At 71.0% G+C, this 55,880-nt stretch carries 57 protein-coding genes and 1 pseudogene (1 of these 58 running past the window's edge); 35 read left to right on the top strand and 23 right to left on the bottom strand.

Annotation, left to right across the window (positions count from 1 at the left end; translation table 11 throughout):
• A protein-coding gene (locus tag AB0D44_RS20145) for a hypothetical protein (protein WP_362592569.1) crosses the window boundary here: on the bottom strand, positions 1-4 show its 5' portion. Its footprint begins 1,103 nt before the window's first position; the window shows 4 of its 1,107 coding nt (coding positions 1-4); the start codon lies at positions 2-4; the stop codon falls past the left edge of the window.
• Positions 5-101: 97 nt separating this feature from the next.
• Here AB0D44_RS20145 and AB0D44_RS20140 point away from each other — a divergent pair, with 97 nt between their 5' ends.
• Positions 102-1,259, top strand: coding sequence for a cystathionine gamma-synthase (locus AB0D44_RS20140; protein ID WP_362592566.1), 1,158 nt, complete (start codon positions 102-104; stop codon positions 1,257-1,259).
• Between the two features lie 30 nt (positions 1,260-1,289).
• Here AB0D44_RS20140 and AB0D44_RS20135 read toward each other — a convergent pair whose 3' ends face one another.
• The 3 genes from AB0D44_RS20135 to AB0D44_RS20125 are packed head-to-tail and all read right to left on the bottom strand — an operon-like array spanning position 1,290 to position 2,511.
• Positions 1,290-1,544: a hypothetical protein gene (locus tag AB0D44_RS20135; protein ID WP_362592563.1), complete on the bottom strand. Its 255-nt coding sequence runs from the start codon at positions 1,542-1,544 to the stop codon at positions 1,290-1,292.
• Complete coding sequence (locus tag AB0D44_RS20130) at positions 1,541-1,948, bottom strand: sigma factor-like helix-turn-helix DNA-binding protein (protein WP_362592560.1); 408 nt, start codon at positions 1,946-1,948, stop codon at positions 1,541-1,543. The genes AB0D44_RS20135 and AB0D44_RS20130 overlap by 4 nt, the downstream gene beginning before the upstream one ends.
• A gap of 41 nt (positions 1,949-1,989) precedes the next feature.
• Complete coding sequence (locus AB0D44_RS20125) at positions 1,990-2,511, bottom strand: MarR family transcriptional regulator (protein ID WP_362592557.1); 522 nt, start codon at positions 2,509-2,511, stop codon at positions 1,990-1,992.
• A 324-nt stretch (positions 2,512-2,835) separates the two neighbouring features.
• Here AB0D44_RS20125 and ilvA point away from each other — a divergent pair, with 324 nt between their 5' ends.
• The 3 genes from ilvA to AB0D44_RS20110 all read left to right on the top strand — a co-directional run bounded on the left by ilvA (position 2,836) and on the right by AB0D44_RS20110 (position 6,153).
• Positions 2,836-4,068, top strand: coding sequence for a threonine ammonia-lyase (gene ilvA, locus AB0D44_RS20120; RefSeq protein WP_362592554.1), 1,233 nt, complete (start codon positions 2,836-2,838; stop codon positions 4,066-4,068).
• Between the two features lie 181 nt (positions 4,069-4,249).
• Complete coding sequence (locus AB0D44_RS20115; protein ID WP_362592551.1) at positions 4,250-5,272, top strand: ATP-binding cassette domain-containing protein; 1,023 nt, start codon at positions 4,250-4,252, stop codon at positions 5,270-5,272.
• A gap of 41 nt (positions 5,273-5,313) precedes the next feature.
• The gene (locus AB0D44_RS20110) at positions 5,314-6,153 is read left to right on the top strand and encodes an ABC transporter permease (protein ID WP_362592631.1); all 840 of its coding nucleotides are present in this window, start codon (positions 5,314-5,316) and stop codon (positions 6,151-6,153) included.
• Positions 6,154-6,219: 66 nt separating this feature from the next.
• On the opposite strand, the gene greA is transcribed toward AB0D44_RS20110, so the two are convergent.
• Together greA and AB0D44_RS20100 are read right to left on the bottom strand one after the other, a co-directional pair.
• Positions 6,220-6,717 (bottom strand): transcription elongation factor GreA, encoded by a 498-nt coding sequence (greA, locus tag AB0D44_RS20105; RefSeq protein ID WP_069921688.1) that lies wholly within the window; start codon positions 6,715-6,717, stop codon positions 6,220-6,222.
• 133 nt (positions 6,718-6,850) lie between these two features.
• Entirely contained in the window at positions 6,851-7,258 is a 408-nt protein-coding gene (locus AB0D44_RS20100) for a DUF4307 domain-containing protein (RefSeq protein WP_362592548.1), read from the bottom strand.
• 120 nt (positions 7,259-7,378) lie between these two features.
• Here AB0D44_RS20100 and mca point away from each other — a divergent pair, with 120 nt between their 5' ends.
• Entirely contained in the window at positions 7,379-8,260 is an 882-nt protein-coding gene (mca, locus tag AB0D44_RS20095) for a mycothiol conjugate amidase Mca (protein WP_362592545.1), read from the top strand.
• Between the two features lie 2 nt (positions 8,261-8,262).
• Positions 8,263-8,496, top strand: coding sequence for a hypothetical protein (locus tag AB0D44_RS20090; RefSeq protein WP_362592542.1), 234 nt, complete (start codon positions 8,263-8,265; stop codon positions 8,494-8,496).
• Positions 8,497-8,593: 97 nt separating this feature from the next.
• Here AB0D44_RS20090 and AB0D44_RS20085 read toward each other — a convergent pair whose 3' ends face one another.
• Complete coding sequence (locus tag AB0D44_RS20085) at positions 8,594-11,794, bottom strand: tetratricopeptide repeat protein (RefSeq protein WP_362592539.1); 3,201 nt, start codon at positions 11,792-11,794, stop codon at positions 8,594-8,596.
• 180 nt (positions 11,795-11,974) lie between these two features.
• Between AB0D44_RS20085 and AB0D44_RS20080 the strand changes: the two genes are divergently transcribed.
• The 6 genes from AB0D44_RS20080 (at position 11,975) to AB0D44_RS20055 (ending at position 21,860) form a co-directional block, all read left to right on the top strand.
• Entirely contained in the window at positions 11,975-12,811 is an 837-nt protein-coding gene (locus tag AB0D44_RS20080) for a DUF4344 domain-containing metallopeptidase (RefSeq protein WP_362592536.1), read from the top strand.
• 27 nt (positions 12,812-12,838) lie between these two features.
• On the top strand, positions 12,839-14,893 hold the full coding sequence (locus AB0D44_RS20075) for a thioredoxin domain-containing protein (protein WP_362592533.1): 2,055 nt from the start codon (positions 12,839-12,841) through the stop codon (positions 14,891-14,893).
• Between the two features lie 255 nt (positions 14,894-15,148).
• Entirely contained in the window at positions 15,149-16,426 is a 1,278-nt protein-coding gene (locus AB0D44_RS20070; protein WP_362592531.1) for a glycosyltransferase, read from the top strand.
• A 191-nt stretch (positions 16,427-16,617) separates the two neighbouring features.
• Positions 16,618-18,219 carry a phospholipid carrier-dependent glycosyltransferase gene (locus AB0D44_RS20065; RefSeq protein ID WP_362592628.1) on the top strand — a complete coding sequence of 534 codons (1,602 nt, stop codon included), beginning with the start codon at positions 16,618-16,620 and terminating at the stop codon, positions 18,217-18,219.
• 6 nt (positions 18,220-18,225) lie between these two features.
• On the top strand, positions 18,226-19,419 hold the full coding sequence (locus AB0D44_RS20060; RefSeq protein ID WP_362592528.1) for a glycosyltransferase family 2 protein: 1,194 nt from the start codon (positions 18,226-18,228) through the stop codon (positions 19,417-19,419).
• A 23-nt stretch (positions 19,420-19,442) separates the two neighbouring features.
• Entirely contained in the window at positions 19,443-21,860 is a 2,418-nt protein-coding gene (locus AB0D44_RS20055) for a galactose oxidase early set domain-containing protein (RefSeq protein ID WP_362592525.1), read from the top strand.
• A 64-nt stretch (positions 21,861-21,924) separates the two neighbouring features.
• Here the strand turns inward: AB0D44_RS20055 and AB0D44_RS20050 are convergent, their stop codons facing one another.
• Positions 21,925-22,638 carry a hemolysin III family protein gene (locus AB0D44_RS20050; RefSeq protein WP_362592522.1) on the bottom strand — a complete coding sequence of 238 codons (714 nt, stop codon included), beginning with the start codon at positions 22,636-22,638 and terminating at the stop codon, positions 21,925-21,927.
• Between the two features lie 220 nt (positions 22,639-22,858).
• Between AB0D44_RS20050 and AB0D44_RS20045 the strand changes: the two genes are divergently transcribed.
• Both AB0D44_RS20045 and AB0D44_RS20040 read left to right on the top strand, forming a co-directional pair.
• Positions 22,859-24,679: a phosphoenolpyruvate carboxykinase (GTP) gene (locus AB0D44_RS20045; protein ID WP_362592519.1), complete on the top strand. Its 1,821-nt coding sequence runs from the start codon at positions 22,859-22,861 to the stop codon at positions 24,677-24,679.
• A 408-nt stretch (positions 24,680-25,087) separates the two neighbouring features.
• Positions 25,088-25,555 carry a hypothetical protein gene (locus AB0D44_RS20040; protein ID WP_362592516.1) on the top strand — a complete coding sequence of 156 codons (468 nt, stop codon included), beginning with the start codon at positions 25,088-25,090 and terminating at the stop codon, positions 25,553-25,555.
• A 198-nt stretch (positions 25,556-25,753) separates the two neighbouring features.
• On the opposite strand, the gene AB0D44_RS20035 is transcribed toward AB0D44_RS20040, so the two are convergent.
• The 4 genes and pseudogenes from AB0D44_RS20035 to AB0D44_RS20020 all read right to left on the bottom strand — a co-directional run bounded on the left by AB0D44_RS20035 (position 25,754) and on the right by AB0D44_RS20020 (position 29,626).
• Positions 25,754-26,149, bottom strand: a complete 396-nt coding sequence (locus tag AB0D44_RS20035; protein WP_362592513.1) for a hypothetical protein — start codon at positions 26,147-26,149, stop codon at positions 25,754-25,756.
• 91 nt (positions 26,150-26,240) lie between these two features.
• Positions 26,241-27,452, bottom strand: coding sequence for a pyridoxal phosphate-dependent aminotransferase (locus AB0D44_RS20030; RefSeq protein ID WP_362592510.1), 1,212 nt, complete (start codon positions 27,450-27,452; stop codon positions 26,241-26,243).
• Between the two features lie 814 nt (positions 27,453-28,266).
• Positions 28,267-28,523, bottom strand: a pseudogene (locus tag AB0D44_RS20025) (hypothetical protein).
• A 323-nt stretch (positions 28,524-28,846) separates the two neighbouring features.
• Positions 28,847-29,626, bottom strand: a complete 780-nt coding sequence (locus AB0D44_RS20020; RefSeq protein WP_362592507.1) for a GntR family transcriptional regulator — start codon at positions 29,624-29,626, stop codon at positions 28,847-28,849.
• A gap of 30 nt (positions 29,627-29,656) precedes the next feature.
• Between AB0D44_RS20020 and AB0D44_RS20015 the strand changes: the two genes are divergently transcribed.
• The 3 genes from AB0D44_RS20015 (at position 29,657) to AB0D44_RS20005 (ending at position 31,786) form a co-directional block, all read left to right on the top strand.
• A complete protein-coding gene (locus tag AB0D44_RS20015; protein WP_362592505.1) occupies positions 29,657-30,112 on the top strand; it encodes an NUDIX hydrolase in 456 nt (151 codons plus the stop codon).
• A gap of 668 nt (positions 30,113-30,780) precedes the next feature.
• Complete coding sequence (locus AB0D44_RS20010; RefSeq protein ID WP_362592502.1) at positions 30,781-31,257, top strand: macro domain-containing protein; 477 nt, start codon at positions 30,781-30,783, stop codon at positions 31,255-31,257.
• Positions 31,258-31,426: 169 nt separating this feature from the next.
• Positions 31,427-31,786 (top strand): hypothetical protein, encoded by a 360-nt coding sequence (locus tag AB0D44_RS20005; protein ID WP_362592501.1) that lies wholly within the window; start codon positions 31,427-31,429, stop codon positions 31,784-31,786.
• On the opposite strand, the gene AB0D44_RS20000 is transcribed toward AB0D44_RS20005, so the two are convergent.
• The 5 genes from AB0D44_RS20000 to AB0D44_RS19980 all read right to left on the bottom strand — a co-directional run bounded on the left by AB0D44_RS20000 (position 31,770) and on the right by AB0D44_RS19980 (position 36,833).
• A complete protein-coding gene (locus AB0D44_RS20000; RefSeq protein WP_362592498.1) occupies positions 31,770-32,297 on the bottom strand; it encodes a nitroreductase/quinone reductase family protein in 528 nt (175 codons plus the stop codon). The genes AB0D44_RS20005 and AB0D44_RS20000 overlap by 17 nt on opposite strands.
• 299 nt (positions 32,298-32,596) lie before the next feature.
• The gene (locus AB0D44_RS19995) at positions 32,597-32,782 is read right to left on the bottom strand and encodes a hypothetical protein (RefSeq protein ID WP_257554480.1); all 186 of its coding nucleotides are present in this window, start codon (positions 32,780-32,782) and stop codon (positions 32,597-32,599) included.
• A gap of 111 nt (positions 32,783-32,893) precedes the next feature.
• The gene (locus tag AB0D44_RS19990; RefSeq protein ID WP_362592495.1) at positions 32,894-33,916 is read right to left on the bottom strand and encodes a YdcF family protein; all 1,023 of its coding nucleotides are present in this window, start codon (positions 33,914-33,916) and stop codon (positions 32,894-32,896) included.
• 42 nt (positions 33,917-33,958) lie between these two features.
• Positions 33,959-35,539, bottom strand: a complete 1,581-nt coding sequence (locus tag AB0D44_RS19985; RefSeq protein WP_362592492.1) for a D-aminoacylase — start codon at positions 35,537-35,539, stop codon at positions 33,959-33,961.
• Between the two features lie 7 nt (positions 35,540-35,546).
• The gene (locus AB0D44_RS19980) at positions 35,547-36,833 is read right to left on the bottom strand and encodes an alanine racemase (RefSeq protein WP_362592489.1); all 1,287 of its coding nucleotides are present in this window, start codon (positions 36,831-36,833) and stop codon (positions 35,547-35,549) included.
• A 226-nt stretch (positions 36,834-37,059) separates the two neighbouring features.
• Between AB0D44_RS19980 and AB0D44_RS19975 the strand changes: the two genes are divergently transcribed.
• Both AB0D44_RS19975 and AB0D44_RS19970 read left to right on the top strand, forming a co-directional pair.
• Complete coding sequence (locus tag AB0D44_RS19975) at positions 37,060-37,860, top strand: IclR family transcriptional regulator (RefSeq protein WP_362592487.1); 801 nt, start codon at positions 37,060-37,062, stop codon at positions 37,858-37,860.
• A gap of 5 nt (positions 37,861-37,865) precedes the next feature.
• Positions 37,866-38,279, top strand: coding sequence for a RidA family protein (locus tag AB0D44_RS19970; protein WP_362592484.1), 414 nt, complete (start codon positions 37,866-37,868; stop codon positions 38,277-38,279).
• Between the two features lie 64 nt (positions 38,280-38,343).
• On the opposite strand, the gene AB0D44_RS19965 is transcribed toward AB0D44_RS19970, so the two are convergent.
• Both AB0D44_RS19965 and AB0D44_RS19960 read right to left on the bottom strand, forming a co-directional pair.
• Positions 38,344-39,681, bottom strand: coding sequence for a M14 family metallopeptidase (locus AB0D44_RS19965; RefSeq protein ID WP_362592481.1), 1,338 nt, complete (start codon positions 39,679-39,681; stop codon positions 38,344-38,346).
• Between the two features lie 126 nt (positions 39,682-39,807).
• On the bottom strand, positions 39,808-41,502 hold the full coding sequence (locus tag AB0D44_RS19960) for a glycosyl hydrolase family 18 protein (protein ID WP_362592478.1): 1,695 nt from the start codon (positions 41,500-41,502) through the stop codon (positions 39,808-39,810).
• Positions 41,503-41,851: 349 nt separating this feature from the next.
• Here AB0D44_RS19960 and AB0D44_RS19955 point away from each other — a divergent pair, with 349 nt between their 5' ends.
• The 13 genes from AB0D44_RS19955 to AB0D44_RS19895 all read left to right on the top strand — a co-directional run bounded on the left by AB0D44_RS19955 (position 41,852) and on the right by AB0D44_RS19895 (position 51,668).
• Positions 41,852-42,772, top strand: a complete 921-nt coding sequence (locus AB0D44_RS19955) for a hypothetical protein (RefSeq protein WP_362592475.1) — start codon at positions 41,852-41,854, stop codon at positions 42,770-42,772.
• Between the two features lie 48 nt (positions 42,773-42,820).
• A complete protein-coding gene (gene cpaB / locus AB0D44_RS19950) occupies positions 42,821-43,522 on the top strand; it encodes a Flp pilus assembly protein CpaB (protein WP_362592472.1) in 702 nt (233 codons plus the stop codon).
• A gap of 10 nt (positions 43,523-43,532) precedes the next feature.
• Entirely contained in the window at positions 43,533-44,798 is a 1,266-nt protein-coding gene (locus AB0D44_RS19945) for an AAA family ATPase (RefSeq protein WP_362592469.1), read from the top strand.
• A 30-nt stretch (positions 44,799-44,828) separates the two neighbouring features.
• On the top strand, positions 44,829-45,194 hold the full coding sequence (locus tag AB0D44_RS19940) for a TadE/TadG family type IV pilus assembly protein (RefSeq protein WP_362592466.1): 366 nt from the start codon (positions 44,829-44,831) through the stop codon (positions 45,192-45,194).
• Position 45,195: 1 nt separating this feature from the next.
• Positions 45,196-45,567 carry a TadE/TadG family type IV pilus assembly protein gene (locus tag AB0D44_RS19935; protein ID WP_362592463.1) on the top strand — a complete coding sequence of 124 codons (372 nt, stop codon included), beginning with the start codon at positions 45,196-45,198 and terminating at the stop codon, positions 45,565-45,567.
• On the top strand, positions 45,564-46,916 hold the full coding sequence (locus AB0D44_RS19930; RefSeq protein ID WP_362592460.1) for a CpaF family protein: 1,353 nt from the start codon (positions 45,564-45,566) through the stop codon (positions 46,914-46,916). Before AB0D44_RS19935 ends, AB0D44_RS19930 begins: the two co-directional genes overlap by 4 nt.
• Entirely contained in the window at positions 46,913-47,851 is a 939-nt protein-coding gene (locus tag AB0D44_RS19925; RefSeq protein ID WP_362592457.1) for a type II secretion system F family protein, read from the top strand. The genes AB0D44_RS19930 and AB0D44_RS19925 overlap by 4 nt, the downstream gene beginning before the upstream one ends.
• 16 nt (positions 47,852-47,867) lie before the next feature.
• The gene (locus tag AB0D44_RS19920) at positions 47,868-48,758 is read left to right on the top strand and encodes a DUF5936 domain-containing protein (RefSeq protein ID WP_362592625.1); all 891 of its coding nucleotides are present in this window, start codon (positions 47,868-47,870) and stop codon (positions 48,756-48,758) included.
• Between the two features lie 3 nt (positions 48,759-48,761).
• On the top strand, positions 48,762-49,448 hold the full coding sequence (locus AB0D44_RS19915) for a response regulator transcription factor (RefSeq protein WP_362592455.1): 687 nt from the start codon (positions 48,762-48,764) through the stop codon (positions 49,446-49,448).
• Positions 49,449-49,582: 134 nt separating this feature from the next.
• Positions 49,583-49,777, top strand: a complete 195-nt coding sequence (locus AB0D44_RS19910) for a hypothetical protein (protein WP_362592622.1) — start codon at positions 49,583-49,585, stop codon at positions 49,775-49,777.
• Positions 49,774-50,409, top strand: coding sequence for a pilus assembly protein TadG-related protein (locus tag AB0D44_RS19905; RefSeq protein WP_362592452.1), 636 nt, complete (start codon positions 49,774-49,776; stop codon positions 50,407-50,409). Before AB0D44_RS19910 ends, AB0D44_RS19905 begins: the two co-directional genes overlap by 4 nt.
• 256 nt (positions 50,410-50,665) lie before the next feature.
• A complete protein-coding gene (locus AB0D44_RS19900; RefSeq protein ID WP_362592449.1) occupies positions 50,666-51,025 on the top strand; it encodes a hypothetical protein in 360 nt (119 codons plus the stop codon).
• A gap of 4 nt (positions 51,026-51,029) precedes the next feature.
• Positions 51,030-51,668 carry an OmpA family protein gene (locus AB0D44_RS19895; RefSeq protein WP_362592446.1) on the top strand — a complete coding sequence of 213 codons (639 nt, stop codon included), beginning with the start codon at positions 51,030-51,032 and terminating at the stop codon, positions 51,666-51,668.
• A 25-nt stretch (positions 51,669-51,693) separates the two neighbouring features.
• Here AB0D44_RS19895 and AB0D44_RS19890 read toward each other — a convergent pair whose 3' ends face one another.
• Positions 51,694-51,891: a hypothetical protein gene (locus AB0D44_RS19890; RefSeq protein WP_362592444.1), complete on the bottom strand. Its 198-nt coding sequence runs from the start codon at positions 51,889-51,891 to the stop codon at positions 51,694-51,696.
• 10 nt (positions 51,892-51,901) lie between these two features.
• The gene (locus AB0D44_RS19885) at positions 51,902-52,198 is read right to left on the bottom strand and encodes a Scr1 family TA system antitoxin-like transcriptional regulator (RefSeq protein WP_362592441.1); all 297 of its coding nucleotides are present in this window, start codon (positions 52,196-52,198) and stop codon (positions 51,902-51,904) included.
• On the opposite strand from AB0D44_RS19885, the gene AB0D44_RS19880 reads away from it, so the two are divergent.
• A complete protein-coding gene (locus AB0D44_RS19880) occupies positions 52,175-52,639 on the top strand; it encodes a hypothetical protein (protein WP_362592438.1) in 465 nt (154 codons plus the stop codon). The two genes, AB0D44_RS19885 and AB0D44_RS19880, sit on opposite strands and share 24 nt — an antisense overlap.
• On the top strand, positions 52,636-53,490 hold the full coding sequence (locus tag AB0D44_RS19875; RefSeq protein WP_362592435.1) for an immunity 49 family protein: 855 nt from the start codon (positions 52,636-52,638) through the stop codon (positions 53,488-53,490). The genes AB0D44_RS19880 and AB0D44_RS19875 overlap by 4 nt, the downstream gene beginning before the upstream one ends.
• 416 nt (positions 53,491-53,906) lie before the next feature.
• Here AB0D44_RS19875 and AB0D44_RS19870 read toward each other — a convergent pair whose 3' ends face one another.
• Positions 53,907-54,104 carry a hypothetical protein gene (locus AB0D44_RS19870; RefSeq protein WP_362592432.1) on the bottom strand — a complete coding sequence of 66 codons (198 nt, stop codon included), beginning with the start codon at positions 54,102-54,104 and terminating at the stop codon, positions 53,907-53,909.
• Between the two features lie 11 nt (positions 54,105-54,115).
• Positions 54,116-54,964 (bottom strand): helix-turn-helix transcriptional regulator, encoded by an 849-nt coding sequence (locus tag AB0D44_RS19865; RefSeq protein WP_362592429.1) that lies wholly within the window; start codon positions 54,962-54,964, stop codon positions 54,116-54,118.
• 239 nt (positions 54,965-55,203) lie between these two features.
• Here AB0D44_RS19865 and AB0D44_RS19860 point away from each other — a divergent pair, with 239 nt between their 5' ends.
• A complete protein-coding gene (locus AB0D44_RS19860) occupies positions 55,204-55,698 on the top strand; it encodes an ATP-binding protein (protein ID WP_362592426.1) in 495 nt (164 codons plus the stop codon).
• Positions 55,699-55,880: the final 182 nt, after the last annotated feature.

The following is a 55,880-nucleotide window of genomic DNA, read 5'->3' as shown; positions in this document are numbered from 1 at the left end:
CCATGCCTCAAGCGAACCAGACCGAGGGGGCCGCAGGCCAATGGCGGTCCAAGACCGGGCCAGGAGAGGAGCAAACGCCAGGCGGGGCTTAGGCTCTGCCCATGAGCGACGACAGCCACGAGCACCAGAGCTTCGAGACCCGCGCGATCCACGCGGGCAACACGGCGGACCCGCTGACCGGCGCGGTCGTACCGCCGATCTACCAGGTCTCCACGTACAAGCAGGACGGCGTCGGGGGCCTGCGCGGCGGCTACGAGTACAGCCGCAGCGCCAACCCCACCCGCACCGCCCTCGAGGAGAACCTCGCGGCGCTGGAGGGCGGCCGGCGCGGGCTCGCCTTCGCGTCCGGGCTCGCCGCAGAGGACTGCCTGCTGCGGACGATGCTCTCCCCGGGCGACCACGTGGTCATCCCCAACGACGCCTACGGCGGCACCTTCCGCCTCTTCGCGAAGGTCGTCTCCCGCTGGGGCGTGGAGTGGTCGGTGGCCGACACCTCCGACGCCGCCGCCGTCCGCGCGGCCCTCACCCCCAAGACCAAGCTCATCTGGGTCGAGACCCCGTCCAACCCGCTGCTCGGCATCACCGACATCGCCGTGGTCGCCGACATCGCGCGCACCGCCGGCGCCCGGCTGGTCGTCGACAACACCTTCGCGTCCCCCTACCTCCAGCAGCCCCTGGCGCTCGGCGCGGACGTGGTCCTGCACTCGCTGACCAAGTACATGGGCGGCCACTCCGACGTGGTCGGCGGCGCGCTGGTCACCGCCGACGCGGCGCTGGGCGAGGAGCTGGCCTACCACCAGAACGCCATGGGCGCGGTGGCCGGGCCGTTCGACTCGTGGATCGTGCTGCGCGGCATCAAGACCCTGGCCGTACGCATGGACCGGCACGCGGAGAACGCGACCAAGGTCGCCGAGATGCTGACCCGCCACCCCAAGGTCACCCAGGTCCTGTACCCGGGCCTGCCGGAGCACCCGGGGCACGACATCGCCGCCAAGCAGATGCGCAACTTCGGCGGGATGATCTCCTTCCGGGTCGCCGGCGGCGAGGAGGCGGCGGTCGAGGTCTGCAACCGCGCCAAGCTGTTCACGCTGGGCGAGTCCCTCGGCGGCGTCGAGTCCCTGATCGAGCACCCGGGCCGCATGACGCACGCCTCGGTGGTGGGCTCGGCCCTCGAGGTCCCGGGCGACCTGGTCCGCCTGTCGGTGGGCATCGAGAACGCCGACGACCTCCTCGCGGACCTGACCCAGGCCCTGGGCTGACCGCCGCTCCCCTGGAGGGCCGGGTCGCGGTCACCAGCCCTCCAGGGGAGGCGAGATGTCCGCGGGCGGTGCGGCCCACGGCTGGGTGAGCACGGCCCAGACCGTGAAGGCCACCGCCGCGGCGAAGAGCAGCGCCCAGCCGAACCCGCGCAGGACCCGGCGGCGGCGCAGCAGGCGGTCGCCGCGCGCCGCCGCGCCCGCCGCCAGATCCGCCGGCACCGCCGGGTACGGGCCCTCCAGGAGCCGCCTGACCCGGGCTTCCTTCCGGTCCGGGAATCCGCTCACCGCAGCTCCGCCACGGCCCGGTTGCACAGCACCCGTACCCGCTCGGCCGGCAGCCCCAGCTGCGCCGCCGTGACCTCCTCCGCGACCCCCTCGTAGATCCGCAGGACGAGCACGAGCCGCTCCAGCGGGCTCAGCCGCGCCAGTACCCCGTGCCCGCCCTGGTGGCGCCGGCCGGTGCGGGCGAAGGCCGTGCACAGCTCCTGGCGGGTGAAGTCGTACGGGTCGTCCCCGCGCAGCCGCTGCCAGTTAGCGTACGTACGGGCCAGGGCGCCCGCCAGCAGCCGGCGCGCGGGCTCCGGCTCACCGGTCAGCAGGATCGCGACGTGCAGCAGCCGCCCCGCCGCGCCCGCGACGAAGGCCTGGAACTCCGTGTAGGAGCCTGCCCGTTGGTCAACCGCCCGCATGGTTCACATAGTGCGGGCAGCGGGCCCGTCCGGGTCAAGGGTCAGGACGCCGGGCCGGCGTCGGCGACGGCCGCCATCAGCTCCGACAGCGACAGGTTGAAGCGGGTCAGCAGCTTCGTGAAGGACTCGCGCTCCGCCTCGGTCCACTCCTCCGTCACGCGCGCCATCAGCTCGCGCCGCGAGGAGCGCACCTCCTCCAGCCGCGCCAGCCCGCGCGGGGACAGCGCGAGGACCACGGCCCGGCCGTCCTCGGGGTGCGAGGTCCGCTTGACCAGACCGCCGTCGACCAGCGGCGCGACCTGCCGGGTCACCGTCGAGGAGTCGATGCCCATGCCGCCGGCGAGCGCCTTGACGCCCATCGGCCCCTCCAGGTCGAGCCGGTTCAGCAGCAGGTACGCGGCCCGGTCCATCGAGTTGCGGGCCTGGCCGACACCGCCCAGGCGGGTCTGCTCGGCGCGCCGCGCGAAGACCGCCACCTGGTGCTGGAGCGCGTCGAGGAGACCCGCTCCGGCAGGCGCTTCGCCCACCGCGGGCAGATCGGAATTGGCCGGGGATGAAGGCATGGCCGTGGGCTCTCTTCGCGTGGGTCCGACAAGGATGGGGGACAGCGTACGCGGCCGTGCGGCGGCTCGTACGGCTCGTACGAGAACTGGTACGGCCCGTGCGCGCAGCCCCTCCGGGGCCGTCCCGGATGGCGGGTTTTCGCCCCTCTCGCACCCCTCTCGCACCCCTCTCCTGCTCTGCTCGTGCTCTTCTCGCGCCCTCCCGCGTCTGCCGCCGGGTCCGCCTCCGCCCCGCCCCGCGGCCCCACTCGCCTCCCCTTCGCCGCGCTGAGCCCGGCTCGGCCGCGCTGAGCCCGGCCGCGCGCGGGCTGCGAGACTGGCGGCATGAACTACCGCGTGCCCGAGCCCGTCCCGCAGGTCATCCTCGACGACGTCCGGGGGGCTCAGAAGATGCTCTCCGGCGTCTCCCGGGTGACCGCGATGGAGGGCAGCCGGCACCTCACCTCGCTCACCGGCTCCCCGGTCCACCTCAAGTGCGAGAACCTCCAGCGCACCGGCTCCTTCAAGCTGCGCGGGGCGTACGTGCGCATCGCCGGCCTGCGACCCGAGCAGCGTGCCGCGGGCGTCGTGGCGGCCAGCGCCGGCAACCACGCGCAGGGCGTGGCACTGGCCTCCTCCCTCCTCGGGGTCCGCTCCACGGTGTTCATGCCCGTCGGCGCGCCGCTGCCCAAGGTGGCCGCGACCCAGGAGTACGGCGCAGAGGTGCGCATGCACGGCCACGTCGTCGACGAGACCCTGGCCGCCGCCCAGGAGTACGCGGACCGCACCGGGGCGGTGTTCATCCACCCCTTCGACCACCGCGACATCATCGCGGGCCAGGGCACGGTGGGCCTGGAGATCCTCGAGCAGTGCCCCGAGGTCCGTACGATCCTCGTCGGCATCGGTGGCGGCGGTCTCGCGGCCGGCATCGCCGTCGCCGTGAAGGCGCTGCGTCCCGACGTGAAGGTGATCGGCGTCCAGGCGGCGGGCGCGGCCGCGTACCCGCCCTCGCTGAAGGTCGGGCACCCGGTGTCGATCGACGACCCGAACACGATGGCGGACGGCATCAAGGTCGGCCGCCCTGGCGACGTCCCCTTCAAAATCATCGGCGAGCTCCTCGACGACGTGCGTACGGTGTCCGAGGACGCGCTTTCCAGTGCCCTGCTGCTGTGCCTGGAGCGGGCCAAGCTGGTGGTCGAGCCGGCCGGGTGCAGCCCGGTCGCCGCGCTGCTGAGCGAGCCCGAACGGTACGGCGGGGGCCCGGTGGTGGCCGTCCTGTCGGGCGGGAACGTCGACCCGCTGCTGCTCCAGCGGATCCTGCGCCACGGCATGGCGGCGGCGGGCCGGTACCTGTCACTGCGGCTGCGCGTGGCGGACCGGCCGGGAGCCCTGGCCGGGCTGCTGGGGGTGTTGTCAGTGGTGGATGCGAACGTTCTGGATGTGAGCCACGTACGGACCGACCCGCGGCTCGGGCTCACCGAGGTGGAGGTGGAGCTGCACCTGGAGACGAAGGGCCCGGAGCACTGCGCGGACGTCGCGCGGTCGCTGCACAGCGCGGGGTACAAGGTGATGGGCTGAGGGGCTGACGGGTTGGCCGGAGGTCTGGCAGCTCGCGATATAACGCGATAACGTGCGCCGGGTGGCGGGGGAGGAGGATCCGCATCCCCCGCTGGGCCGGGCGAGGGATGTCCGGCGCCCCTAAGCTTTGCCTAGGAATGACCGGATTTCAGCTGGCCCGATTCACACTGGGAGAATCCATATGCCAGGCGCGATCTATGCCGAAGGCCTGGTCAAGACCTTCGGCGACGTACGGGCGTTGGACGGCGTGGACCTCGATGTTCCCGAGGGCACCGTCCTGGGTCTGCTCGGCCCCAACGGGGCGGGAAAGACCACGACCGTGCGCGTCCTGACCACCCTGCTCCGCCCCGACAGCGGCAAGGCCGTCGTCGCCGGCATGGACGTACTCAAACACCCCAACGAGGTCCGCCGCGCGATAGGCCTGTCCGGCCAGTTCGCCGCCGTCGACGAGTACCTCACCGGCCGCGAGAACCTCCAGATGGTCGGCCAGCTCTACCAGATGAAGGCCAAGGCGGCGAAGGCCCGGGCCGACGAACTCCTCGAGCGCTTCAACCTCTCCGACGCCGCCGACCGCACCGCGAAGACCTACTCCGGCGGCATGCGCAGGCGCCTCGACCTCGCGGCCGCCCTCGTCGTCAGCCCGCCCGTGATGTTCATGGACGAACCGACCACCGGACTCGACCCCCGCAACCGCCAGCAGCTGTGGGGCATCATCCAGGAACTGGTCGCCGGCGGCACCACCCTCCTGCTCACCACCCAGTACCTGGAGGAGGCCGACCACCTCGCGCACGACATCTGCGTCGTCGACCACGGCAGGGTCATCGCCCGCGGCACCTCCGACCAGCTCAAGGCCCGCACGGGCGGCGAGCGCGTTGAGGTCGTCGTCCACGAGCGCGAGCACATCGCGGGTGCGAGCGAGGTGCTCGCCGTCTTCGGCAAGGGCGAGACCACCGTCGAGGAGCACACCCGCAAACTCACCGTGCCCGTGTCCGGCGGGGCCAAGCTCCTCGCCGAGGTCATCCGCGAGCTGGACGCCCGGGGCATCGAGATCGACGACATCGGGCTGCGCCGCCCGACCCTCGACGACGTGTTCATCTCCCTGACCGGCCACGCGGCGGAACGGACCACCGACGAGAACGGCGAGGGCGAGCTCCCCGCCGACGCCAAGGGCCGCAAGGCGGCGCGGAAGGAGAAGGCGAAGTGACCCTCACCTCCCCGACCCCGGGCACCCCGGGTCCCGCCCCGCTGCGGGAAATCGCGGCGCCCCGCCCGCGCGGCGGCCTCGTCCAGGGCGTCAACGACTCCCTGGTGATAGCCAAGCGGAACCTGATCCGCATGTCCCGGATCCCCGAGATGATCATCTTCGGTGTGATCCAGCCGGTCATGTTCGTCGTGCTGTTCAGCTACGTCTTCGGCGGCTCCATCAGTGTCGGCGGCAACACCTCGCCCGCCGCCTACCGCGAGTTCCTGATGGCCGGCATCTTCGCCCAGACCGTCACCTTCGCCACCGCCGGCGCCGGCGCGGGCATCGCGGACGACATGCACAAGGGCCTCATCGACCGCTTCCGGTCCCTGCCCATGGCCCGCGGGGCGGTCCTCACCGGCCGCACGCTCGCCGACCTCGTCCAGACCGCCCTGACCATCGTGGTCCTCGCGGTCGTGGCCCTGATCGTCGGCTGGCGCACCCACACGAACCTCGGAGAGGTGCTCGGCGGCTTCGCCCTGCTGCTCCTGCTCGGCTACGCCTTCTCCTGGATCGGCGCCCTGATCGGCCTGTCCGTGCGCACCCCGGAGGCGGCCACCTCGGGCGGGCTGATCTGGCTCTTCCCGCTGACGTTCATCTCGAACGCCTTCGTCCCCTCCGACAACATGCCGGCCTTCCTGCGGCACATCGCGGAATGGAACCCCTTCAGCGCCACCGTCCAGGCGGCCCGAGAGCTCTTCGGCAACCTCCCGCCGGGTTACGAGGCCCCGGCGGCCTGGCCGATGCAGCACCCGGTCCTGGCCTCCGTGCTCTGGTCGCTGTTGATCATCGCGGTCTTCCGGACCCTGGCCGTCCGCAAGTATCGCTCGGCGACCGCGTAGGCGTACGCACCGATGCCCGGCCGGGAGGACCCGGCCGGGCATCGACGTGTCGGGACAGGGGGGTGATCAGCCGGTGAAGGGCTTGACGTCGAGGATCTTGACGGAAGCCTTCTTGCCGTTCGGCAGCTCGTACTCGGCGTCCTCGCCGATCGCCTTGCCCAGGACACCGCTGCCGAGCGGGGACTGGGGCGAGTACGTCTCGAAGTCCGAGGACGCGTACTCGCGCGAGGCCAGCAGGAACTCCATGGTGTCGTCCTCGTCGCCGTCGAAGGCGATCTTGACCAGCGTGCCGGGGGCCACCACGCCCTCGGCCGCGGGCGCGGTCCCGACCTTGGCGTTCTCCAGGAGCTGCGTCAGCTGGCGGACGCGGAGCTCCTGCTTGCCCTGCTCTTCCTTGGCCGCGTGGTAACCGCCGTTCTCGCGCAGGTCGCCCTCCTCGCGGGCGGCTGCGATCTTCGTGGCGATCTCCGTGCGTGCGGGACCAGAGAGGTAGTCCAGCTCTGCCTTCAGCTGGTCGTACGCCGCCTGGGTCAGCCAGGTGACGCTTTCGCTCGTCTGGGTCACGGGTGCTCCTCGTCGGTACAGGGGACTACAAGGCCGCCAGCGGCGGACGAAACCACGAGCCTAACAATTCGGGAAGAAAAGGGGGAGGACCCGCGAGTCCGATTGCCCGCCCGCCGTGTCCCGGATCGTGTGCTCAGAGGGTCGCCGGCTGGCAGCCGACCAGCTCGATCATTGTGGCGCGGCTGGTCGTCTTCAGCGAGACGACCTCGTCGACGCGCGCCTCGGCCTGCGCGAACGTGAAGTCCGCCCGGCCCACCTCGGCGTGCTCCTTGTCCTGGGAGCTGAGGGTGCACACCCCGGTGACCGAGGTCTCCTTGCGGACCTCCAGGTGCACCTTCACCTCGTTGTCCGACACGACCTGGAACTTGATCACCTCGGCGCTGACGCTCTGCCCCGCGACGTAGTCCCAGCCGATCCACCCGACCACGCCCAGCAGCAGGGCCCCCAGCACGGAACCGACGATCTTGAGCTTCCGGTCCGCACGCTCGTCCGCCGACCGGCCGTAACGGCCCTCGGGCAGCCCTTCGCGCACCGCGCTCATCGATCGTTCCTTCCGCCAGGGCGGGGCCGGATCCGTGTGGACCCACCCCCGGAATTTTCCGTCCCCCGATTCGGTCACTATAGAAGCCGACTGTCACGCCGAATTGCAGAGGATCCCGTCTTGACCGAGCAGCTTCGACTGATGGCCGTCCACGCCCACCCCGACGACGAGTCCAGCAAGGGCGCGGCCACCATGGCCAAGTACGTGTCCGAGGGGGTCCCCGTGCTGGTCGTGACCTGCACCGGCGGCGAGCGCGGCTCCGTGCTGAACCCCAAGCTCCAGGGTGACAAGTACATCGAGGAGAACATCCACGAGGTGCGCCGCAAGGAGATGGACGAGGCGCGCGGGATCCTCGGCGTCGAGCAGGAGTGGCTCGGCTACGTCGACTCGGGCCTGCCCGAGGGCGACCCGCTGCCCCCGCTGCCCGCGGGCTGCTTCGCGCTGGAGGACGTGGACGAGGCCGCCGGCCGCCTCGTGAAGAAGATCCGGGCCTTCAGGCCGCAGGTCGTCACCACGTACGACGAGAACGGCGGCTACCCGCACCCCGACCACATCATGACCCACAAGATCTCGATGGTGGCCTTCGACGGAGCGGCCGACACCGAGAAGTACCCGGAGGCCGAGTTCGGCCCGGCGTACCAGCCGCAGAAGCTCTACTACAACCAGGGCTTCAACAAGCCGCGCACCGTCGCGCTGCACGAGGCGCTGCTCTCGCGCGGCATGGAGTCCCCCTACGGGGAGTGGCTGGAGCGGTGGAAGGAGTTCGAGCGCACCGAGCGGACCCTGACCACCCACGTGCCCTGCGCCGAGTTCTTCGAGATCCGTGACAAGGCCCTCATCGCCCACGCCACGCAGATCGACCCGGACGGCGGCTGGTTCCGCGTCCCGATGGACATCCAGAAGGAGGTCTGGCCCACGGAGGAGTACGAGCTCGCGAAGTCGCTCGTCGACACCTCCCTCCCCGAGTCCGACCTCTTCGCGGGCATCCGGGAGAATGCCTAGCCATGAGCGCTACGCAGGCAGCACTGACCCAGCTCCTCCCGCTGGCGGGTGACACCTTCGACAAGAACAAGGTGACCCCCGGCCTCCTGGGCTTCATCGTGTTCGCGGCCCTCGCCCTCGGCGTGTGGGCCCTGATGAAGTCGATGAACCGGCACATGGGACGGGTGAACTTCCAGGAGGCCCCCGAGCCGGAGGCCGCCGGTTCCCCGTCCTCCCCTTCGGACCGGGCCTCCTAGTCCGTCCGGCAGCAGGTCAAGAGCCCCTCGGGCGCAAAAGCCGGCCCCGACGGCCGCCGCCCCGCCCGCCATCCGGCGGGGCGGCGGCTTCCGCGCGTCACGCGGACCCGGCCGCGGGCGGCAGCGGGACGCCCATGATCTCCCGGGAGTGGAGGTTCGGCACCAGGCCGAGCCGCCACGCCTGCCAGTCCTCCGCCGGGTCCACCCCGCGGCCCAGGATCACGGCGTACGTCTCCAGGCAGTCCTCCAGCCGCCCGTCCCGCGCCGGATGTGCGGAGGCGGCCAGCCGGTCCAGCTCGGCCCGTGCCTCCTCGGGAGCCGCCGGCACGGCGAACGGCAGCAGCGTGCAGCGCAGGAACCGAGCCCAGTCCTCCCCGCGCCGGTCCCCGTACGAGATGAACAGCCGCACCGCCTCCTCGCACAGGCCCAGCGCCTGCGACACCTTCGCGTTGCCCGCGTCCACCACCGCCAGCTCCAGGCAGGTCCAGGCCTCGCCGTGGGCCAGCCCGATCCGCCGGAAGTCCGCCCGCGCGTCCACCAGCAGCTGCCGCGCGAAGCCGGAGTTCTTCAGGTTCCCCGTCTGCGCCGCCCGCTGGTCGCGCGTGACCCGGCCCGAATGGTGCCGTGCGTGCGCCAGCCCGTACACGTCCCGCATCCGCGAGAACAGCGTCCGGGCCCGCTCCAGCTCCCGCACCGCCTGATCGCGCTCGCCGCCCTCCTCCAGCGCCTGCCCCAGGTAGTACAGCGTCCACGCCTCGCCGCGGGCGTCCTCCGCCTCCCGGTGGCGGGCCAGTGCGTCCCGCAGCCGCTCCAGCGCGGGCCCCGGATCGCCGTCCACCACCCGGGCCCGGCCCAGCTGGGTCAGCGCCCACGCCTCCCCGCGGTCGTCGCGCGTGCGCCCGTACAGGTCGAGGGCCAGCCGCAGCTCCGCCTCGGCCCGCTTCACGTCCCCCACCCGCAGGAACACCTGGCCCAGCTGGAAGTGCGCCCACGCTTCGCCGTGCACGCTCTCGCTCTCCCGGTGCAGCTCCAGCGACCGCTCCAGCAGCGCCATCGCCTCCGCCAGGTGCGCCCGGTCCCGCTCCACGGCCGCCAGGGCGTGCAGCCCCCACGCCCGGTCGCCCGCCAGCTCCGGCGGCTCCTGGAGCGCCAGCGCCTCCCGGATGCGGGCCGCGGCCTCCGGCAGGCTGCCCTGGTGGTGCAAGGTGATGCCCAGCGAGATCAGGGCCATCCCGGCCCCCGCCTCCTGCTGCGCCTCCTTGTACTGGTCCACGACCGAGGTCAGCGTCGTGCGGGCCTTGTCCAGCTCGCCCAGCTGCCGCGCCGCGATACCGGTGCGCCACTGCACCGACCGCACCAGCCGCCCCTGCCGGCCCGCCTCCACCGCCTGCGTCAGCTCGTTGATCTCACCGAGCCGGTACAGGTCCCCGCGCAGCAGACAGAAGTCGCACAGCGCTCCCAGCAGGTCCAAGACCGCCTGCTGGTCCACGCCCTCCGAGTGCCGCAGCGCGGCCGTGATGAAGCTCGACTCGTCGTCCAGCCAGCGCAGGGCCGCGTCCAGCGAGGTGAAGCCGTGCACGCCGAACTGGTGGGCGCGAGTCGACATCTTCCCGTCGACCATCCGGATCACCGAGTCCGCCAGCTGCGCGTACACCCGGATCAGCCGCTCGTGCGCGGCCGCCGCCTGCGCCCGGTCCTCCTCCGCCTCCAGCCGCCCCGCCGCGTACGCGCGCACCGCGTCGTGCATCCGGAACCGCTGGCCCCGCACCCGCTCGATCAGACCCGCCTCGCACAGCTCCTCCAGCGCGCGCAGCGCCGCCTGCTCGGGTACGTCGGCCAGCGCGGACGCGGCGGCGCCGCCGAGCGAGGCCCGCCCGGCCAGCGGCAACCGCCGCAGCAGCAGCCGGGCCGGCCCGTCGAGGCGGGCGTCGGCGGCGCGCAGGGCCAGCTCCACCGGATGGCCCGGACCGGCGTCGGGGACCAGCCCCTCGCGGGCGGGCGGCGTCAGCAGGCGCAGGGCCAGCGGGAGCCCGCCGCTGCGCTCCACCACGGCGGCCGCGTCCGCCTCCCGGGGCGGGGCGGCGGCCTGCCGCACCAGCTCCGCCGCGTCGGCGTCGGCCAGCGGCTCCACCGGAAGCTGGTGCACCCATGCCGCCAGGTCCGCGGGCAGCTCCAGCGGCTCCCGCGCGGTCACCAGCACCAGGCTCTCCGAACGCTCCGGCACCAGCGCCCGCACCTGAGCCGCGTCCACCGCGTCGTCGAGCACCACCGTCACCGGCAGGCCCTGGAGGTGCTGGTGGTACAGCTCGCCCAGCCGGCGCACCTGCTGCTCCGCCGAGGCCCCCTCCCGGAACAACAGCTGCTCGCGCGGTGCGCCCAGCCGGTTCAGCAGGTGCAGCAGCGCCTCGCGCGTCGACAGCGGCGCCTCGCCGCGCGCAGAGGAGCCCGCGCCCCGCAGGTCCACCACGCACGCGCCGCGGAACTGGTCCCTCAGCCCGTGCGCCGCCCGCAGCGCCAGAGCCGTCCGGCCCACCCCCGGCTCCCCGTGCAGCACCACCACGACGGGGCGGGTCTCGGTGCTGGCCCGGGCCGCCTGGACCCACTGCGCGATCCGCGTCAGCTCCGCCTTGCGGCCCGTGAACGGCCCTTCGGGCTGCGGCAGCTGCCCGAAGGACTGCTCCAGGGCGTTGCGCCGCCGCGCCTGCGCACTGCGGTCCGTCCCGCGCAGCTGGGGTGTGCTCCGGGGAGCCGTACGCGGCGTCCGCGCCGCCGCGGTCACCGCGCGCTGCTGCTCCAGGAAGGGCCGGATGCCGCGCACCTCCAAGGCCGACAGCCACTGCAGCCTCAGCTGCTCGGGCCCGCCCGGACGGCCCCGTTCCCCGGCCCGCCGGTTCGCCGCCGGCAGGTGCAGGGCCGTCACCTTCGCCACGGTCGCGACCGCCCCCGCGACGCCCGTCACCGCCCCGGCGGTCAGTGCCGTACCGGCCGCGACTCCGAGCGCCAAGTCCGCCCCGAAGGCCGCTGCCGCCGCGACCGCCGTGACCAGTAAGGCCGTTGGGGCGCCGCCGCGCTTGAAGGCCTCGCCGAGCGACTGCTCGCCGGCCGCCGCCTCGTCCAGGGCCCGTACGTACGCCTCGTACTCCGCAGCCGCGCTCGCGGCGAGCGCGTCCAGCGCCTCCCGGGCCCGGGCCAGCAGCGCCGTCCCGTCCACCGGCGCTCCCGCCGCCGCCCGCCGCGCCTCCTCGTCCACGGTCCGCTCCAACAGCCGCTCGGCCTCACTGCGATGGCTGTCCCGCATCGGCATCCCCCTCGGAGAGCTCCGGCAACGAGCCCCAAGTGTCCGTCGGGACGGGCGCGAGCGCGAGAGAATCTGAGCTAGTTCAGAGGGAGTTGGCGGCGCGTGCACGTGCCGGAGCACTCGCTGGCCACTCCACACCACCCGGACGGGGGACCCGATGACGGCAGGCAGGATCCGCGCGTGAGCCCCGTACGGCGGGCGGCCGCGACCCTGGCCGGATGCGCTGCGGGGGCGCTGCTCGCGGCGGCGGCGGCCGGATGCGGACAGCAGGCCCCCGCCCCGGGCTTCGTCCTGCGCTACGAGCGGCCCGCGGCGGCTGACGGCCCCAGCTCCCGGTTGCTGAAGGCCGGGAAGAGCGCCGAGTCCGCCCTCGCCGACCTCAACGACTACCTCGCCCTCCCGCACCGGGTGAGCGTCGTGGCCCGCTCCTGCTCCGGCGAGGGCACCGGCTACGACCCGCAGCGGCGCCGCATCGAGCTCTGCTACGAGGATCTGACCGAGCAACGCGCGCTGTTCGAGCAGGCGGGGGACCCCCGGCCGGACGAACGGCTGGCCGAGGTGGTCCGCGAGACGCTGTACCACGAGGCCGGGCACGCGCTGGTGGACGCCCTGGACCTGCGGCCCGGCGGCGACCGCGCCGAGGAGGACGCCGCCGACCGCGCCGAGGAGGACGCCGCCGACCGCTTCGCCCAGGTGGTGCTCCTGCGCGGCCGGTCCGACGGCGGGCCGGCCCCCGGGCCCCGGGGTGCGGGGGCCCTGCCGTCCGGTGGCGAGCAGGTCCTCCTGACGGCCGCCCGGGCCTACGACCTCGCCGCCGCGGCCGACCCGGTCCCCGACCCGCACGACGAACACGCCCCGGACGCCGTCCGCGCGGAGTCCCACCGCTGCGCCGTCCTGGGCGCGGCCCCCGCCCGCCACCCGGACCTCGCCACCCCCGCCCGCGCCGGCTGCGCCGCCATCTGGACCCGTACGCGCGACACCTGGACCGGCGACCTGTCCCCGCTCCTTCGGCGCTGATCTGGTCTCTTGGGGCAGGATGTCCCCATGCCGAACCGCCTCGAGAACGAGACCTCGCCGTATCTGCTCCAGCACGCCGACAACCCCGTCGACTGGTGGCCGTGGTCGCCGGAGGCATTCGCCGAGGCGCGGGAGCGGGGCGTGCCCGTCCTGCTCAGCGTCGGCTATTCGAGCTGCCATTGGTGCCATGTGATGGCGCACGAGTCCTTCGAGGACGAGCTGGCCGCCGCCTACATGAACGAGCACTTCGTCAACATCAAGGTGGACCGCGAGGAGCGGCCCGACGTCGACGCCGTCTACATGGAGGCCGTGCAGGCCGCCACCGGGCAGGGCGGCTGGCCGATGACCGTGTTCCTGACCCCGGACGCCGAGCCGTTCTACTTCGGGACGTACTTCCCGCCCGAGCCCCGCCACGGGATGCCCTCCTTCATGCAGGTCCTCGAAGGCGTGCGGACCGCCTGGGTGGGGCGGCCCGAGGAAGTGGCCGAGGTCGCGCAGCGGATCGTACGGGAGCTGGCCGGGCGGCAGTTGGACTACGGCAAGGCGGGCGCGCCGGGGCCGGAGGAGCTGGCGCAGGCGCTGCTCGGGCTGACGCGGGAGTACGACGCCGCGCGCGGCGGATTCGGCGGGGCGCCGAAGTTCCCGCCGTCCATGGTGCTGGAGTTCCTGCTGCGCCACCATGCCCGCACCGGGTCCGAGGGGGCGCTGCAGATGGCCGCCGACACGTGCGAGGCCATGGCCCGGGGCGGGATCTACGACCAGCTCGGCGGCGGGTTCGCGCGGTACTCGGTGGACCGGGAGTGGGTCGTGCCGCACTTCGAGAAGATGCTGTACGACAACGCGCTGCTCTGCCGGGTCTACGCGCACCTCTGGCGGGCCACGGGCTCCGACCTCGCGCGCCGGGTCGCGCTGGAGACGGCCGACTTCATGGTGCGGGAGCTGCGCACCGACCAGGGCGGCTTCGCCTCCGCGCTCGACGCCGACAGCGAGGACCCGGTCAGCGGCAAGCACGTGGAGGGGGCGTACTACGCGTGGACCCCCGACCAGCTGCGGGAGGTGCTCGGCGAGGAGGACGGGGAGCTGGCCGTCGGGTACTTCGGGGTGACCGAGGAGGGCACCTTCGAGCACGGCACGTCCGTGCTCCAGCTGCCCCAGGACGGCCCGGCGGCCGACGCCGAGCGGATCGCGTCGATCCGGGCGCGGCTGTTCGCGGCGCGGCAGCTGCGGCCCGCACCCGGGCGGGACGACAAGGTCGTCGCGGCCTGGAACGGGCTGGCCATCGCCGCCCTCGCCGAGTGCGGGGCGTTCTTCGAGCGGCCCGACCTGGTCGAGCGGGCCACCGAGGCCGCGGACCTGCTGGTGCGGCTGCACATGGACGGCCGGGCCCGGCTGGCGCGGACCAGCAAGGACGGTCAGGTGGGCGCGAACGCGGGCGTGCTGGAGGACTACGGCGACGTGGCCGAGGGGTTCCTCGCGCTGGCTTCGGTGACCGGGGAGGGGGTCTGGCTGGAGTTCGCCGGGTTCCTCGTCGACCTGGTGCTGGACCGGTTCACCGCCGAGGACGGTTCGCTGTACGACACGGCGCACGACGCGGAGAAGCTGATCCGCCGGCCGCAGGACCCGACCGACACGGCCGCGCCGTCCGGCTGGACGGCGGCCGCCGGGGCCCTGCTCTCGTACGCCGCGCACACCGGTTCGCAGGCCCACCGCACGGCGGCCGAGCGGGCGCTCGGGGTGGTGCACGCACTGGGGCCGCGGGTGCCGCGCTTCATCGGGCACGGCCTGGCGGTGTCCGAGGCGCTGCTGGACGGGCCGCGCGAGGTGGCGGTCGTCGGGCATCCGGACGATCCGGCGCGGGCGGCGCTGCACCGGGCGGCGTTGCTGGGGACGGCTCCCGGGGCGGTGGTGGCGACCGGCCTGCCGCTCGCGGAGGACGGCAGCGGAGGGGAGTTCCCCCTGCTGGCCGAGCGCACACTCGTACACGACCTTCCGACGGCGTATGTGTGTCGACATTTCGTCTGCGCGCGGCCTACGACGGACCCGGTCGAGTTGGCGCAGCAGTTGGGTACGGTTCGTCCCTGAAGTGTCCGGAGTAGCGTCAATTCCGGTTACTCGCACGCCAGTTCAGGAACGTGCTTTTCCTCCACCCCGCTTTTGAGTGTCATGTTCACTGTCTAATCTCAGGTCGTTCGAGAGTCACCGTTTCGGGAGACACTGCGAGGGCGCACTGGGGGGTGCGCAAGGGGGAAGCGGAGGTGGCGGGCCGGGGGGCCCGCCCGAGCCTCCGGGGGGTTTCACGAGCGCCGCCGGGGGTTGCGGCATGTCCGGGGGGACAATTTGTACACCTCTGTGTTCGTTTCCGTGATTTCGTTGGCGCTCTTCGGGATCGCCGCCTTCACGCTCTGGTGGCAGATGCACGCCTGGCGCACGCCGGAAGTGCTCGCGTCCACCCGCTTCGACCGCCCCGACGGGGGCGGCCGGCTGGCCTTCTCCCTGCTGCTGCCCGCCCGCCACGAGCAGGCGGTGCTGGAGCACACCATCGACCGGCTCCTGGAGTCGAGCCACACCGACTACGAGATCATCGTGATCGTCGGGCACGACGACCCCGAGACCGCCGCCGTCGCCGAGCGCGCCGCCGCGAGGGAACCGTCCCGGGTCCGGGTCGTCGTCGACCACCACGAGACCAAGAACAAGCCGAAGGCCCTCAACACCGCCCTGCCGTCCTGCCGCGGCGACATCGTCGGGGTCTTCGACGCCGAGGACCAGGTCCACCCCGAGCTGCTCGCCCACGTCGACCACGCCTTCCGCTCCACCGGCGCGGACGTGGTCCAGGGCGGGGTCCAGCTCATCAACTTCCACTCCAGCTGGTACAGCCTGCGCAACTGCCTGGAGTACTTCTTCTGGTTCCGCTCCCGCCTGCACCTGCACGCCGAGAAGGGCTTCATCCCGCTGGGCGGCAACACGGTCTTCGTGCGCACCGAGGTGCTCCGCGAGGCCGGCGGCTGGGACCAGAACTGCCTCGCCGAGGACTGCGACCTGGGGGTGCGGCTCTCGTCGGTCGGCAAGAAGGTCGTCGTCGCGTACGACTCCGACATGGTCACCCGCGAGGAGACGCCCGGCTCCCTGGTGAGCCTGCTCAAGCAGCGCACCCGCTGGAACCAGGGCTTCCTCCAGGTGTACCGCAAGAAGGACTGGCAGCAGCTGCCCGGCCGCGGACAGCGCTGGCTCGCCCGCTACACGCTGATGACCCCGTTCATGCAGGCCGCGTCCGGGGTGATCATCCCGGTCAACTTCGCCGTCGCGGTCTTCCTCGACGTGCCCGTCGGCATCGCGATCATCACCTTCCTCCCCATGATCACGGCGATGGTGACGTTCGTCTTCGAGATCGTCGGCCTGCACGACTTCGGCCGCCAGTACGGCCTGCGCGTCCGCTTCGTGCACTACGTCAAGCTCGTCGTCGGCGGCCCGTTCTACCAGGTGATGCTCGCGGGCGCGGCGATCCGTGCGGTCTGGCGCGAGCAGCGCGGCCGCAACGAGTGGGAACTGACCAGCCACACCGGCGCCCACCTCACCGGCGCGCCGGCCACCGCGATCCGAGAGGACAGCCACCGGTGACCGCGACCCTGCCCACGGCCACTGATCCCCAGCCCGGCGGCGCGCCGACCGCGAACGCCACCGCGACCGCGAACGCCACCGCCACCGCGACCGCGACCGCCACCGCCACGGCCACCGCGCCCGCGCCCGCGCCCGCCACCGCTCCCCGCGTCCCCGCCCAGCGCGGCGCCACCGGCGTCCGCCCGCCCGCGCTGCCCGTCCGACCGCTCGTGCGCTTCCGCTCCTCCCGCCCGGACCTCCTGCTGTGCGGGGTCCTGCTGCTCGTGATCCTCCTCGTGCAGGGCTGGAACATCACCGACTTCCCCACCCTCAGCGACGACGAGGGCACCTACCTCGCCCAGGCGTGGGCGGTGCAGCAGGGCGACGGCCTCGCCCACTACACCTACTGGTACGACCACCCGCCGCTCGGCTGGATCCAGATCGCGGGGCTCACCTGGCTGCCCTCGCTGTTCGTGCCCGACTCCATGACCGTCGCGTCGATGCGGTTCTCGATGCTCGTCGTCTCGGCCGCCGGCGCGGTGCTGATCTACGTCCTCGCCCGCCGGCTGTGGCTGCCGCGCTGGGCGGCCGGGCTGGCGATGGCCCTCTTCGGGCTCTCCCCGCTCTCGGTCGTCCTCCAGCGGGAGATCTTCCTCGACAACCTCGCGGTGATGTGGATCCTGCTGGCCTTCTGCCTCGCCGCGTCCCCCAGCCGCCACCTGTGGCACCACTTCGGGTCCGGGCTGGCGGCCGCCACCGCCGTCCTGACCAAGGAGACGATGCTGGTGGTGCTCCCGGCGCTGCTGGTGACGATGTGGCGTCACAGCCACCGCGACACCCGCAAGTTCGCCGTCACCGGAGCCATCACCGCCTGCGCCCTCATCGGGCTGGCCTACCCGCTGTTCGCCCTGCTCAACGGCGAGCTGCTGCCCGGCTCCGGGCACGTCTCGCTCATCGACGGCATCACCTACCAGATGGGCCGCGAGGGATCCGGCTTCATCCTCGACCCCGGCTCCGGCTCGAACGGCGTCCTGCGGTCCTGGCTGTACTACGACACCGTCCTGCCGCTCGGCGGTCTCGCCGGCGCCGTCCTGCTGCTGGTGACCCTGCGCTGGTCGGTCACCGCCCGCGCGCTCGCCGGACCCGCGCTCGCCGCGGTCATCCTGGCCCTCGTCGCGATGCGCCCCTCCGGCTACCTCCCCGCGATGTACGTGATCCAGGCCCTGCCGTTCCTCGCCCTGGTGCTCGCCGGCGGCGCGGCCAGCATCACGCACGCCGTGCTGCGCCGCCGCCGCTCGCCGGGGGAGCGCAGGCAGGTGGTGTACGCGCGCTGGGCGATGATCGGCGTCCTGGCCGCGGCGGCCTCGGTCTACGTCCTGCCGCGCTGGTACGACGGCAACCGCACGGCGCTCACGGTCGACGCGAACGCCCCGTACCGGCAGGCCGCGGCCTGGCTCGGCAGCGAGGTCGACGACCCGGCACGCACCCGGGTGCTGCTGGACGACGCGCTGTGGCTGGACGCCGTGCACCACGGGTTCGAGCCGGGACTCGGCGCCATCTGGTTCTACAAGGCGGACCTCGACCCGGCCGTCACCCGCACCCTGCCGGGCGGCTGGCGGGACATCGACTACGTCGTCTCCTCGCCCACGGTCCGCCGGGACGCGGTGGACCTGCCCAACGTGAAGGCCGCGCTGGAGCATTCGACGCCCGTCGCCGTCTTCGGCTCGGGCGAGGACCGCATCGAGATCCGCCGCACCGACCGGACCGCACCCGGCGCCCCTGCCGGCCCCGCCGACCGCCACAGTGGGAGCTGAGTCACCATGAGCGAGGACCTGAGGGCGTCCCTCCATGCCCCGATCGATCCTGACCTCACCCTTCCGCAGACGGTGGCCGGCAGTGTCACCCTGATCATCCCGACCTTCAACGAGGCGGGAAACATAGTGGAATTGCTGCGCCGCCTCGGCGACGCACTGCCCGACCCCGAGCACCTGCCGTGCGCGGTGCTGTTCGTGGACGACTCCACGGACGACACCCCGGCCGTCATCGAGAAGGCCGCCGCCGACCACGCCTTCCCGGTGTCCGTCCTGCACCGGGAGGTCGTCGAGGGCGGCCTCGGCGGCGCCGTCGTGGAAGGGGTGAAGCGGGCGGACACCGACTGGATCGTCGTCATGGACGCCGACCTCCAGCACCCGCCCCATCTGGTGCCCGAACTCGTCGGCGAGGGCATGCGCAGCGGCGCCGACCTCGTCGTCGCCTCCCGCTACATCAGCGGCGGCAGCCGGGCCGGACTGGCCGGCAGCTACCGCATCGCCGTGTCACGCGGCGCGACCTGGCTCACCAAAGGGCTCTTCCCGCGCGCTCTGCGCGGCATCAGCGACCCGATGAGCGGCTTCTTCGCAATGCGCCGCTCGGTGGTCACCGCCGAGGCCCTGAGGCCGCTCGGTTACAAGATCCTGCTGGAGCTGGCGGTACGCTGCCGGCCCGCGAAGGTCGCCGAGGTGCCCTTCGTCTTCCAGGACCGCTACTGCGGGCAGTCGAAGTCCACCGCCCGCGAGGGCATGCGCTTCCTGGCCCACCTGGCCTCACTGCGCTCCGCGACCCCGCTGGCCCGGCTGATCGGCTTCGGACTGATCGGCCTGTCCGGGTTCGTCCCGAACCTCGCCGCGCTCTGGCTGCTCACGCGAGCCGGCATGCACTACCTCCCGGCCGAGATCCTCGCCAACCAGGCCGGCATCCTGTGGAACTTCGTCCTCATCGAGACCCTGCTCTTCCGCGACCGCCGCCGCCACCGCCACTGGGCGGACCGGATCGGCCGCTTCGCGCTGCTCGCCAACGCCGACCTGCTGCTGCGGATCCCGCTCATCGCGGTGTTCGTCGCCCAGCTCGGCATGGACGTGCTCCCCGCCACCGCCCTCGCGCTGGTCACCACCTTCGTCCTGCGGTTCGCGGCCACCGAGGCGCTCGTCTACCTGCCGCGCCCCTCGCGCGGGACAGGCCGTCACACCCGGAGTTGAGCTGCACAGAAGGGAACCTCTCCATGCGTCTGAAGATCCGGCGGAGGGCCGGGCGGCGAGCCGCCCTGCTGGCCGTCGGGGCGCTGACCGCGGGCCTGCTGCTCACCGCACCCCAACAGGCCACGGCCGGACCGCCCAATCTGCTCTCCAACCCCGGTTTCGAGACCGCCGGCGCGCCCGGCGCCGACATGCCGTCCTGCTGGTCCAAGTCGGGCTGGGGCGACAACGACTTCACCTTCGCGACCGTCGCCGACGCGCACAGCGGCACCAAGGCGATGCGCGTCTCCCTCACCCGCCGGGTGGACGGCGACCGCAAGGCCCTGGTCACCGAGAACACCACCTGCGCACCGACCGTGGTGCCGGGCAAGCAGTACGACCTGTCCGCCTGGTACAAGTCGACCACCCCGGACGTCTCGGTGACGGTGTTCCGCCGCGAGGCCGCGACCGGCGCCTGGCAGTACTGGACCGACCTGCAAAACCCGCCGGTCAGTGCCGGATGGGCGCGCACGGAGGTCCGTACGCCCGCCGTCCCGCCGGGCACCGACAAGATCGCGTGGGGGCTCTCCGTGTACGGGGTGGGCACGCTCACCACCGACGACTACGCCCTCGAGGAGGTGGGCGCGGTGCCGCCGCAGCCCACCTGTTCGGGTACGGCGGAGCAGTGCGCCAAGGGCAAGTGGGAGGTGATCGCGGCCAAGAACCCCGTGCGTTCGATGCACGCGGTGGTCCTGAAGAACGGCAAGGTGCTGCTGATCGCGGGCTCGGGCAACGACATCGCCCAGTTCAACGCGGGAACCTTCACCTCGGCCGTGTACGACCCGGCGAACGGCTCGTTCAAGACCATCCCGACACCGGTCGACATGTTCTGCTCGGGACACGTACAGCTGGCGGACGGCCGGGTGCTGGTGATGAGCGGCAACAAGGGCTACCCGTCCGCCGACGGCACGATCGGCTACCAGGGGCTGAAGGACTCCTACACCTTCGACCCGGCGACCGAGAAGTACACGAAGACGAACGACATGAACGGCGGGCACTGGTACCCGTCGGCGACGATCCTCGGCAACGGTGACGTGATCTCCTTCGGCGGTCTGAAGGAGGACTCGACGGGCAACGTGACCGCGGAGAAGTTCTCGGCGGCGCAGAACAAGTGGCTGCCGATGAACGAGGTCAACCAGACCTGGTCGTACTGGGGCCTGTACCCGTCGATGATCCTCATGCAGGACGGGCGGCTCTTCTACTCGGGCAGCCACACCTTCGGCAACGGCACCCCGGGCACGGGCGCGTCGATCTACGACTACGCCGCCAACACCATCACCGACGTGCCGGGCCTGCGCAACAAGGACCAGCGCGACGAGTCGGCGAGCGTGCTGCTGCCCCCGGCGCAGGACCAGCGGGTGCTGACCATCGGCGGCGGCAACAACGAGACCAACCCTGCGGCGAACCGGATCACCGACATCATCGACCTGAAGAAGCCCAGCCCCGCCTACACGGCCGGCCCGGACATTCCGCTGGGCCTGGTGGACACGGGCGCCGGCAAGCGGCCGCAGACCGGGGCCGAGGGCAAGATGTACGCGTCTGCCGTGCTGCTGCCGGACGGCAAGGTGCTGGAGACCGGCGGCGGGCTGCACGACCGGGCCGACCCGGTCTTCGAGGCCTCGTTCTTCGACCCCGCCACCAACACCTACCAGGCGGGCCTGGCCACCGACCCGATTCCGCGGACCTACCACTCGGCGTCGTTCCTGATGCCCGACGGCCGGGTCATGTCGGTCGGCGACAACCCGGGCAACGGCACCTACAACCACAACGTGTCGATCTACACCCCGCCCTACCTGTTCAAGGGCGCACGCCCGCAGATCACCTCGGTGATCGACACGCAGTGGGTGTACGGGGACACGCAGCGGATCACCGTCAACCGGCCGATCGCCAAGGCGGAGCTGATCCGTCCGGCCGCGGTCACGCACTCCTCGGACCCCAACCAGCGGTTCGTGGACCTGCCGATGACGGTGAACGGCACCACCATCGACCTGAACGTGACCAGCAACCCGAACCTGGCGCCGCCCGGCTGGTACATGCTCTTCGCGGTCGACGCGAACGGCGTCCCGTCGATCGCGACCTGGGTGCACCTGGGCGGGCCTTCGGCCCTGGCGGCGACGGCGGAGCCGCCGTCCGCGCACGAGCACACGTTCGCCAACGACCTCGCGGCCCCCAAGGCGAACCCGGCCAAGCGGGACTCCGCAGCCGTCGCCCCGACCGTGGCCGGCTGCGACCGGCACTACGGGACGGCCAGCGTGTGCGTGCCGACCCGGTTCCCGGCGGAGGTGAAGGAGACGACGAAGGACCGCTGTGCCTGGCTGGCCGCCCACCAGTACCCGCAGCGCATGAAGGTCAACGGCAGCGACCCGCTGCGCCTGGACAAGGACGGCGACGGCTACGCCTGCTGAGCCGCCGCCCCGAGAGGAGGGACCCCGCCGCGCTCCGGTGCGGCGGGGTCCCGGCGCTCGGCGGTCAGTGGGAGTACGCGGCCAGCGAGATGCCGATGTAGTGGGCGACGAACGCCGCGAGGGTCAGGGAGTGGAAGACCTCGTGGAACCCGAAGAAGCGGGGCGAGGGGTTGGGGCGCTTCATGCCGTAGATGACCCCGCCCGCGCTGTAGAGCAGGCCGCCGACGATCACCAGGACCAGGACGGCGACGCCGCCGGAGCGCATGAAGTCGGGCAGGAAGAAGACGGCCGCCCAGCCCATGGCGATGTAGCAGGGGGTGTAGAGCCAGCGCGGGGCGCCGACCCAGAAGACGCGGAAGGCGATTCCGGCCGCGGCCGCCAGCCACACCGCCCACAGCAGCGTGCGCCCGGTGGAAGGCGGGAGCAGCAGGACGGTCAGCGGGGTGTAGGTCCCCGCGATGATCAGGAAGATGTTGGCGTGGTCGAGCCGCCGCAGGACCGCCTCGCCGCGGGGGCCCCAGGTGCCGCGGTGGTAGACCGCGCTGACGCCGAACAGCAGGCAGGCCGTGAGGATGTAGACCCCGCAGGCCACGCGGGCCCGGGTCGAGTCGGTGAAGGCCATGAGCACCAGGCCCGCGACCACCACCGCGGGGAACATCCCCAGGTGCAGCCAGCCGCGCATGAGCGGCTTCTCCTCCAGGGCGGTCTCGGCCGCCTCCAGGGCCTGGACGACCGGGGAGGCCTCGGCGGCCGGGACGGCGGCGGCGTCAGAAGTCATGCCCGCCATGCTACCTACGGGTCCGTAGCTTTCCGTTGGTCCTCTTTACGGAAGATTGACGGACGTGGCGATGCTCACGTGAGAGGCCCCCTGGACATATGCGCACATGCACCGGATGATCAGATGAGTGCGGTCGACACCGGATGAGCGGAGCGCGAAGCGTCCGGGTCGCAGCCCCCACGGGGCCTACACCAAACAAACCCCTCAACAAGGAGCAATCGTGGCGCGCGACAACGCGGCTCCCACTGTCCCGACGACCCACCAGGAGCTGATCTCCTGGGTGGACGAGATCGCAGCCCTCACCCAGCCGGACCGCATCGTCTGGTGCGACGGCTCCGAGGGCGAGTACGAGCGCCTGTGCGAGGAGCTCGTCGCCAAGGGAACGTTCAAGAAGCTCGACGAGACGAAGCGCCCGAACTCGTACTACGCCGCCTCCGACCCCTCCGACGTCGCGCGCGTCGAGGACCGGACCTTCATCTGCTCCGAGAAGGAGGAGGACGCGGGCCCGACCAACCACTGGAAGGCTCCTTCCGAGATGAAGGAGATCTTCGCGGGGGAGCAGGGCATCTTCCGCGGCTCCATGAAGGGCCGGACGATGTACGTCGTCCCCTTCTGCATGGGCCCCCTCGGCTCCGAGCTCTCCGCGATCGGCGTCGAGATCACCGACTCCGCCTACGTCGCCGTAGCGATGCGCACCATGACCCGCATGGGCAAGCCCGTCCTGGACGAGCTCGGCACCGACGGCTTCTTCGTCAAGGCCGTCCACACCCTCGGCGCCCCCCTGGAAGAGGGCCAGGCGGACGTGCCGTGGCCGTGCAACACCACCAAGTACATCTCGCACTTCCCCGAGACCCGCGAGATCTGGTCCTACGGATCCGGCTACGGCGGCAACGCCCTGCTCGGCAAGAAGTGCTACGCCCTGCGCATCGCGTCCGTCATGGCCCGCGACGAGGGCTGGCTCGCCGAGCACATGCTGATCCTCAAGCTCACCCCGCCGCAGGGTGAGGCGAAGTACGTCGCCGCCGCGTTCCCGAGCGCCTGCGGCAAGACCAACCTGGCCATGCTGGAGCCCACGATCCCCGGCTGGACCGTCGAGACCATCGGCGACGACATCGCCTGGATGCGCTTCGGCGAGGACGGTCGCCTGTACGCGATCAACCCCGAGGCCGGCTTCTTCGGCGTCGCGCCCGGCACCGGCGAGCACACCAACGCCAACGCCATGAAGACGATGTACGCCAACACCGTCTTCACCAACGTCGCGCTCACCGACGACGGTGACGTCTGGTGGGAGGGCATGACCGAAGAGGCGCCCGCCCACCTCATCGACTGGAAGGGCAACGACTGGACCCCGGAGAGCGAGACCCCGGCGGCCCACCCCAACGCCCGCTTCGCCGTCCCGGCCTCCCAGTGCCCGACGATCGCCCCCGAGTGGGAGGACCCCAAGGGCGTCCCGATCTCCGCGATCCTCTTCGGCGGCCGCCGCGCCTCCGCCGTGCCGCTGGTCACCGAGTCCTTCGACTGGAACCACGGCGTCTTCATCGGCTCGAACATCGCCTCCGAGAAGACCGCCGCCGCCGAGGGCAAGGTCGGCGAGCTGCGCCGCGACCCCTTCGCCATGCTGCCGTTCTGCGGCTACAACATGGGTGACTACATGGCCCACTGGGTCAAGGTCGCGGCCGACAAGGACCAGTCGAAGCTCCCGAAGATCTACTACGTGAACTGGTTCCGCAAGAACGACGCGGGCAAGTTCGTGTGGCCCGGCTTCGGCGAGAACAGCCGCGTCCTGAAGTGGATCGTCGGCCGCCTCGACGGCACCGCCGAGGGCGTCGAGACCCCCATCGGCATCCTGCCGACCGTGGACTCCCTCGACACCGACGGCCTGGACCTCCCGGCCGAGGACCTCGAGTTCCTGCTCACCGTCGACAAGGAGATCTGGCGCGAGGAAGCCGCACTGGTTCCCGAGCACCTGAACACCTACGGCGACCACACGCCCAAGGAGCTGTGGGACGAGTACCACGCGCTCGTCAAGCGCCTGGGCTGAGCCAGGACGCGCCCTGAAGAAGGGCCATGGAACGTGGGAGCCCCCGACCAAGCGGCGTCCCACCGCTGTGGGAGCCCCCGACCAAGCGGTTCCCACCGCAGCACGTGATCTGTCCCAGGAGCGTCCGCGCTCCTTCAGACGGGTCGTGTGCGCCTGCTGACGGCGGGCCTCTGCTTCGCGGAGGCCCGCCGTCACGCTTTCCGCCCCGTCGTACAGGACCGCCGGCTGCCGCTCCGGGGGCTCCGGGGCCGCTCCGGGTGCCGCTCCGGGGCCTCCCCGCCCGGCAGCTCGCGCCGCTTGTCCGTCCCGGGTTGAGTGAACGTCAGATGTCCGGGCGGTCCCGCTTCGAAATGCTGTGTGAGCCCGTGGGTGCTGGTGGGAGGGGCGGCCGGCCGGGAGGATCTGGACATGGGCGTGAGCGCGAGCGCGTTGAAGTGGCAGGGCTGGCTGGTCGGCCTGGTGACGATGGCCGGACTGCTGGTGTTCGCCCCGCTGGGGCTGTACGTATGGGCCAGCGGCGGCGCGTCGCCCCGCGGCCCGGTGGAGGTGGAGCCGCAGGCGCGGGTCACCGCGTGCCGCGTCGATCCGGCCAGTCGGCGGGTGGTCGCGACGGTGGAGGTGACGGGACGGGGCTCCTACGTCATCACGGTGGAGTTCCGCGACCAGGAGTATCCGGGGCCGGGGACGCGGGCCTCGCAGGCCCTGGTGAAGATCCCGGGGGTGCTCCCGGGAGCGGCGGAGCGCGCGGAGGCCGTCGGCCCGGTCTGGCCGGTGGCGACGGTCCCGTGGTGCGGGGTCGCGGAGGCGTACGCCGACCCGGCCGCGGCCGGGGGCGCCGCGAACGCTCCCGACGCGGGCGCCGCCACGGGCGGTTGAGGCGGGGGTTCCGGTGAGCGGCCGAGGCTCTGGGGGGTGGCCGGGCCTGCGGCGGGTGGCCGGGGCTCCGGCAGGGGCGCCGGGCCTTTGGCGGGGGCCGGGGCGCCGGTGCGGACGCCGAGCGTCCGGCAGGCCGCAGAGCCTCCGGCAGGTGTGTGGCGCCCGGTCCGGAGCCTCCGCGGCCCCGGACCGGGGCCGTCAGAGGGCGCCGGCCAGGTCCTGGGACGTGAGGGCGGCGGCGTGTGCGTCCATACGCTCGGCGGCGAGGATCGCGACGGTGGTGTCGGCGCGGGACGCGGCGACGAGCAGCGCGCGGGCGGCGAGGTCGTGCGCGCGCTGGTGCAGGGCCGTGGCGTCGGCGGCGCCGGGCGCCTGCGGCGCACGGGTGGGCTGGGCCCCCCGCAGCCGTGCGACCTGCGCGGCGATGCGGGCGGCGGCCTCGTCGAGGCCCAGCTCGTCGGTCACGGCGAGCAGGGCCGCGAGGTGCCCGGCGAGCTGGACGTCCAGGGCTTCGCTGCGGCTGCGGTGCGGGTAGTCGGCCGGGGCGGCGCCCATGCGGTGGACGACCGACTTGGTGCGGCTCGGCTCGTACATGAGGTGGCCTCCTGCGTGGGTCAGGAGACCATCCTACATTGGAATCATTCTAAAGTTGAGTTGAATCCTGTCGTTATTCGAGCCCGGACGGCTACGGCTGGCCGTACCCGTCCAGGAAGTTCCCGATCCGGGTCACCGCGTCCCCCAGGTCCTTGGCGTTCGGCAGCGTCACGATCCGGAAGTGGTCGGGCTCGGGCCAGTTGAAGCCCGTACCGTGCACCACCATGATCTTCTCGGCCCGCAGCAGGTCGAGGACCATCTGCCGGTCGTCCTTGATCTTGTAGACGGCGGGGTCCAGCTTCGGGAAGAGGTACAGCGCGCCCTTGGGCTTCACACAGGTGATGCCGGGGATCTGCGTTAGCAGGTCGTACGCCGTGTCGCGCTGCTCCAGCAGCCGTCCGCCGGGAAGCACCAGGTCGTTGATCGACTGCCGGCCGCCGAGGGCGGTGGCGACGGCGTGCTGCGAAGGCATGTTCGCGCACAGGCGCATGTTGGCCAGGATCGTCAGGCCCTCGATGTACGACGAGGCGTTCTTCTTGGGGCCGCAGACCGCCATCCAGCCGGCCCGGTAGCCGGCGACGCGGTAGTTCTTGGACAGCCCGTTGAAGGTGAGGGTGAGCAGGTCCGGCGCGATGGCGGCGGTGTTCGTGTGCGTCGCCCCGTCGTACAGGATCCGGTCGTAGATCTCGTCCGAGCAGACGACGAGACCGTGCCGGCGGGCGATGTCCGTCAGCCCCCGCAGCATCTCGTCGTCGTAGACGGCGCCGGTCGGGTTGTTCGGGTTGATGATCACGATGGCGCGGGTGCGGTCGGTGACCTTGCGCTCGATGTCGGCGAGGTCGGGCATCCAGTCGGCCTGCTCGTCGCAGCGGTAGTGCACGGCGGTGCCGCCCGCGAGCGAGACGGAGGCGGTCCACAGCGGGTAGTCCGGGGCGGGGACGAGGACCTCGTCGCCGTCGTCGAGCAGCGCCTGCATCGACATCTGGATCAGCTCGGAGACGCCGTTTCCGAGGTAGATGTCCTCGACGTCCAGGTCGATGCCCTTGGTCTGGTAGTGCTGCATGACCGCGCGGCGCGCGGAGAGCAGCCCCTTCGCGTCCCCGTAGCCGTGGGCGTTGCCCAGGTTGCGGAGCATGTCCTCAAGGATCTCCGGCGGGCACTCGAAGCCGAAGGCCGCGGGGTTGCCGGTGTTGAGCTTGAGGATGCGATGACCTGCTGCTTCGAGCCGCATCGCCTCTTCGAGCACGGGGCCGCGGATCTCGTAGCAGACATTGGCGAGTTTCGTTGACTGGATCACCTGCATGACGGGAGCTTACGGGCCCGGGTGGGGGCGTGGCGCGCCATTTGGGCGGGAGGGGCGGCGAGGGATATGTCCCATTTCGGGCAATGGCCGGGTGTCGATGCGCTCCACCCTTGGAATCCGGGGCCGCCGCCACGCCCGAGCCTACGGAATGGGTAGGTCGCGAGCGGCCGGGCTCCGGGGGTGTTGCGCTCGTCACGGTGGGGGTGGGGTGGGGTGGGGGTTGGGGGGCGGGGGGTCGGGGTCGGGCTTCGGTGGGCGGGTCGGGGCGGGAGGGGTCGGGGAGGGGCTCGGGGGCTTCGGGGAGCCTGATTTCGGTTGATGCCGATCAGGGAGGGTTTGGGGGTTTCCCGCCAGTCCCATAGTCCTTCCGGGGCGGGCCGCCCTGTCAAGGGCGCTCCTTCGTCGCGTCGCTTCGCGATGGCCTTCGGCCACCCTTGACAGACCGTCCCGCCCCGGAAAGACAAGGACTGACGGGAAGCCCCCAAAAGAACGGTCCACTGGTTCACGATCACAGCCATTGCCCATCAGGGACCAGCTCCCAGGTTGCAGGGGGCCGCGCCCCGCCCGGCCCCATGACCGCCGAAGGCGGGGCCGGCGGGCGCATCAAATCGCTACGCGCTCCTCACATCTCAGCGTCCGACGGCCGTCCGGGGTCCAACCCGCACCAGACAGCGACCAGAAGCACCTGCCGAGACGGGAGGCGCGCCAGATCGCTACGCGCTCCTCACATCTCAGCGTCCGGCGGCCGCCCGGGGCCCAACCCGCACCGGACAGCGACCAGAAGCGCATTCCACGCCGTGGGCGCGACAGATCGCTACGCGCTCCTCACATCTCGGCGTCTGCGGGGCGTCCGTGGGGGTTATCGGCGGGCTCGATGTTGGCGGCTGCGGTGGTGAACTCGCGGCCGTTGGCCACCCGGATGTAGGCGAGTTCCATCCAGTGGTCTCGGAGGGGCGAGTCCGAGACGTTCTCGTTGATCACGGCCATCAGTACTCCTTCGGTGCCGGAAGCGAGGTCGCGCACACGGCGGCGGAGCAGGCGATGAGGCACGTACTCGTAGCGTTCAGTCATCTGACCGCTCCCCGAAGGATGTGATGAAGCGGTCCCAGCCGGCGCGAGCGCGGTCGAGGAGATACGCAGCGGATCCGACGACCATGACCGCCCTCTCGCAGTAGTCGTCTGCCGTGTCGTCGTCGAGTGCATCTCGGACGCGGTGGAAGTGGTCATTCGCGGCGCCACCGCCTCGGGAGCCGTCATGCGGACAGCAATCACGCACGAAATCACCACTCCTCTATAGATGTCTAGCTCCATCACTCATGTATAGGAGTGATGGATTGAAGAGTGCCCAACTCCTGTGCACAAGTCAATCTGCTCTGGAGGTTGTTGAATGACCGTCAGTCGGTGGCCGGGATGCGGTACTCGAAAACGAACTGGTCGGCGGCCATGAGGGTGTCGCAGACCTCTACGACGCGACCCTCCTCCGTGATGGCCTCCCTTACCAGGTGGACCACTGGGGCGCCGGGGCTCAGCGCCAGCTCCGATGCCTCGGCCTTGGCGGCAGGCCGGGCCTGCAAAGTCTCCACGAACTCCGCGAAGACGTGGCCGTGCTCCTCCAAGCGGGCATAGATGCCGCCGCCCCCGGGATTCTCGGCGAAGAGTTCGGGGATGTCTCGCACCACGTCCCACGGCAGGTAGGACGTCGCGGACTCCACAGGAGCGCCGTTACGGAAGTACAGGCGGCGGCGGGCAAGCACCTGCGTTCCGGCTGCCACGCCCAGCCGCTGAGCGATTCCGTCCGGGGCTGCCATCGGTCCCACGGAGATGACGCTGACCTTCGCGGTCGCGCCGCTCTTCTCCGACTCGGCGAGGTAGGCAGCCTTGCCGTCCTTCCGCAGTGACCGACGGAAGCGGTCCGAAGACCGGTGGCGGACCGGCGGCCGGTCCTTCACGTACGAACCCTTGCCGTGCCTCGTGTCCACGAGCCCACTGGCGCGGATCTCCAACATGGCTTTACGGACGGTCCCGCCCGCGACGCCATAGCGCTCGACCAGCTCGGACTCACTCGGCACCTGGTCGCCGGGCTTCAGGGAACCTACGCGGATCTGCTGGACGATGTCCTCGGCGATCTGCAAATACCGCGGTACGGCCCTGCCGCCTCCTACAGCTGCTCCCATGGTCCTTCGCTTCCTCTTATGCTCTTGTGCATGAGTAACAGTGTTCCGCCGAACACGTCAACGCCACGTCATTCCGTTTCGGTAGCCGGAGCCGTGGTGCGCGATGACGGGCGTCTGCTGGCGATTCGCCGTGCGGACAACGGGGCGTGGGAGCTACCAGGTGGAGTCCTGGAGCTGGAGGAGACCCCGGAAGACGGGCTGCGGCGCGAAGTCCTGGAGGAAACCGGAATCCACGTCGAGGTGGACCAGCTCACCGGTGTGTACAAGAACATCGTGGCAGGAGTGGTGGCCCTGGTGTTCCTGTGCAAGCCGTCCGGAGGTGCGGAACGCCTCTCCGGGGAAACCAGGGCCATCCAGTGGCTCACGCCTGAAGAAGTGTCAGAACGCATGACCGAGGCGTACGGAATCCGACTGCTGGACGCCCTCGACCCCAACGGCCCCTACGTGCGCACCCACGACGGCCGTCGGCTGCTCCCCGCACTCTGAGACACCTGCCCTCGCGGCCATCCCAGCCCCGGACGGCCGCCGGACGCCGAGACGTGAGAAGCGCGTAGCGATCTGTCGCGCCCACGGCATGGAATGCGCTTCTGGCCGCTGTCTGGTGCGGGTTTGGCCCCAGACGGCCGCCGGACGCTGAGATGTGAGGAGCGCGTAGCGATCTGGCGCGCCTCCCGTCTCGGCAGGTGCTTCTGGTCGCTGTCTGGTGCGGGTTGGACCACAGGCGGCCGCCGGACGCTGAGATGTGAGGAGCGCGTAGCGATTTGATGCGCCCGCCGGCCCCGCCTTCGGCGGTCATGGGGCCGGGCAGGGGCGTGGCGACGGGAACCTGGGAGCCGGACCCTGATGGCCACTGCCCGGGATCATGAACCAGTGGACCGTTCTTTTGGGGGCTTCCCGTCAGTCCTTGTCTTTCCGGGGCGGGACGGTCTGTCAAGGGTGGCCGAAGGCCATCGCGAAGCGACGCGACGAAGGAGCGCCCTTGACAGGCCGGCCCGACCCGGAAGGACTATGGGACTGGCGGGAAACCCCCAAACCCTCCCTGATCGGCATCAACCGGAATCAGGCTCAGGCCTGCCGAAGCCCCCGCCCGGCCTCCCCGGCCCGCCCCCGTACACCCCCGCCACCTGTCAGTGGTCCCGCCTATCTTTTCGGGTATGAAGCCGCTGCGGATCATTGCTGGAGATGCGACGAGTCCTCAGGCCAAGGGGCCCAAGGTCATTGCCCATGTCTGCAACGACATCGGGGGCTGGGGCAAGGGGTTCGTGCTCGCCGTTTCGCGGCGGTGGGCGGAGCCGGAGTCCGAGTTCCGGGCCTGGCATCGGGGGCGCAGCCGGAACGACTTCGGGCTCGGGGCCGTGCAGGTGGTGCGGGTGCAGCCCGACGTGTGGGTGGCCAACATGGTCGGTCAGCGGGGCATACGCACCGGGAGCGGCGGTCCGCCGATCCGCTATGACGCCGTCGCGCGCTGCCTCGCCGTGCTGGGCGATCACGCCGTCGAGTTGGGGGCCAGCGTCCACATGCCGCGCATCGGGTGCGGGCTTGCCGGTGGTACCTGGTCGCGCATCGAGCCGCTGATCACCGACGCGCTGTGCGCGCGGGACGTGGCGGTCACCGTGTACGACCGCGCGTGACGCAGGCGCTGGCCGTTGCCGCCGCGCGCCGTGCGGTGCCGCGCCGTACCGTGCCACGCCGCACGCCACGCCGAGGGGATTTGGAGGATCGATTCGCCCTTCCGGGGCCTCCTAGGGTCGTGCCCGCACAGACCCAACACCACGGTCCCCGGAAGGGATTCGCTCCGTCATGAAGCTCCGCAACACCGTCGCTGCTGCCGTCGCCGCGTTCGCGCTGGTCCTGTCACTTCCCGCGTCGGCCCTCGCCGCCTCCGGCGACTTCCACTACACGTACCGCGATGACAACGGCGTGGAGCGGTCCGGCACCCTGCACGACCCGGAGAGCGACAGGTGCGTCAACCTCGACGCCGTCGGATCCGACGACGTCGATCCCGGCTACGCACCCCACAACCAGACCGACTCCTGGGTGACGGTCTACCTCGGTGCCGACTGCGAGGGTCCCGACTGGCGGCTGCGCCCCCACGGACGGCCCGCGACCGACCGGCTGCTGGTGCGCTCGGTCCGCTTCGACGTCAACGAGTGGAGGTAGCGGACGTAGCGGAGTTCGAGGCGGAACCGGAGGCGGAGGTGACGTCCGGGCTGGACCAACCGTTTCTGCTTTCGATGATCACGAGCGGGATCTCGCGCGGAGCAGCAGCCGTCTGGTCGTCCTCGTAGGCGGGCCACAGGCCCGTCATCATGTCCCAGTACGTCTCCCGCTCCTCCGGCGTCGCCGTGCGCGCCACGGCGCGGGAGGCGGTGGCGCCGACCTGGACGCGCACCTCCGGGTGGGCGGTGAGGTTGCCGTACCAGGCGGGGTGCTCCGGGGCGCCGTACGCGGCGGCCACGACGATCAGCCGGTCCGCGTCCTCGCCGTAGATCAGCGGGGTGCGGACCGTCCGGCCGGTGGCGCGGTCGACCGTGGTGAGCAGCAGGGTGGGCACTCCGTGCCACAGGTGTCCGTCGGCGCCGGCCGTGCTCACGTAGGCGCGGACGTGGTCGCGCCGCGGGCCGGGGCGTGGGTCCGTGGGGTGGTCCCAGTCGACATCGAGAGCGTGCATTCACCTGTCCTTAGGGTTGTGGCCCCCGGACCGCTAACGACCCTTCACCCGGTCTGGATGCGGTCCGGCCCCCCCGACTCCCGTACCGAGGACCCCAGACTCCCGTCCGCACTGCCTCCCCGCACGTCGGCACTCCCTCCCCGCACCCTCCCCGCACCCTCCCGCACCCTCCCGCACCCTCCCGCACCCTCCCGCACTCCCTCCCCGCCCGTCCGCCCGCCCGCACCCCCCAACCCGCGAAGGACCCCGGCCCGAGGGGCGACCTCAGGCCGGGGTGTCAGCAGCGTACGGACCGAGCGTTACGGCAGGTAACGCTCGATGACCTGCGGGCCTTCCTTCTCGATCAGCTGGCGCGCCTTCTCGACCCGCTCCGGAGTCGGGTCGTGGCCGGTCGCCATCACGAGGTCCTCGGGGTCGTACGGCCGTTCCCCGCCCGTGAAGAGCCGGTCCGACCGCGTGGGCTGCTGGTCCGATTCACTGTCCATCGCGTACCTCCTCCGATGTCCCCCGGTGGTCCTTGGCCCCATCCTCCGGCCCCGGCTCCATGAACGCACCTTGACCCGAACGGGCGAGGTCGCGGCGCTGCCGCAGGGCGGTCAGCGGGCAGCGAAGGTGGCCAGGAAGGTGGCCAGTGCGCCGAGGGCGACGAGCAGGCCGCAGATCCCCAGGTTCACGGCCCTGTGCTCCCAGAACACCGCGACGAACTCGCGGATCGTCGCGCTCGGCCAGAAGTACCTCGCCGTCGGTGAGCCGAGCACCTGCCCGTTCACTCCGGTCTTGCGGGCCATCATCGCTGCCCGGAAGGCGTGGAAGTCGTTGGTGACCACCACACACCGGTAGTCCGGTGCGTCCGCCAGCATCAGCTCCCGTGAGAACCGCATGTTCTCCTCCGTCGTCCGGGACCGGTCCTCCAGCCGGACGTGCTCCGCCGGGACGCCCTCCCCGATCAGCCAGTCCGCCATCGCCCGGGCTTCGGAGACCCGCTCGTCCGAGCCCTTGCCGCCCGAGACCAGGAGCACCGGCGGCCGGCTTCCCCGGCTCAGCTGGGCCTCGTAGATCTGCTGCCCCTTGCGCAGCCGTGACGCCAGCAGCGGCGGTACCCGGTCGCCGCCGGTCAGGCCGGAGCCCAGCAGCACCACGTGGTCGACGTCGCCGCGCACCTTGATCCGCCCGTACAGGAAGGCGTACCCGAGGAAGCACAGGAAGACGAAGGAGACGTAGGCGACGACCAGGGTGAGGGTCGCCGCGATGCCGTGCGCGACGGTCCCGCCGTACCGGCCCACGAGGAGCAGCAGCGCGATCATCCCGAAGATCCCGAGGCCCGCGAGCATCGACAGCAGGTTCGGCGGGCGGCTGCCTTCCTTGCGGATCATCGTCAGGCCGTTGGCGATGAGGAAGACGCCGAGGGCCAGGGTGCCGAGCGCGGGGACGGCGAAGACGAGCACGACCACGGGCACGGCCAGCCACCGGGGCAGCGCGGGCACCTGGAGCAGCAGGGCGAACGAGGAGGTGAGGAAGGTCAGGCCGAACAGCACCGCGTTGCGGAACCGGCGGCGGTCCTGTCGGGCGCTCGTGCAGAAGGCGAGGAAGAACAGGGCGGCGATGGCGAAGGCGACCATCCGGTCATCCTAAATATGCAGGTGTAGCCCTGTGTCCTGGGTTCATTGCGGTCGCGGGGTCCGGCGTACGGAGCGCCCCGCCAGGACGTCCGTGCGGCGCCCGTCCCGCATCACGAAGCGCCCGTCGATCAGGACGTGCGGAATGCCGGTGGGCAGCGTCCGCGGGTTGTCGTACGTGGATCCGGCAGCGACCGTGTCCGGGTCGAAGAGGACCAGGTCGGCCCGGTGGCCGACGCGGACCAGGCCCCGGTCGGGCAGGCGCAGGCGGGCCGCCGGGCGGCCGGACAGGTGGGCGACGCACTCCTCGAGGCTGAGCACGCCGAGCTCGCGCACGTAGTGGCCGAGGTAGTGGGGGAAGGTGCCGTAGGCGCGCGGGTGCGGTTTCGCGCCCTGGAGGATGCCGTCGGAGCCGCCGGTGTGGACGCGGTGGCGCATGATCGCCCGGACGTTCTCCTCGTGGCCCACGTGCTGGAGGACCGTCGGCGCGAGCCGGTCGCCGAGCAGCAGGCGCCGGGCGGTGTGCCAGCCGTCGAGGCGCGTGCCGACGTACGCGGCGAAGGCCGGGTCGGTGACGCCCGAGACCTCGATCGTCGACCAGTCGACGGGCACCCCGTGGCAGCCGTCCGCGCCCGTCACCTCCAGTGCGTACCGGATCCGTTCGGCCTCGCCGTCGTCGCGCAGCCGGGCGAGGACCGCCTCCGGGCCGCCCTCGTTGGCCCAGCTGGGCAGCAGCGCGACGAGGGTGGTGCAGCCGGGGGTGTACGGGTAGCTGTCGAGGGTGATGTCGCAGCCGTCGGCCAGGGCCGCGTCGAGCAGGCCGAGGAGTTCGGGGGCCCGGCCCCGGTTCTCGCCGAAGTTCATGGTGGCGTGCGCGAGGTGCAGGGCGCAGCCCGCCTCGCGCGTGAGGGCGACCATCTCGGCGTAGGCGGCCAGCGCGTCGCGGCCGTAAGAGCGGTGGTGGGGGCAGTAGTAGCCGCCGTACCGGGCCACGACCCGGCACAGCTCGGTCAGTTCGGTCCCCGAGGCGTACATGCCGGGGGTGTAGGTCAGACCGGAGGACATGCCGACGGCGCCCTGGGTCAGACCGTCGGCGACCAGCTGCCGCATCCGGTCGAGTTCTGGCCCGGTGGCCGGGCGGTCGTCCCAGCCGAGGGCGTAGGCGCGGACCGTGCCCTGGGGGACGAGGTAGGCGGCGCCCACGGCGCAGCCCTGACCGCCGTGGGCGCGGTCCAGCCGGTCGAGGTACCCGCCGACCGTGTGCCAGTCGAAGTCGATGTCGTCCCCCGGGCCGTTCCAGCCCGCGATGGCGGCCCGCACCCCGTCCAGGGTGCGGTCGTCGGCCGGCGCGTACGACAGCCCGTCCTGGCCGAGGACTTCGAGGGTCACGCCCTGGGCGGCCTTCGCACTGTGGTCCGGGTCGCGGAGCAGCGCGAGGTCGCTGTGGGCGTGCATGTCGACGAAGCCGGGGGCGAGGGCGAGGCCGTGCGCGTCGAGGGTCTTGCGTCCCCCGGCCGGGATCCGCCCGATCTCGGCGATCCGGCCCTCGTGCACGCCCACGTCCGCGGTGTACGAGGGCCCGCCCGTGCCGTCGACGACGCGGGCCCCGCGCAGGACCAGGTCCACGTCCGGGCTAGAAGAAGGTGCGGACGTAGTCGCTGACCGTGCCGTCGGGCTCCACCACCGGGATCAGCGGCCACTTCTCGAAGATGGTGCAGGGGTGGGACATGCCGAGGGCCACCCAGTCACCGACCTGGACGTCGTCGGCGGAGTCGGTCTCCAGCCAGGCGTGCTGGTCGGAGAGCTTGACCACCCGCAGGCCGGTGGCGGGCCGCTCGTCGCCGGTGAGGGCGTCGCGGACCAGTTCGGCGGTGGGCAGGCCGAGGTCGTAGGCGATGTCGCGCTTGCCGGCGTTGACGAAGGCCTGGGTGGGGGAGGGGCGCGAGACGACCTGGGTCCAGAGCCGGAATGCGGGGCGCAGACCGCCCTCTTCGGGGTGGCGGTTGAAGGGGGTGAGGCGGGTGTACCAGCCGTGGTCGTGGGAGATGTAGGCGCCGGAGCGGAGCAGTTTGAGGGTGGGGCGGGAGAGCTCGGGCATCCCGGTGAAGACGTCGGCGACGGCGTCGAACCAGGCGGAGCCGCCGGCACTGACGATGATCTCTTCGAGGCCGGGGTGCGCGTCGAACCGGCCGGCCTTGTCGAACTCGACGGCGAGGCCGGTGAGGCGGCGCAGGTAGGCGTGAACGCTGTCCGGGTCGGCGTCGGGGACCTCCGCCTCGTAGCCGGCGACGCCGACGAGGCGCAGGGTGGCGGCGTCGGCCACGGCGTCGGCGACGGCGCGGCAGTCCTCGTCGGAACGGGCGCCGGTACGGGCGCCTTCGCCGGCGCCGAGTTCGACGACGACGTCGATGACGGCGGGCGCGTCACGCAGGGCGCGGTCCATGAGGTGGACGCCGCGGACCGAGTCGACGTAGCAGACGAAGCGGAAGTCGGGGTCGGCGGCGAGCTCGGCGGCGACCCAGCGCAGGGCGGCGGGGTCGACGAGCTCGTTGGCGAGGAAGATGTGCTGGATGCCGAAGGCGCGGTAGACGCGGGCCTGGTGGGGGACGGCGGCGGTGATGCCCCACGCGCCGTGGTCCAGCTGGCGGCGGAAGAGCTGTGGGGCCATGCAGGTCTTGCCGTGCGGGGCGAAGGCCAGGGCGTGGCGGGCGGCGTACGTGCCGAGGGCGGTGAGGTTGTTCTCCAGCGCTTCGGCGTCGAGGGTCAGGACGGGGGTGGTGAACCCTCCGGTGTGCAGGTCCCGGCGCTGCGCGGTGAGCTGGCCCACGGTGAGTCCGGCCGCGTGGGCGTCCGGGGGGAGGCCCTTGAACCGGTGGTCGACCGGTTCGTCGGCGAGGTCCTTGACGGGGTCGCTGGCCATGCGGTGCCCTCCGGGGGTTGCGCTGTGTGCAACGGTCGTTGCGTATGCCGCTGCACGCTGTCTAACATCCCGGGTGACGGCGGGTCAACGTGCGGCGCCGCAACCGCGGCTGTGTGCCGGTCGGCAGTTTCGGCCCCTCCGGCGCGGCAGGAGCGGGGTGTGGGGCGGAGCCCCACGAGGCGCGGGCGGAGCCGGGGGTGGCCGTGGCCGTACGAGAGGACGAGGGATGAGCCAGTCCGTGGAGCGGGCACTCGCGGTGCTGCCGCTGCTCGCCGGGGGCGCGGCCGGCCTCGGCGAGGTCGCCGACGCGCTCGGCGTGCACAAGAGCACCGCGCTGCGCCTGCTGCGCACCCTGCACGCGCGCGGCTTCGTCTACCGGCAGGCCGACGGCCGCTACCGGCTCGGCGCGCAGCTGTTCGCGCTCGCCGCCGAGGCCGTCGAGAACCTCGACGTACGGGAGGTCGCGCACCCCCACCTCGTCGCACTGAACAAGGCCACCGGGCACACCGTGCACCTCGCCCTCCTCCAGGACGACGAGGTCGTGTACGTCGACAAGGTCGACAGCCGCTACCCGGTCCGCATGTACTCCCGCATCGGCAGGCCCGTGCCCCTCACCGTCGCCGCCGTCGCGAAGCTGCTCGTCGCCGGCCTTCCCGAGGGCGAGCGCAGGAGCCTCGCGGCGCGGATCGACTATCCGCGCTACACCGCCCGCTCCACCCCCGACGCCGCCGCCTTCCTGCGCGAGCTGGACCTCGTGCGCGAGCAGGGCTGGGCCGCCGACCTCGGGGGGCACGAGGAGTCCGTCAACTGCCTGGGCGCGCCCGTGTACGGGCCCGACGGGCGGGTCGTCGCCGCGCTGTCCGTCTCCGCGCCCGGCGTCGTCGTCACCGCCGAGGAGCTCATGGCGCTGCTGCCGCTGGTCCGGGGCACCGCCGACGCCGTCAGCCGCGACTACTCGGGATCACAGGATCAGGACGAGCGGCAGGTTCAAGGCCACGCGCAGGTTCACCACCAGGAAGAGGACTGAGGACTTTGAGCGACAAGAAGACCGCCATCACCCCCGCCACCCACCCCGCACCGCCCGCGCGGTTCTCGCACGGCGTGCGCAAGGGGAACATCCTCCAGGTCGCCGGGCAGGTCGGCTTCCTCCCGCACGTCGACGGGCGGCCGCCCACGCCCGCCGGGCCGACACTGCGCGAGCAGACCCTCCAGACGCTGGAGAACGTCCGCGCGGTCCTCGAGGCGGGCGGCGCGGGCTGGGACGACGTGATGATGATCCGCGTCTACCTCACCGACACCGCGCACTTCGCCGAGATGAACGAGCTCTACGACGCCTACTTCCAGGAGCAGGGCCTCGGGGAGGCGCCGGCCGCCCGGACCACCGTGTACGTGGGTCTGCCGGCCGGGCTGCTCATCGAGATCGACGCGCTCGCCGTCCTCGGCTGAACAGGCACACGGGGAGGGGCGCCCCCCTGGCGGTGGGGCGCCCCGGTTCGTGCCGTGCGGGGGATCAGACGGTGCAGTACTGGGCTTCCTTGCCGATGGAGCGGTACATGCAGTCCGCGTTCTCCAGCAGCTGGAGCACCGCGTCCTTGTTGCGGGCGGTCTCGCGGTCGATCACCTCGTCGGGCGGGTAGAAGCCGCCGCCGCCCGAGCTGGCCGGGTACATCTCGAAGGTGTAGCCGAAGATCTTCTGGTCGCCCCACAGCCAGTCGTCGATCGTGCCGTCCGTGATGTACAGGTCGCTCGACTGCTCCGGGGTGTAGCCGTTGCTCGCCGCCATGCTGGTGCCGACCTTCTTGAAGGCGGCCAGGTCGTCGGCGGTCAGCCCCGGGGCGGTGTCGTTGTACGTGTACCCGAAGGGCCACAGCACCAGTTCGCTGTACGTGTGGAAGTCGATCGCGGCCTTGATCTGCTGCTTGCCGCCGACGACGCGGCTGCGGACGAAGTCCGAGACCGCCTTGACCTCGGGCGCCGACTCGGCGGCCGGGCCGCGGTAGGTCTCGGAGCTCTTGCTGCCGCTGGAGCCGCCGCAGCAGCCCCACTTGTAGTTCCAGTTCCGGTTCTCGTCCGTGCCGACGTACGAGGATCCGGAGTTGGGCTGGCGGTTCTTGCGCCAGGACCGGTAGGAGCCGGTGGCGATGTCGTACTCGCCGCCGTCCGGGTTGAGGTCGGGGATGATCCAGATCTCCCGGCCGTTGACGGCGTTGGTGATCCGGGATTCGGTGCCGTACTTGGAGCCGAACTCCTTGAGCAGGTACAGCGCCATTTCCACGGTCAGGTGCTCGCGGGCGTGCTGGTGGTGGGTGAAGAGCACCTCGGGCTCGGCCTCGTCCGTCGCGACGTTGTCGCTGATCTTGATGGCGACGAGGTCCCGGCCCTGGTACGACTTCCCGATCACCCGCTTGCTCATGATCCCGGGGTACTGGGCGATGCGCTGGTCGATCTCGGCGTTCGCCTCGGCGTAGTTGTGGTAGCGGGAGTCCGCGGACGGGAAGTCCATCGGGCTCACCGCGATCCCGGCCTCGGAGCGCTCCGGCGGTCCGGGCAGCGCGGTGAGGTGGTAGCCCAGTGCGCGCAGGTTCTTGGCCTGCATGGTGTCGGCGCTGACCACGACCGTGTGGTCGTCCACCTCGTCGATCGACACGCCCGTACGGACCAGGGCGGTCCGGTCGGTCGCCGTGGCGGGGCCGTGGATGCGGTACTGGACGATGGCCTCGTCCTGGGTGGCGGTGGACGGGGTGGGCGGCGGCGAGGCCGTCGCGCTCATCCCGTAGGCGGGGGCGCCCAGTGCGAGCGCCAGCAGGGCCGCCGTGACGGCGGCCCTTCGGCGGTAGTGGAGCCGCATGCGTTCTCCTGGGTGGGGAGTGTGGGGGTAGCCGTGCGGACGCGCACAGCGTGCTCTTGTGGCATGTGCAGGTCAATACCACGCCGTGCGGGCCGATCCGAAACCGGCCACCCCCACACCTACCGCCTAGGGGAGGCCGTGGACCTTGGGACCCACCGCGTTGGACCAGGCACTACCCGCCTTGGCGTCCCAGTTCGTCGACCAGGTCATCGCGCCGCGCAGGCCGGGGTAGGTCCTGGACGGCTTGAAGGAGCCGCAGCCCGTCCCGCGGGTCAGGCAGTCCAGGGCGTTGTTGACGACGGTCGGGGAGACGTAGCCGCTGCCCGCCCCGCTCGGCGAGGCCGGGACACCGATGCCCACCTGCGAGGGGTCCAGGCCGCCCTCCAGCTGGATGCAGGCGAGGGCGGTGAGGAAGTCCACCGAGCCCTGGGAGTAGACGTTGCCGTCGCAGCCGTTCATCGAGCCGCTGTTGTAGTACTGCATGTTGACGACGGTGAGGATGTCCTTGACGGCCAGCGCCGTCTTGAAGTAGCCGCCCTGGGTGGACTGCATGTCGATGGTCTGCGGGGCCATGGTGAGGACCAGCGAGGGGCCCGCCTTCGCCGACAGCGCGCGCAGCGCCTGGGTCATGTAGGTCGGGTTCAGGCCGTTCTCCAGGTCGATGTCGATGCCGGAGAAGCCGTACTCCTGCATCAGGGCGTACGCCGAGTTCGCGAGGTTGGTCGCGGACGCGGAATCGTTGACCGTGATGGTGCCCTTCTCGCCGCCGATGGAGAGGATGACCGACTTCCCGGCGGCCTTCTTCGCGGCGATGTCGGCCTTGAACTGGGCCACGGTGTAGCCGCCGAGGCCGGCCGAGTCGAGGGTGAAGGCGATGGCGCCCGGCGTGGCCGTGGCGTCGGCGAAGGAGACGGCGATGATGTCGTACTGCGCCGAGACGTCGGAGATCTTCTGGACGGTCGCTCCGTTGTTGAAGTTCTGCCAATAGCCCGTCAGTGCGTGCTTGGGGACGGCGGGGTTCGGGTTCGGTCCCCCGCCGCCGGTCGTGGTGCCGGTGACGGCCGCGGACCTGGGGCCCTCGCCCGCCGCGTTGTACGCGCTCACCTGGAAGGAGTACGAGGTCGAGGCCGCGAGCCCGGTGATCTGCGCGCTCGCCGTGGACACCGTGCGGACGCGGACGCCGTCCTGGTACACGTGATAGCCGGTGGCCCCGCCGACCGCGTTCCACGAAAGGGTGAGTCCGCTCGAGCTCTGTCCGGAAACAGCGGTACCGGACGGCGCGCCCGGGACGGAGGGGCCGGGGTCGGTGCCCCCGCCGCCGTCCGGGCCGAAGACGCTGAACTCGTCGACGACGTAGGCCGGCTGGCCGTACCAGCCGTGGGTGTAGACGGTGACCTGGGTGGTGGACGGGCCGGTGGTGAACGTGGTGGACAGCTTCTGCCAGCCGGCGCCCGAGCCGGGGGTCCAGGTGGAGACGTCCTGGGTGCCGGTCCCGGTCGCGCCGAGGTAGACGTAACTGCCCTGGACCTGCGTGCTCAGCGTGTACGTCGAGTTCGGCTTGACCGTGACGGTCTGGCTGCAGCGGGCCTGGTCCGATCCGGCCGGGGTGGCCTTGAGGGCGCCGGCTCCGGCGTAGACCGGCGAGGAGACGGAGGCGCCGCTTCCGGCGGAACAGGACCAGTTGGCGAGTCCGGACTCGAAGCCGCCGTTGCGGGCGACGTTGACGTCCGCGGCCTGCGCGGTGCCGGTGGCGAGGGCGGTGAGGCCGCCCGCGGTGAGGGTGGCGGCGGCGAGGAGGGCGAGGGAGCGTATGCGGTTCACGTGGGCTCCGGTGGGGGGAGGGAGGGGTGGGAGGAGCAGGGGGCGCGTGGGGGCGCCCCGGCAAAGGCCTGGCGGAGCCAAGTTGGTCCAGACCAATCCCCGTGTCAAGAGTCTTTGCAATGTGGCTGGAAATGCTCGATCGTCCGATCCCTGTTGTCCGGGTTTCCCGCCACCTGTGACATGTGCTGCCGGCACGGGAATTACCAAGCCCCTGCCCTGTCAGGGGCGACGCGGATATGGTGCTGAGGCAAGGGGGAAGCGCGTCGATCGTTTGCGGTCGCGCAGTGTGTGCGTGTGCGCGACGGCTACGCGAACGGCCGTGGCGCACAGGGTGAACGGGGGGATTCGCGTGCCGACCGCCATCGCTGTCACCAGCGCCGATCTGGTCCTTCCCGCCCCCGACCGGCACACGCCGGGCGCCGCCCTGCTGCACCCGCCCGAGCAGCTCGACCTCGCCGGCGCGCTCGCCGAGACCAGCACGCTGCTGGAGCGCCACGGCCACCTCGTGGCCGTCGTACCGCCCTGGCTGCCGCGGGCCACCGTCCAGCGGCTGCACACCGTGCGCGCCATCCTCGAAACGGACCGGATCGCGCTCCTCGGCATCGATCTGCCGCCCCTGGGCACGGCCCTGCTGGTACGTCAGCTGCGCCAGCTCAGCGTCTGCGACTTCAGCCCCGGCATCATCGCCTCCGCGGCCCGGCTGCTGTCCCACTACGTCTACGCGGGCGCCCTGCTGGGCTCGGTCGCCAAGCTCGACCGGGTCCCCGTCGGGCTCAAGGCGCACGCCCGGTCCTGGTCGCCGAGCGCGCAGTTCGCCGTACTCGCCCATCCGACGCCGCACCTGGCCCGGCTGGGCGGTTCCGGGGGATCCGGCCGTTCGGGCGGTTCCGGGGGTGCGCACGGGGGCGGGGGCGGGGGCGTCATGCCCCCCGGGCCCGAGTTCGCCACCCACCTGACCTTTGCCCGCGGCCAGCTCGCCCCCGACTGGGTCGCGGCCGAACTCGCCCCCGCCTGGCGGGTGAACGGCGTCATGGAGAACCCGCTGCCCGCCGCGTCGCCCGGCTGGTGGGGCACCGCCAAGCTCGTCGAGTTCGCCGCCGGCATCCCGGACCTCTCCGTCCTCTACCAGCTGGTCGCCTCGGTCCGCCGGGAGGAGTGCCGCTGGTGCGGCCTCGAGCTCATCGGCGACCGCTGCGGATTCTGCGCCGCACCACTGAACGCCCCGCCCCCGCCGGCCGCACCGGCGGGCACCGCCCGCTCCAGACCCTGACCGATCCGGCCCGACGAACGAACGAAGAACGGCGAGGTAGTACGGACCATGAACTCACGCCAGCGCCGCGGCGTCATTCTGCTGCTCCTGTCGGTCCTGTGCGCCCTGGGGGCCTTCGCCGGAGTCCTCGTGGTGATCGGCGACGTCAACTCCAAGGTCGGGTCCGAGGTCGTCGCGTACCGCGTCAAGGGCGACATAGCCCCGTACAGCCCGCTGACGGCGGGGCAGTTCGAGGAGGTCACGGTCCCCAAGCGGTGGCTGTCGCAGACCGCCGTCAGCGACCTCGGCGCGCTCAAGGACAAGATCGCGCTGACCACCCTGAAGAAGGGCTCGCTGCTCCAGACGGACATGTTCGTCGACCGGCCGCAGCTCCAGCCCGGCGAGCAGGAGATCGCGATCATGATCGACGCGGCGACGGGCGTGGCCGGCAAGATCACATCCGGTGCCAAGGTCAACATCCTCGCCACCTTCAAGGGCGCCAAGGACGGAGACCCCTCCCGCTCGGTGATCATCGTCGCCAACGCCCGGGTCCTGGGCGTCGGCAAGCTCACCGCCCTCGACAAGGACAGCGACCGCAAGGGCCCCGCCGAAGCCGTCCCGATCACCTTCGCCCTGAACACCAAGGACACCCAGCGCGTCGCGTACGCCGAGTCCTTCGCGGAGCACGTGCGCCTGGCCCTCGTGGCCCCCGGCACCGACTCGGCCCCGGCTCCCGGCGAGCGTACGTACACCCTCGACGGGGACAAGTGAGGCGGCCCGGATGACCACCCGAATCCTCCCGGCGGCGGGCGACCCGGACGCCGCCCGCGCCCTCGTGACCCTGCTGAGCCAGCTCCCGGCCTCCGAACCGGCCGTCCCCGTCCCGGACTCCACCACCCTGCTCGACACCCTGGGCCGGCTCGCCGCCGAGTCCATCGACGAGCTCCCCGAGGTCGTCCTCGTCCACGAGCGCATCGGCCCGGTGCCCGCCCTGGACCTCATCCGGGAAGTGGCCCTGCGCTTCCCGGCCGTCGGTGTCGTCCTGGTCACCTCCGACGCCGGACCGGCCCTGTTCTCCGCCGCCATGGACTCGGGCGCGCGGGGCCTGATCGGCCTTCCGCTCACCTACGAGGAACTCGCGACCCGGGTCCAGGCCGCCGCCCAGTGGGCCGCGGGCGTACGCCGCCACCTCGGGCGGGGCGCCGCCGAGGCCTTCGCGGGGCCCGGCGGCCGGGTGGTCACCGTCAGCGGGGCCAAGGGCGGCGTGGGCACCACCTTCACCGCCGTGCAGTTCGCGCTCGCCGCGGCCGCCTCGGGGCGGCGTACCGCCCTGGTCGACCTGGACCTCCAGGCGGGCGACGTGGGCTCGTACCTCGACGTGCAGTTCCGGCGCTCGATCGCCGACCTCGCCGGGATCCAGGACATCTCCCCACGGGTCCTCCAGGACGCCGTGTACGACGACCGCACGGGCGTGGCGCTGCTGCTGGCACCGGCCGACGGGGAACGCGGCGAGGAGGTCGACGAACGCGCCGCCCGCCTCGTCATCGGCGCGCTGCGCGCCCGCTACGAACTCGTCGTCATCGACTGCGGGACCCAGATCACCGGCGCGAACGCCGCCGCGGTGGAGACGGCCGACGTGGCCGTGCTGGTCACCACCCCGGACGTGGTCGCCGTGCGGGCGGCCAAGCGGATGGTCCGGATGTGGGAACGGCTCCAGGTGCGCAAGGCGGAGGACACCGCGATGGTCGTCAACCGCTGGAGCAAGCACACCGAGATACAGCCCGCCCTGATCGAGAAGATCACCAAGACCCGCGCCACCCGCACCCCGGTCCCGGCGGCCTTCAAGGAACTCCAGGCCGTCGTGGACGCGGGCCGGGTCCAGGACCTGGACAACCGCTCCACGGTCAAGCAGGCCCTGTGGGCGCTGGCGGGCGAGCTGGGACTGCTGTCGGCGCCGGAGACCGCCGGTCCGCAGCCCGCCGGCGCCTCGCTGGCGGTCCGCGCCCCGGGTCCGGTGGCCCGCCTGCGCCGCGGCCGGGAGGGCTGAACCATGTCGCCACGGGGAGGACGGAGAGCGGTGCGGGCCCGGGATCGGGACCGGGACCGGGGCCAGGTGGCGATCGAGTTCGTCGGCACGGTGCCGCTGATCCTGCTGCTCGTGGCGGCGGTGTGGGAGTGCGTATTGATCGGCTACGCGTTCTCCCTGGCGGGCAACGCGGCGGACGAAGCGGCGCGGGCGGGGGCGGTGAGGGGGGCCGCCGAGTGTGCGGCGGCGGCGAAGGAACACGTCTCGGACGTGTGGGGGATGACCACGGACTGCGGCCCGTCGGGCGAGATCTACAAGGCGACGGTCACGCTGAAGATCCCCGTCTTCCATCCGGGGCTGAACTTCGGCTCGATCCACGGCACGGGCGGTGCGGCGATGGAAAGGGACGGGGAGTGACGTGAACCGACGGCGTAGGCGCTCCGACCGGGGCCAAGTGGCCATCGAGTACATCGGTTTCGTGCCGATCCTGCTGTTCGTCGCGCTGTGCGGGATCCAGCTGGGCTGGGTGGCGTACGTGCACGAGCAGGCCGACACCGCAGCCCGTACGGCGGCGCGCGTGGAGGCCCGGCACGGCAGCGGCGGCAAGGCGGCGGGCGAGGCGGCGGTGAAGGCGAGCCTCGGCGCGAGGGTCGAGGTGACCAAGGACTCCGACGCCGTGACCGCGGTGGCCAGGATCGAGATCAAGGCCATCGTGCCCGGCCTGGACATACCGGCCGCCGTGGCCACGGCCGTCATGCCCAACGACGACCCGAAGGGCCCCCGACCATGAGCCTGCGTTCCCGGGTCAACACCCCCGACGACCGTCACAACCCGCGCGAGGACGGCCGCCTGGTCTCTTCGTACCGCGCCAAGCTGCTGGAGGAGATCGACCTCGCCGAGATGTCCGCGCTCGCGCCCGCCGAGCGCCGGGCCCGCCTGGAGCGCGTACTCGGCCACATCATCAGCCGCGAAGGGCCCGTCCTGTCCACCGTCGAGCGCGCGCAGCTGATCCGCCGCGTCGTCGACGAAGCCCTCGGCCTCGGCGTGCTCGAGCCGCTCCTGGAAGACCCGTCGATCTCCGAGATCATGGTCAACGGGCCCGACCAGATCTTCGTGGAGCGGGCCGGCCGGGTCGAGCAGCTCCCCCTCCGCTTCGCCTCGCACGAGCAGCTGATGCAGACGATCGAGCGCATCGTCTCCACCGTCAACCGCCGTGTGGACGAGGCCAATCCGATGGTCGACGCGCGGCTGCCCAGCGGCGAGCGCGTCAACGTCATCATCCCGCCGCTGTCCCTGACCGGTGCCACCCTCACCATCCGCCGCTTCCCGCGGGCCTTCACCCTGCACGAGATGATCGCCCTCGGCTCGCTCGAGGAGCAGATGCTCCTGCTGCTGTCGGGGCTGGTCGCGGCGAAGATGAACCTGATCGTGTCGGGCGCCACCGGTACCGGCAAGACGACCCTCCTCAACGCCCTCTCCGGGCTGATCCCGGAGGGCGAGCGCATCATCACCATCGAGGACTCGGCCGAGCTCCAGCTCCAGCAGGCGCACGTCATCCGCCTCGAATCCCGCCCCGCGAACGTCGAGGGCAAGGGGCAGATCACCATCCGCGACCTCGTACGCAACTCCCTGCGCATGCGCCCCGACCGCATCATCGTCGGCGAGGTGCGCGGCGGCGAGACCCTCGACATGCTCCAGGCCATGTCCACCGGTCACGACGGCTCGCTGGCCACCGTCCACGCCAACAGCTCGCAGGACGCGCTGATGCGCCTCCAGACGCTCGCCTCCATGTCGGAGGTCGAGATCCCCTTCGAGGCGCTCCAGGACCAGATCAACAGCGCCGTCAACGTGATCGTGCAGCTCACCCGCTTCGGCGACGGCTCGCGCCGCATCACGGAGATCTCCGTCCTCGAATCCCACGGCCGCGAACCCTTCCGGATCACGACCGTCTGCCGCTTCGTCGCCCAGCCCATGGGGGCGGACGCACGCGTCCACGGCCACTTCGCCTACTACCCGCTGCCCCGCGCGATCGCGGAACGCCTCTACATGAACAACCAGCCCATCCCGCAGGCCTTCGGGGTCGCCCAGCCGGACGACGACCCGCTCACCACCCCCCGCATCACCCGGACCGCCCTGTGAACCCACTCATCCTCCTCACCCTCGGCGCCACCCTGCTGACCTGCTTGTTCGTGGTCCTGGGCGTCCACGCCTACGCGGCGGGCCGCGCCCAGCGGGCCGCGCTCATCGAACGGCTCTCGGCGACCGGTGCGCCGGCCCCCGCGGGCCGGCGGCGCCGCTTCGCCGGGATCGACCGCCGGCTGCGCACGACGAAGCCGGGCCGCCGCATCGAGATCAAGCTCGCGGTGACCGGCCTCGACCTGACGGCCGGAGAGTTCTTCGTCTACATGTGCGCCGCGATCGCCGGCACCTGGCTGGTCGCCGCGTCGTTCCTGGCCCCGTTCTTCGGTCCGGTGGCCGGGGTGATCGGCGTGTGGGCGGCCAACGCGTTCCTCAACTGGCAGCGCACGCGCCGCACCGAGCGGTTCATCAACCAGCTCCCCGACCTGGCCCGCATCCTCGCCAACGCCACCCAGGCCGGGCTGGCCCTGCGGACGGCCATCGGCATGGCGGCGGAGGAACTGGAGGCCCCGGCGGGCGAGGAACTGGCGCGCGTCGCCAACCGCCTCGCCGTAGGCCACTCCATCGAGGAGTCCCTCGGCGAACTCACCGAACGCCTCCCCTCCCGAGAACTCGTCGTCCTGGTCTCCACCCTCGTCCTGTCGGCCCGGGCGGGCGGCACGATCGTGGAGAGCCTGCGCAACCTCACGGTGACCCTGGAGCAGCGCAAGGAGACCCGCCGGGAGATCCGCACGCAGCTGTCGCAGGTCACGGTGACGGCGTACCTGGTCCCGGCCATCGGCCTGGGCTCGCTCCTGCTCGTGGACATGATGATGCCGGGCGCGCTGGACCGGATGACCGGAGCCTTCCTCGGCCAGACGGCGGTCCTGATCGCCCTCGGCCTGTTCAGCCTGGGTTTCGTCCTCATCCGCCGGCTGTCCAAGATCGACGTGTGAGGGGGCTGCCGTCGTGATCGCTCTTCTCCTGGCCCTGGCCGTGGCGCTGTCCGTCCTCGGCGTCTTCCACGGGATCCGGCTCTACCGGGCCGACGTCAAGCTCCCCACCGACCTCGCGCTGGCCCTGGAGGTCGGCGCCACCCGCACGACGGCCGTCGGCTCGCTGGTCGACCGGCTGGGCATCCGCTGGGCCCCGGCGGTGCTGCGCATGATGGGACCGTCGCGGGTGGCCCGCAAGCGCCGCCAGATCGACATGGCGGGCAACCCGGCCGGCCTGACGATCGACCGGTACGCGGCCCGGCGCGCCGTGTACGGGGCTCTCGGAGCCCTGGGCGCCTTCTCGATGCTGATCAACGGACAGCTGGTCCCCGCCCTCCTGATGGTCGCGTTCGGCCTGTTCTGGATCGAGGTCGGGCTGTGGTCGGCGATCCGGGTCCGCCGCGACCACATCGAGCGGACCCTGCCGGACTTCCTGGACGTGCTCGCGGTCGTGGTGAGCGCGGGGCTCGGCTTCCGGCAGGCGCTGGAGCGGGTGGCGCACAAGTACGAGGGCCCGTGGGCGGACGAGATCCGGATCACCCTGCAGCAGATGGACATGGGCGTCAGCCGCCGCCAGGCCTTCGACGAGCTGCGGCGGCGCAACGACAGCGAACAGGTCGCGCAGTTCGTGACGGCGCTGCAGCAGGGCGAGGAACTCGGCTCCCCGATCGTGGACACCCTGATCGCGATCGCCGACGACATGCGCCGTACGGACGCCCAGAACGCCCGTCGGCGGGCGGCCCGGGCCGTCCCGAAGGCCACGTTCGCGGTCACCATGTTCATGCTGCCGGGCACGCTCATCCTGCTGGTCTGCGGTTTCGTCTACGGCGCGAACGTCGACTTCGGCGCGCTGTTCGGAGGTGGCTGAGCCGTGGCCCGACTGAGCGTGCTCATCGCCGATGCCAACCCGGTCATCCGGGCGGGCCTGACGGCCATCCTCGGCGAGGCCGAGGACATCGAGGTCATAGCCCAGGCGGCGGACGGCCGCGAGGCCCTGAGCCTGACCCGCCGGCACGCTCCGGACGTAGTCCTGCTGGACGTCCGGATGCCGGGAGTGGACGGCATCTCGGCCCTGCCGCACCTCGTCCAACTGGCCCCGGTGCTGATGCTGACGTACAGCCGGGAGTCCGAAATCGTCCGCGAGACGCTGCTGCTGGGCGCGGGCGGCTACCTGGTCCACGGCGAGTTCACACCGGCCGACCTGCTCCGCGCGGTCCGCGACGCCCCCGAGGGCCGCCCCCACTTCACCCCGACGGCGGCGAACGCCCTGCTCGCCGAACTCCGCACCTCTTCGCAACAGCAACGAACTGTGGCACCCTCTTCAGAGCGGATGCACAACTCTGTTGGCTTCGGGCTGAGTTCGCGGGAGGTGGAGATCATGGATCTGATCGCATCCGGAATGAACAACCAGCAGATCGCCGCCACCTGCTTCATCAGCGAGAAGACGGTCAAGAACCACATCAACCGCATCTTCGCGAAGCTCCACAGCACCACGCGCAGCGCGGCGATAGCCCGCTGGCTGGGAACCGCCCGTCCAGGAGTGACCGGTCATGGGTAGACGGAGTGTGCAATGGGTCCGTATTTGGGCCCCGGGACCCTTGGTGACGACTGGTGACTCGCCGTACCGTCCGCACACCAGCAGTGGCACCGGCCCGGGAGGAAACCCCCATGTTGCAGAACACCCTGGCGAGGATGCGGAAGCGGTACGCGGGCACAGGCACGAGCATGAGCACGAGCACGAGGGATCGCGGCCAGACGGCGTTCGAGTACTTGGGGATCATCCTGGTGGTCGTGGTGATCATCGGGGCGATCGTAGGAACCGGCATCGGCCAGGACATTACAAACAAGATCAAGTCACAGGTTGCAGGCATTACCGCAGGCAAGTGATTGCACGCAGACTCTGCGATCGAGGACAGGCCTTCCCCCTCTACATTGTGGTGGTGGCAGGCCTGCTTTTCGCTGCTCTGGCATTCTTCGCAGTCGGGCAGGCATCCGTCGTGCGGAGTGATGCACAAGGGGCCGCGGACGCTGCAGCACTGGCGGCGGCACGTGACGCGAGGGACCATCTGGTGCCAGGGGTCGATCTCGGAACTCTCAAGGCAGAAGGCTGGAAGAAACTCCTCGATGGGAGGCTCCTGGATGCTGGCCGTGCCTGTGTCGCAGCCCGGGACTTCGCAGCGAAGAATGAGGCGACGGCCACTTGCGAGCCAGCTCTTCCGCGATTCACCGTCCAGGTGACGACTGCACGGACAGTCGGTGACTCTGTGGTGCCTGGAGCTAGCGGCCAGCACGGGACAGCCAACGCCACGGCAGTTGTCGAATCACGCTGCCGATTGGGGGCAGTCGCTGATCCCTCTCCGGCGGTGTCCGCGTCGCCGTCGCCGTCTCCTGGCGCTGGGGAGAGACCCGCCTCGATCGAGATCAAATGCAAGGGCGAGGTCCTCAAGTTTGACCCTGGGAAGCCCGAACCCTGGAGCGTATTGGCAAGGACACTCTTTGCCGTGCGACTGGTCGACTGACAACGAACGATGGAATGAGGAAGCGGCGCAGATGAGCATGCGGCACATGGCGAAGGTCCAGGGGGGAGCAGCCGTCGCTGTTGCGGTGACGTTGGCCCTCACGTTGGCCGGATGCGGTGGCGGAGACGACAAGAAGCCCGAAGCTGCGTCGAAGCCTCCGGCGTCTCAGCCTCCGGCTGGCAGCAGCCAGAGTGCGCCTTCCTCCGCAACGCCCACTCCGACCCAGACGCTGGCGACGGCTAACGGGGAAGGCGGCATGGTGCTGACGATCCATTCGGCAGCCCGTGAAGCCGGAGGTTTTCTGACGGTGAACGGTTCACTCAAGAACACGGGAACAGCGGCATTCGTGAATACGACGGCCTGGCGAGGAAATGAGCTCACCTCCAGCGGCACCTCCGTCGCCGGAGTCACTCTGATTGATAAGGCCGGCAAGAAGCGGTACTACGTGCTGCGGGACACCGACGGCAGGTGCCTGTGTACGACTGGAGTGTCCACCATCGAGGCCGGCCAGAGCGTCGCCTTCTTCGCTCAGTTCCCCGCCCCGCCCGCTACCACCACCGAGGTCGACTTCACACTCCCGACCTTCGCCACGGCGACCCTCAAAATCTCCGGGTGACCCCATGACAAAAAGCCACCGCACCACCGCCGCCACGGCCGTCGTCGGTCTCGTCATCGCCGGGGCACACTTCATCGGCGCGAGCACCGCCCACGCCGACGACGTCAAGCCGTCAGTACCCCCCGGCGCAGAGCCATCGGCCTCCGCCCCCGTCCCCATCGACTCCAGCTCGCCCGGGCTGAAGATCCCCCAGGGCGGCACCCTCGCTCCCGCCAAGGTGCTCGACATCGCCGAGGTCGTCGAAGACCTCGGCGGTGAGCAGCGACGGCAGGAGACCAACCAGACGGTCATGATGGCGCTGCAGTCCGAGGTCCTGTTCCCCGAGGACAGCGCCGTCTTCAACGCACAGGCCGCCGCCCGCATACAAGCCATCGCCGCCGAGATCAACACGCAGAAGGCGACCCGCGTCCGCGTCTTCGGCTTCACCGACGACCAAGGCAGCTACGAACACGGCAAGGAACTCTCCAAGCAGCGCGCCGACGCCGTCCAGGCCGAGCTGGCCAAGACCGTGACGAACCCCGGCGTCGTCTTCGACGTCCGCGGGTACAGCGAGGACTACCCCATCGCCGACAACGGCACGGAAGAAGGCCGCAAGAAGAACCGCCGCGTCGAGATCACCTTCCCCCGCACCGCGGGCGGCTGACACACAGCGCCCCCCCCGCAGGGGCTCAGTCGGCCAACAGGTGATCCGCCTTGCCCGCCTTGATGTCCCGGATCAGCTGACGGAGCGCGTCCGCCGAGTCGGTGAGGTACGCGTCCTCCCGGCCGGCGACGGCGATGTAGCTGTTGCCGCCGCCGTCCACGCCTATTCGGTAGCAGGCGCTCCCCTCGGCGCAGTACGGCTCTTCCCACGTGATGTCCGGCATGAATGCTCCCTCAGAGTTCCTGCGCGATGGAGTGGATGAGGTCCCTTGTGCCTTGCGGAGACAGGGTGATCTTCTCCATCCATCCCAGGTGCGCGCGGTACTTGGCCAACTGTGCCTCGCCATCCAGGCATTCCGGTCCGTGCGTGCTGTCGACCTGAACGGTGTCGAGTTGAGGTACGGGCCCTTCGGCATAGGTCAGCGTCTGTCCAGAACCGGGGAAGCCGCCCGCGCTGAACGGGATGGCGAGGACGGTGATGTTGTCCTGCTCGGACTTGGCCAGCAAGTGCTCCAGTTGTGCCTTCGCCACCCGCGCCCCACCGAACTGCATCCGCAGGGAGCGAAGTGGGAGCCGACCGCCGGCCCCAAGAACGGAAACGACCAGTTCGATCAAGTCTGGCGGCGCAAGGGCGACGAGGACTTCGCCGTCATCGAAGCGAAGAGCGACATCGGCACGGGCATCAACGAGCGTACGTTGCCGAGTGGATACAAGGCGAAGCAGGGCTCGCGTGAGTACTTCCTGGACATCATGAACGAGATGTGGAAGAGAGCGGAGAACGGAGATGTCGCCGAGCTCAAGTTGTACACTGATCTGAAGAAGGCGCTCATAGCGGATAAGGTCGAATACATCCTCGTCAAAGGTGTCTCCGACGGGCCGACTTATGGGGGCTTCAAGAGTCGCCGATTCAATGTCGGAACATTCAAAGAGGAAGACTTCTTCTTCGAGGGCACTAACAGGAGCAATCCGTGACGGTGATTGTGGAGCGGCACGCCATTCCTACGGTCGACGAGCAGGTCACCGAGCGCCTGGCCGAGGAGTTCGAGACGAGCATCCAGAATCTGGACGCCTCGCCTGCGATCGTCGGCATGGCGCTGAACGAGGCACTCCTGCAGGTGCAGACGAACCAGGTCCTCAACCCGCGCGGCAACCGCTTCGCCACGTGGGATGCCACCGTTTCCGCCATGCAGATGGGCGCGGCGGCCTTTGCAGCCGCCTCCATCATTGAAGGCTCGGTTGAGGCGCGCATCGCACACGAGGTGCGCACCATCAATGCCACGGGCCCCCAGTTCTACGCAAATGCCGGCAACTGGCTGACCGCACTGTGGTTCGTCATCATCTGCCGGGATCAGCCTCGCATGGACGCGATGTGCCAGATTCCGCTCGATCTCCTGCGGTCGTCCGGTGCCGAGGGCGACGAGTACGTTTACCACTGGGTGGACGCCCTGCAGACGTACTGGCGTGAGCAGCCGGGGCTGCCGGAGAAGCTGACGGCGGCCATCGAGCAATCCCATCCGGACATCGCGACGATCGCGCCGCGCGATCTGCTCCAGTGCGTGCTGTACCCGCCGATCAACCTCTTCTACCAGTTCTTGCGCAAGGACCACGACGGGTTCAACGAGGCGCTCGTGGAGGCTCTGGAACTCCATAAGGCGTACTGGAGTACGCCGGAGCGTTCGGGGGACATCGCGGGGTTTCTGGCCCTCGGGCCGCTGGCCATCGCATGCCTCGCGTACGACGCAGGCTTCCCCATCGAGGTCGAGTCCGAGTACCTTCCTGTCCGTCTTCTGGACCGTTCCTGGGTGGGCGAGTTCGACACGTGATGCACCGGACGGGAGGGCCACGGCAGCGGATGCCAACCGGCCCGGCCCGTGACTATTGCCCGGTATGATACGGATCTGATGCCGAGAGGAAGGCGGACCGACTCGGCAAGCGGGTGGCCCGGTGAACCGGTGATCTCGAAGAGCCGACCGGCGTCATCGATTTCGCGTTCAGCCCCTCTCGTGGCTCTGCGTGATCGCTGCGTCATTGACCCACGAGCGGCAGCGGTGGAGACGTGGGAGGCCGCGGTCAACGCGATGCAGGAGGGTTCGACCAATTTGCCGTGACGAGTGTGAGCGCGGGTTCCGTCGAGTGCCGCATGAACCGCAAGAACCGCTGCGTCGAGATCGCGTTACCCAGCTCCGCGGGCGGCTGACGCCAACGTCGACCCCGCCGGGCACCCTCGCTACCGGCGGGCTCAGTCGGCCAGCAGGTGATCGGCCTTGCCCGCCTTGATGTCCCGGATCAGCTGACGGAGCGCGTCCGCCGAGTCGGTGAGGTACGCGTCCTCCCGGCCGGCGACGGCGATGTAGCTGTTCCCGCCGCCGTCCACGCCTATTCGGTAGCAAGAGTTTCCCTCACCACAGAACGGCTCCTCCCAGATCACATCAGGCATGGAGTTCCCTTTCACAGCTGGTCGGCGATGTTGTGGATGAACCCCCTGGACTCCTCTGGGGACAGAGCCAGCTTCTCCAGCACGTCGAAGTGTGCGCGGTACTTGGCGAGTTGTGCGTCGGCGTAAAAGAAGTCGGGTCCGTGCGAGTTGTCGACCTGGACGGTGTCGAGCTGTGCGGTGGGGCCTTCCGCGTAGAGGACGGTCTGGCCCGCGCCCGGGAATCCGCCCGCTTCGAACGGGATGACGCGCAGGGTCACGTTCCCCTGCGCCGACCGGTCGAGCAAGTGCTCCAGCTGACCGCGCAGAACCCGAGGCCCGCCGAACTGCATCCGCAGGGCGGCTTCGTGCACGATCGCCACGAACGGACGCGTGTCAGTGCCGTCCAGCACCTGCTGGCGTTCGACGCGAAACGCCAGCCGCAGCGCGATCTCCCGCTCCGGCAATTGAGGGACGACCATGCGGAACACGGCGAGTGCGTGGTCCGAGGTCTGGAGGAGACCCGGCATGTGCACCGAAAAGGCGCCCCGCATCCGGCTGCTGTGTGCCTCCAGTTCCGCGATGTCCAGGAATCCTTGGGGTAGTTGACCCCGGTATCGGTCCCACCATCCACGACTTGGCGCCGCCATCGCCGCCAGGCCCGCGAGGTGCTCCTCATCGGTCACGTCGCAGTTGACGGCCAGGGTTCGCAACCGTTCGGCGGAGATGGCACGAGTGCCGGACTCCATGGCTGAGATGGCTCCTCGGTCGACGCCGAGCAGCCCGGCCGCGTACTCGGCTGAGAGATCGGCCGACGTACGCATCCTGCGTAGCTCATGCCCCAGCCTCTTCTGACGCTCTGTGGGGGCGGTCCTCGCGGTCATGGCGTGCAGTCTGGCGTGCCGGCAGCCGCTCTGGCCACGTACGGATGATTTCTGCCGTCGGGCGGGCCAAATAAGGCCCGCCTGTCGATACTTTAGGAATTGCACCGCTTACGCAACGGAGTTGAAGTGCATCGCCGCAGCATGCTCGGGCCTCGGCGACGAGCCACGCTCCCCGCCCGCGTCAGCCATCCGTGCGCGTCGAACTCGCCGTAGTCACCTCCGACCTCAGGGAGTCCTCGATGTCCAGCCACGCCTTCACCGCCTGCCCCGTCTCCCCGCCCGAGCCCGTCGGTGACGAGCCGCCCGCGCTCGACGCCCTCACGTGCAGCCTGACCGTGCCCGGAGCCCCGTACAGCGCCCAGATCGCGCGGGCAGCCGTACGGTCCGTCCTGCACGCCTACCGGCTCGACCCCCTGGCACCCGCCGCCGTACAAGTCACCGGCGAACTGGTGGCGGCCGCCTGGAGCTTGGACCCGGGCCGTGCCCTGTACCTCTCCGTCCGCTACCGCGACGACTCGCTCCGGCTGACCGTCTACGACGGCCACCCGCCCCACGCCCACCCCCGCTTGGCCGCCCACTGCGAGGCCCGCCGGCGGGCAGCCCTGCGGCTCATGGGGGCGGTGGTCCGGGACTGCGGCGGGGCCTGGGGCTTCGGCGACTCCCGCGAGCCCGGCGGCGGGACCCGGACCTGGGCCAGCCTGCCCCGGCTCGGCGCCGCCGACTACCTGGGCTGAAGAACGCGTATCGCCCCTGTCGGTTTGTCATAGGTGCGTTACAAGTGGCGCGTTGCTGGTTGATAGAGCGATGTAGGTTGATCGGAGTGGACATACTTACGGTCGATCGAGTGTGCGGGGGTGTGGGATGAAGTTCGACATGGGGTCGCAGGTTCTGACGAATCTGATGTCGGGGTCGCGGA

Origin of the sequence: Streptomyces sp. NPDC048349 (assembly GCF_040651925.1) — a bacterium.
Lineage (GTDB): Bacteria > Actinomycetota > Actinomycetes > Streptomycetales > Streptomycetaceae > Streptomyces.
This window is presented reverse-complemented; position numbering and strand designations above follow the sequence as displayed.

Coding starts and splice junctions, on each gene's coding strand:
- AB0D44_RS19930 (WP_362592460.1), top strand. CDS start 45,564: ATGAGCCTGCGTTCCCGGGTCAACACCCCCGACGACCGTCACAACCCG.
- AB0D44_RS19965 (WP_362592481.1), bottom strand. CDS start 39,681: ATGCGGCTCCACTACCGCCGAAGGGCCGCCGTCACGGCGGCCCTGCTG.
- cpaB (WP_362592472.1), top strand. CDS start 42,821: ATGAACTCACGCCAGCGCCGCGGCGTCATTCTGCTGCTCCTGTCGGTC.
- AB0D44_RS19865 (WP_362592429.1), bottom strand. CDS start 54,964: ATGACCGCGAGGACCGCCCCCACAGAGCGTCAGAAGAGGCTGGGGCAT.
- AB0D44_RS19945 (WP_362592469.1), top strand. CDS start 43,533: ATGACCACCCGAATCCTCCCGGCGGCGGGCGACCCGGACGCCGCCCGC.
- AB0D44_RS20130 (WP_362592560.1), bottom strand. CDS start 1,948: ATGCGGGCGGTTGACCAACGGGCAGGCTCCTACACGGAGTTCCAGGCC.
- AB0D44_RS20020 (WP_362592507.1), bottom strand. CDS start 29,626: ATGGGAGCAGCTGTAGGAGGCGGCAGGGCCGTACCGCGGTATTTGCAG.
- AB0D44_RS20125 (WP_362592557.1), bottom strand. CDS start 2,511: ATGCCTTCATCCCCGGCCAATTCCGATCTGCCCGCGGTGGGCGAAGCG.
- AB0D44_RS19980 (WP_362592489.1), bottom strand. CDS start 36,833: ATGGCCAGCGACCCCGTCAAGGACCTCGCCGACGAACCGGTCGACCAC.
- AB0D44_RS20060 (WP_362592528.1), top strand. CDS start 18,226: ATGAGCGAGGACCTGAGGGCGTCCCTCCATGCCCCGATCGATCCTGAC.
- AB0D44_RS19975 (WP_362592487.1), top strand. CDS start 37,060: ATGAGCCAGTCCGTGGAGCGGGCACTCGCGGTGCTGCCGCTGCTCGCC.
- AB0D44_RS19895 (WP_362592446.1), top strand. CDS start 51,030: ATGACAAAAAGCCACCGCACCACCGCCGCCACGGCCGTCGTCGGTCTC.
- AB0D44_RS19900 (WP_362592449.1), top strand. CDS start 50,666: ATGGTGCTGACGATCCATTCGGCAGCCCGTGAAGCCGGAGGTTTTCTG.
- AB0D44_RS20100 (WP_362592548.1), bottom strand. CDS start 7,258: ATGAGCGCGGTGCGCGAAGGGCTGCCCGAGGGCCGTTACGGCCGGTCG.
- AB0D44_RS20140 (WP_362592566.1), top strand. CDS start 102: ATGAGCGACGACAGCCACGAGCACCAGAGCTTCGAGACCCGCGCGATC.
- AB0D44_RS19860 (WP_362592426.1), top strand. CDS start 55,204: ATGTCCAGCCACGCCTTCACCGCCTGCCCCGTCTCCCCGCCCGAGCCC.
- AB0D44_RS20010 (WP_362592502.1), top strand. CDS start 30,781: ATGAAGCCGCTGCGGATCATTGCTGGAGATGCGACGAGTCCTCAGGCC.
- AB0D44_RS20005 (WP_362592501.1), top strand. CDS start 31,427: ATGAAGCTCCGCAACACCGTCGCTGCTGCCGTCGCCGCGTTCGCGCTG.
- AB0D44_RS20075 (WP_362592533.1), top strand. CDS start 12,839: ATGCCGAACCGCCTCGAGAACGAGACCTCGCCGTATCTGCTCCAGCAC.
- AB0D44_RS20030 (WP_362592510.1), bottom strand. CDS start 27,452: ATGCAGGTGATCCAGTCAACGAAACTCGCCAATGTCTGCTACGAGATC.
- ilvA (WP_362592554.1), top strand. CDS start 2,836: ATGAACTACCGCGTGCCCGAGCCCGTCCCGCAGGTCATCCTCGACGAC.
- AB0D44_RS20115 (WP_362592551.1), top strand. CDS start 4,250: ATGCCAGGCGCGATCTATGCCGAAGGCCTGGTCAAGACCTTCGGCGAC.
- AB0D44_RS19910 (WP_362592622.1), top strand. CDS start 49,583: ATGCGGAAGCGGTACGCGGGCACAGGCACGAGCATGAGCACGAGCACG.
- AB0D44_RS20000 (WP_362592498.1), bottom strand. CDS start 32,297: ATGCACGCTCTCGATGTCGACTGGGACCACCCCACGGACCCACGCCCC.
- AB0D44_RS20085 (WP_362592539.1), bottom strand. CDS start 11,794: ATGCGGGACAGCCATCGCAGTGAGGCCGAGCGGCTGTTGGAGCGGACC.
- AB0D44_RS20055 (WP_362592525.1), top strand. CDS start 19,443: ATGCGTCTGAAGATCCGGCGGAGGGCCGGGCGGCGAGCCGCCCTGCTG.
- AB0D44_RS20050 (WP_362592522.1), bottom strand. CDS start 22,638: ATGACTTCTGACGCCGCCGCCGTCCCGGCCGCCGAGGCCTCCCCGGTC.
- AB0D44_RS19870 (WP_362592432.1), bottom strand. CDS start 54,104: ATGCCTGATGTGATCTGGGAGGAGCCGTTCTGTGGTGAGGGAAACTCT.
- AB0D44_RS19990 (WP_362592495.1), bottom strand. CDS start 33,916: ATGGTCGCCTTCGCCATCGCCGCCCTGTTCTTCCTCGCCTTCTGCACG.
- AB0D44_RS20015 (WP_362592505.1), top strand. CDS start 29,657: ATGAGTAACAGTGTTCCGCCGAACACGTCAACGCCACGTCATTCCGTT.
- AB0D44_RS20035 (WP_362592513.1), bottom strand. CDS start 26,149: ATGTACGAGCCGAGCCGCACCAAGTCGGTCGTCCACCGCATGGGCGCC.
- AB0D44_RS19995 (WP_257554480.1), bottom strand. CDS start 32,782: ATGGACAGTGAATCGGACCAGCAGCCCACGCGGTCGGACCGGCTCTTC.
- AB0D44_RS20090 (WP_362592542.1), top strand. CDS start 8,263: ATGAGCGCTACGCAGGCAGCACTGACCCAGCTCCTCCCGCTGGCGGGT.
- AB0D44_RS19890 (WP_362592444.1), bottom strand. CDS start 51,891: ATGCCGGACATCACGTGGGAAGAGCCGTACTGCGCCGAGGGGAGCGCC.
- AB0D44_RS20040 (WP_362592516.1), top strand. CDS start 25,088: ATGGGCGTGAGCGCGAGCGCGTTGAAGTGGCAGGGCTGGCTGGTCGGC.